The organism is Desulfobacterales bacterium, from assembly GCA_029211065.1.
Classification (GTDB): domain Bacteria; phylum Desulfobacterota; class Desulfobacteria; order Desulfobacterales; family JARGFK01; genus JARGFK01.
In genome coordinates this window covers 1-51,856 of sequence record JARGFK010000023.1, presented here as the reverse complement: position 1 = coordinate 51,856, position 51,856 = coordinate 1, and the positions used below count along the sequence as shown (strand labels likewise).

General features: G+C 52.5%; 45 protein-coding genes and 1 pseudogene. 23 read left to right on the top strand and 23 right to left on the bottom strand.

Annotated features, from left to right (window positions below; translation table 11 throughout):
* The 3 genes from P1P89_07280 to P1P89_07270 form a co-directional block, all read right to left on the bottom strand.
* The coding region (locus tag P1P89_07280) for a serine/threonine-protein kinase (protein ID MDF1591301.1) at window positions 1-976 on the bottom strand (976 nt) is incomplete at its 3' end.
* 3 nt (window positions 977-979) lie between these two features.
* Window positions 980-1,783: a Stp1/IreP family PP2C-type Ser/Thr phosphatase gene (locus P1P89_07275; GenBank protein ID MDF1591300.1), complete on the bottom strand. Its 804-nt coding sequence runs from the start codon at window positions 1,781-1,783 to the stop codon at window positions 980-982.
* Between the two features lie 6 nt (window positions 1,784-1,789).
* Window positions 1,790-4,495, bottom strand: a complete 2,706-nt coding sequence (locus P1P89_07270) for a DUF1566 domain-containing protein (GenBank protein MDF1591299.1) — start codon at window positions 4,493-4,495, stop codon at window positions 1,790-1,792.
* A 220-nt stretch (window positions 4,496-4,715) separates the two neighbouring features.
* Here P1P89_07270 and P1P89_07265 point away from each other — a divergent pair, with 220 nt between their 5' ends.
* Complete coding sequence (locus P1P89_07265) at window positions 4,716-6,290, top strand: adenylate/guanylate cyclase domain-containing protein (protein MDF1591298.1); 1,575 nt, start codon at window positions 4,716-4,718, stop codon at window positions 6,288-6,290.
* A 60-nt stretch (window positions 6,291-6,350) separates the two neighbouring features.
* Here P1P89_07265 and P1P89_07260 read toward each other — a convergent pair whose 3' ends face one another.
* The 3 genes from P1P89_07260 to P1P89_07250 form a co-directional block, all read right to left on the bottom strand.
* On the bottom strand, window positions 6,351-7,142 hold the full coding sequence (locus P1P89_07260) for a protein phosphatase 2C domain-containing protein (protein MDF1591297.1): 792 nt from the start codon (window positions 7,140-7,142) through the stop codon (window positions 6,351-6,353).
* Between the two features lie 17 nt (window positions 7,143-7,159).
* Window positions 7,160-9,088, bottom strand: a complete 1,929-nt coding sequence (locus P1P89_07255; protein MDF1591296.1) for a VWA domain-containing protein — start codon at window positions 9,086-9,088, stop codon at window positions 7,160-7,162.
* 206 nt (window positions 9,089-9,294) lie between these two features.
* The gene (locus P1P89_07250; GenBank protein MDF1591295.1) at window positions 9,295-10,194 is read right to left on the bottom strand and encodes an adenylate/guanylate cyclase domain-containing protein; all 900 of its coding nucleotides are present in this window, start codon (window positions 10,192-10,194) and stop codon (window positions 9,295-9,297) included.
* Between the two features lie 361 nt (window positions 10,195-10,555).
* On the opposite strand from P1P89_07250, the gene P1P89_07245 reads away from it, so the two are divergent.
* Window positions 10,556-11,428 (top strand): DUF1566 domain-containing protein, encoded by an 873-nt coding sequence (locus tag P1P89_07245; protein MDF1591294.1) that lies wholly within the window; start codon window positions 10,556-10,558, stop codon window positions 11,426-11,428.
* Window positions 11,429-11,505: 77 nt separating this feature from the next.
* Here the strand turns inward: P1P89_07245 and P1P89_07240 are convergent, their stop codons facing one another.
* The 16 genes from P1P89_07240 to mraZ all read right to left on the bottom strand — a co-directional run bounded on the left by P1P89_07240 (window position 11,506) and on the right by mraZ (window position 30,530).
* The gene (locus tag P1P89_07240) at window positions 11,506-13,212 is read right to left on the bottom strand and encodes a radical SAM protein (protein ID MDF1591293.1); all 1,707 of its coding nucleotides are present in this window, start codon (window positions 13,210-13,212) and stop codon (window positions 11,506-11,508) included.
* Window positions 13,213-13,314: 102 nt separating this feature from the next.
* Complete coding sequence (gene ftsZ / locus P1P89_07235; protein ID MDF1591292.1) at window positions 13,315-14,502, bottom strand: cell division protein FtsZ; 1,188 nt, start codon at window positions 14,500-14,502, stop codon at window positions 13,315-13,317.
* A 55-nt stretch (window positions 14,503-14,557) separates the two neighbouring features.
* Window positions 14,558-15,784 (bottom strand): cell division protein FtsA, encoded by a 1,227-nt coding sequence (gene ftsA / locus P1P89_07230; GenBank protein MDF1591291.1) that lies wholly within the window; start codon window positions 15,782-15,784, stop codon window positions 14,558-14,560.
* A 1-nt stretch (window position 15,785) separates the two neighbouring features.
* On the bottom strand, window positions 15,786-16,637 hold the full coding sequence (locus P1P89_07225; protein MDF1591290.1) for an FtsQ-type POTRA domain-containing protein: 852 nt from the start codon (window positions 16,635-16,637) through the stop codon (window positions 15,786-15,788).
* A complete protein-coding gene (murB, locus tag P1P89_07220) occupies window positions 16,627-17,577 on the bottom strand; it encodes a UDP-N-acetylmuramate dehydrogenase (GenBank protein ID MDF1591289.1) in 951 nt (316 codons plus the stop codon). Before murB ends, P1P89_07225 begins: the two co-directional genes overlap by 11 nt.
* 32 nt (window positions 17,578-17,609) lie before the next feature.
* Window positions 17,610-18,980 (bottom strand): UDP-N-acetylmuramate--L-alanine ligase, encoded by a 1,371-nt coding sequence (gene murC / locus P1P89_07215; protein ID MDF1591288.1) that lies wholly within the window; start codon window positions 18,978-18,980, stop codon window positions 17,610-17,612.
* A 184-nt stretch (window positions 18,981-19,164) separates the two neighbouring features.
* A complete protein-coding gene (gene murG, locus P1P89_07210; protein ID MDF1591287.1) occupies window positions 19,165-20,325 on the bottom strand; it encodes an undecaprenyldiphospho-muramoylpentapeptide beta-N-acetylglucosaminyltransferase in 1,161 nt (386 codons plus the stop codon).
* The gene (gene ftsW / locus P1P89_07205) at window positions 20,322-21,437 is read right to left on the bottom strand and encodes a putative lipid II flippase FtsW (protein MDF1591286.1); all 1,116 of its coding nucleotides are present in this window, start codon (window positions 21,435-21,437) and stop codon (window positions 20,322-20,324) included. Before ftsW ends, murG begins: the two co-directional genes overlap by 4 nt.
* A gap of 12 nt (window positions 21,438-21,449) precedes the next feature.
* A complete protein-coding gene (murD, locus tag P1P89_07200) occupies window positions 21,450-22,808 on the bottom strand; it encodes a UDP-N-acetylmuramoyl-L-alanine--D-glutamate ligase (GenBank protein ID MDF1591285.1) in 1,359 nt (452 codons plus the stop codon).
* Between the two features lie 140 nt (window positions 22,809-22,948).
* Window positions 22,949-24,028 (bottom strand): phospho-N-acetylmuramoyl-pentapeptide-transferase, encoded by a 1,080-nt coding sequence (mraY, locus tag P1P89_07195; GenBank protein MDF1591284.1) that lies wholly within the window; start codon window positions 24,026-24,028, stop codon window positions 22,949-22,951.
* Window position 24,029: 1 nt separating this feature from the next.
* Entirely contained in the window at window positions 24,030-25,472 is a 1,443-nt protein-coding gene (locus P1P89_07190) for a UDP-N-acetylmuramoyl-tripeptide--D-alanyl-D-alanine ligase (GenBank protein MDF1591283.1), read from the bottom strand.
* 30 nt (window positions 25,473-25,502) lie between these two features.
* Window positions 25,503-27,101 (bottom strand): UDP-N-acetylmuramoyl-L-alanyl-D-glutamate--2,6-diaminopimelate ligase, encoded by a 1,599-nt coding sequence (locus P1P89_07185; protein ID MDF1591282.1) that lies wholly within the window; start codon window positions 27,099-27,101, stop codon window positions 25,503-25,505.
* Window positions 27,098-28,843 carry a penicillin-binding protein 2 gene (locus P1P89_07180; protein MDF1591281.1) on the bottom strand — a complete coding sequence of 582 codons (1,746 nt, stop codon included), beginning with the start codon at window positions 28,841-28,843 and terminating at the stop codon, window positions 27,098-27,100. Before P1P89_07180 ends, P1P89_07185 begins: the two co-directional genes overlap by 4 nt.
* Window positions 28,840-29,136 (bottom strand): cell division protein FtsL, encoded by a 297-nt coding sequence (locus P1P89_07175; GenBank protein ID MDF1591280.1) that lies wholly within the window; start codon window positions 29,134-29,136, stop codon window positions 28,840-28,842. The genes P1P89_07180 and P1P89_07175 overlap by 4 nt, the downstream gene beginning before the upstream one ends.
* 8 nt (window positions 29,137-29,144) lie before the next feature.
* Complete coding sequence (rsmH, locus tag P1P89_07170) at window positions 29,145-30,083, bottom strand: 16S rRNA (cytosine(1402)-N(4))-methyltransferase RsmH (GenBank protein ID MDF1591279.1); 939 nt, start codon at window positions 30,081-30,083, stop codon at window positions 29,145-29,147.
* A gap of 3 nt (window positions 30,084-30,086) precedes the next feature.
* Window positions 30,087-30,530: a division/cell wall cluster transcriptional repressor MraZ gene (mraZ, locus tag P1P89_07165; protein MDF1591278.1), complete on the bottom strand. Its 444-nt coding sequence runs from the start codon at window positions 30,528-30,530 to the stop codon at window positions 30,087-30,089.
* Window positions 30,531-31,345: 815 nt separating this feature from the next.
* Here mraZ and P1P89_07160 point away from each other — a divergent pair.
* The 21 genes and pseudogenes from P1P89_07160 to P1P89_07060 all read left to right on the top strand — a co-directional run bounded on the left by P1P89_07160 (window position 31,346) and on the right by P1P89_07060 (window position 50,257).
* Window positions 31,346-32,632 (top strand): solute carrier family 23 protein, encoded by a 1,287-nt coding sequence (locus tag P1P89_07160; protein ID MDF1591277.1) that lies wholly within the window; start codon window positions 31,346-31,348, stop codon window positions 32,630-32,632.
* 154 nt (window positions 32,633-32,786) lie between these two features.
* Window positions 32,787-32,945, top strand: a complete 159-nt coding sequence (locus P1P89_07155) for a hypothetical protein (protein MDF1591276.1) — start codon at window positions 32,787-32,789, stop codon at window positions 32,943-32,945.
* Between the two features lie 27 nt (window positions 32,946-32,972).
* Entirely contained in the window at window positions 32,973-33,533 is a 561-nt protein-coding gene (locus tag P1P89_07150) for an NYN domain-containing protein (GenBank protein MDF1591275.1), read from the top strand.
* A gap of 225 nt (window positions 33,534-33,758) precedes the next feature.
* Window positions 33,759-34,001 carry a ribbon-helix-helix domain-containing protein gene (locus P1P89_07145; GenBank protein MDF1591274.1) on the top strand — a complete coding sequence of 81 codons (243 nt, stop codon included), beginning with the start codon at window positions 33,759-33,761 and terminating at the stop codon, window positions 33,999-34,001.
* Window positions 33,986-34,324 carry a type II toxin-antitoxin system PemK/MazF family toxin gene (locus tag P1P89_07140; protein MDF1591273.1) on the top strand — a complete coding sequence of 113 codons (339 nt, stop codon included), beginning with the start codon at window positions 33,986-33,988 and terminating at the stop codon, window positions 34,322-34,324. The genes P1P89_07145 and P1P89_07140 overlap by 16 nt, the downstream gene beginning before the upstream one ends.
* Before the next feature lie 416 nt (window positions 34,325-34,740).
* On the top strand, window positions 34,741-35,898 hold the full coding sequence (locus tag P1P89_07135; GenBank protein MDF1591272.1) for a KamA family radical SAM protein: 1,158 nt from the start codon (window positions 34,741-34,743) through the stop codon (window positions 35,896-35,898).
* Window positions 35,899-36,122: 224 nt separating this feature from the next.
* On the top strand, window positions 36,123-37,826 hold the full coding sequence (locus tag P1P89_07130) for an acyl-CoA/acyl-ACP dehydrogenase (protein MDF1591271.1): 1,704 nt from the start codon (window positions 36,123-36,125) through the stop codon (window positions 37,824-37,826).
* A gap of 175 nt (window positions 37,827-38,001) precedes the next feature.
* Window positions 38,002-38,934, top strand: coding sequence for a patatin-like phospholipase family protein (locus P1P89_07125; GenBank protein ID MDF1591270.1), 933 nt, complete (start codon window positions 38,002-38,004; stop codon window positions 38,932-38,934).
* A 409-nt stretch (window positions 38,935-39,343) separates the two neighbouring features.
* Entirely contained in the window at window positions 39,344-39,784 is a 441-nt protein-coding gene (locus tag P1P89_07120) for an NF038143 family protein (GenBank protein ID MDF1591269.1), read from the top strand.
* A gap of 231 nt (window positions 39,785-40,015) precedes the next feature.
* Window positions 40,016-40,486 (top strand): hypothetical protein, encoded by a 471-nt coding sequence (locus P1P89_07115; GenBank protein ID MDF1591268.1) that lies wholly within the window; start codon window positions 40,016-40,018, stop codon window positions 40,484-40,486.
* Window positions 40,487-40,521: 35 nt separating this feature from the next.
* The gene (locus P1P89_07110) at window positions 40,522-40,743 is read left to right on the top strand and encodes an RNA-binding S4 domain-containing protein (protein MDF1591267.1); all 222 of its coding nucleotides are present in this window, start codon (window positions 40,522-40,524) and stop codon (window positions 40,741-40,743) included.
* 135 nt (window positions 40,744-40,878) lie between these two features.
* Window positions 40,879-41,580 carry a hydroxyacylglutathione hydrolase C-terminal domain-containing protein gene (locus tag P1P89_07105; protein MDF1591266.1) on the top strand — a complete coding sequence of 234 codons (702 nt, stop codon included), beginning with the start codon at window positions 40,879-40,881 and terminating at the stop codon, window positions 41,578-41,580.
* Window positions 41,581-41,642: 62 nt separating this feature from the next.
* Window positions 41,643-42,317 carry an HD domain-containing protein gene (locus tag P1P89_07100; GenBank protein MDF1591265.1) on the top strand — a complete coding sequence of 225 codons (675 nt, stop codon included), beginning with the start codon at window positions 41,643-41,645 and terminating at the stop codon, window positions 42,315-42,317.
* 5 nt (window positions 42,318-42,322) lie between these two features.
* Window positions 42,323-43,009, top strand: coding sequence for a hypothetical protein (locus P1P89_07095; protein MDF1591264.1), 687 nt, complete (start codon window positions 42,323-42,325; stop codon window positions 43,007-43,009).
* A gap of 138 nt (window positions 43,010-43,147) precedes the next feature.
* A complete protein-coding gene (locus P1P89_07090) occupies window positions 43,148-44,398 on the top strand; it encodes an IMP cyclohydrolase (GenBank protein ID MDF1591263.1) in 1,251 nt (416 codons plus the stop codon).
* A 317-nt stretch (window positions 44,399-44,715) separates the two neighbouring features.
* A complete protein-coding gene (locus tag P1P89_07085) occupies window positions 44,716-46,146 on the top strand; it encodes a sigma-54 dependent transcriptional regulator (protein MDF1591262.1) in 1,431 nt (476 codons plus the stop codon).
* A 296-nt stretch (window positions 46,147-46,442) separates the two neighbouring features.
* Window positions 46,443-46,742: a hypothetical protein gene (locus P1P89_07080; GenBank protein MDF1591261.1), complete on the top strand. Its 300-nt coding sequence runs from the start codon at window positions 46,443-46,445 to the stop codon at window positions 46,740-46,742.
* A 55-nt stretch (window positions 46,743-46,797) separates the two neighbouring features.
* Window positions 46,798-48,549 (top strand): putative sulfate exporter family transporter, encoded by a 1,752-nt coding sequence (locus P1P89_07075; protein MDF1591260.1) that lies wholly within the window; start codon window positions 46,798-46,800, stop codon window positions 48,547-48,549.
* A gap of 8 nt (window positions 48,550-48,557) precedes the next feature.
* Entirely contained in the window at window positions 48,558-48,884 is a 327-nt protein-coding gene (locus P1P89_07070) for a hypothetical protein (GenBank protein MDF1591259.1), read from the top strand.
* A 400-nt stretch (window positions 48,885-49,284) separates the two neighbouring features.
* Entirely contained in the window at window positions 49,285-49,425 is a 141-nt protein-coding gene (locus P1P89_07065) for an OadG family protein (protein ID MDF1591258.1), read from the top strand.
* Window positions 49,422-50,257: pseudogene (locus P1P89_07060) on the top strand (sodium ion-translocating decarboxylase subunit beta). Before P1P89_07065 ends, P1P89_07060 begins: the two are co-directional and overlap by 4 nt.
* Window positions 50,258-50,364: 107 nt before the next feature.
* On the opposite strand, the gene ltaE reads toward P1P89_07060, so the two are convergent.
* Window positions 50,365-51,402 (bottom strand): low-specificity L-threonine aldolase, encoded by a 1,038-nt coding sequence (gene ltaE, locus P1P89_07055; protein ID MDF1591257.1) that lies wholly within the window; start codon window positions 51,400-51,402, stop codon window positions 50,365-50,367.
* Window positions 51,403-51,856 lie beyond the last annotated feature (454 nt).

The following is a 51,856-nucleotide window of genomic DNA, read 5'->3' as shown; positions in this document are numbered from 1 at the left end:
AAACCAACGCAATGACGGCGGCCAGCATGGCCGTGGGTGTTTTCTTTTTTTCTTCCGCCGGGGCTTGAGCTGTTTTCGGGGGCGGCAGGCCAGCAGCGCCCACGTCAATGGTGGCATCGGCCATGGTGGCTTCCAGATCCACCATGCTGGTGGCATCATCAATTTCGGCCTGGTCCACCTGAATGGCCTGTTTGAAAGCTTTAAAATCAGGAAAACGGTCTTCAGGGTCCTTTTCCAGGGCCTTGAAGATAGCCTTGCTGATCTGCGGCGGCAGGTTCGGCGCGTACTTGGATGGCGGCTCAGGGATCTCATTGAGGTGCGAAAACATGATTTGGGACGTTTCCGTGGCGGAAAAGGCCCTGCGGCCGGCAAACATTTCATAGAACACCAGGCCCAGGGAGTAAATGTCCGAACGCTGATCGATTTCTCTGGATTTGTCGAACCGTTCCGGCGGCGTGTAGTGAACCGATAGCATGCTGGCGGCCGTATCATGGGATGCGGTGGTGCCCATTTTGGCAATGCCGAAATCCATGATTTTGGCGTCGCCGTTTTTATTGATCATGATATTGGCGGGCTTGATATCCCGGTGCAGGATGCCGTGCTCGTGGGCATATTGAAAGGCATCCAGGGACTGCATGGCGATTTTATAGGCATGATTAAAAGGCAACAGCCCTTTTTGCTGCTGCAGCAGTTTTTTTAATTCAATCCCTTCCACATATTCCATGACGATGGCATAATTGTCGCCGTCCGGGAAAAACTCCAGCAGCTTGGTAATATTGGGATGGTCGAGTTTGGCCAGGATCATGGCCTCGTGGAAAAATTTCTTGACGACCTTTTGATTGTCCAGCGCCTGGGGGTTCAGCAGTTTCAGCGCAACGGTAGCGCCCTCGGAAGATGTGGCCATCCAGACGCTGCCGAAGCCGCCCTTGCCAAGGGCATTGGTTACATCATAGTCCCCTATCTTTTCGTTAATCATGTATCATTTCCTCAGGAGGCGCAGAAACCGGTTCAGCCAGGTCGGGGCACCTTCAACGGTGTCGATTCTCGCAATGACAACGGTAATGTTGTCATTGCCGCCGTTTTCATTGGCTTTTTCAATTAATTTTTTACTGATAGCGTCCGGGTCTCTGAACTCATAAACGGTTGCCAGTATTTCCTGATCGGGAACCTCTTTATAGAGGCCGTCGCAGCACAGCAGGACAAATTGATCCTTATGGATTCTTGCGGGCGTCGGGGAGGTGTCCACCTTCAAGTCTTCCTGAACACCGATCGCCCGGGTGATGATGTTTCCTTCGGGATGCGTCAGGGCTTCTTCCGCGCTGATGACGCCGGCCTTAACCAGGCTGGCAACGTAAGAATGGTCTTCGGTAAACTGGGTGATCTGATTGGCGAAAATGGAATATCCCCGACTGTCGCCGACGTGGGCATGGTACATGTCGGATCCCTGGAAAACAACCGCCGTCAGGGTGGAACCCAGCCCCTGTACGTCAGGGTCGCTCCGGCTTTTCTCCAGAACTTTTTGATTGGCCGCCTGAACTGACTTTTCAAGGGATTCCGGGATGCCGGCGCCGGTGTCGTCATAATAGGTCTGAATGAGCGTGTCGATTGCTAATTTGGAGGCAATGGACCCGCCGGCATGACCCCCCATGCCGTCGGCCAATGCCAGTAAAATTCCTTTTTTGTGGGCGGTGCCCTCCGGGGGGCAGAAAAACGCATGGGAGTCCTGATTTTCTTTTCGCTTCCTTCCGGGATCGGAAGCCGCTCCGATGGTAATTTGGCTCATCTGTCTTTATCCCTTATTCAGCTCTTCGGCATACCGGACCGGCCAAACGATGGAGTTTTCTTCTTTTTTAACATAGCCGTCTTTGCCGTACCACAGGTTCATCTGGAAGACATATTGCGGTCCGAACTTATGTTTGGTCTTGGACCAGTATCCCACATGGGTCAATACGTTCGTAAAGGGATGTCCCGTGGGCAGGGCCGGGTTCTGTTTCTTCGTGTCCACCAGGACTCTTAATTCCTCTATGGTGGGGAGTCGCCAGCCTGCGTAGCCTTTGACTTCAAGCGTCCGGCAAAATTCATTGGCATCGTCCCAGGACACGGCGATGGTTTTGGGGGTTTGCAGCCACATCAGACTGGTGACCCGATCCGTAACGGTGCCGTCGCCGTTTTCCACAAAGCGGGCGAGCACTTTTCCGGTTTTGCGGTCCTTGACTTTTCCATCGCCGATGTAAGCAAATCCTTTGGGTTCTTCTTCGATGGAAAGCGATGCCGTCTTTACTATCCCCTCGGCATCATCGGCATTGCGGGCCGCCACTGAAAAATTGATGTCGCCGGTAATATCCAACTTTTTAGTAAAGCGCCAGCTGGTGCCGGAACCGGTCATGTCATAACGGTCGCGGCCGATTAAAAGCGAAACCCCCTTGGCCGGCTTGTCGGTGCTGGCTGTAAAGGTAAACTCCTTGCCGGCATAGCCTTTGGGCGGATTCACCTGGGCGGCAAGGACATTGACCGGTTCCAGTGGTTTCTTGGTGGTGGTGATAATGCCTTCACGGGACTGGCCCTGGGCGCCGTCCTTGTTTTTTGCGCCGACCCGGTATTTGTTTTCCCCCAGCTTGTCTATCTTGGCAACGTATTTCCAGTCGATTCCGGAGCCCGTCATTTGATAGACATCGCCCTCAATGGCGATAAATACGGACTCGGATGGTGCGGTGGTTTTGGCATTTATCTCAAAGCTGTCGCCGGAATATCCCTTGCCGGGGCTGACGACATTCACATCAACCGCCGCAACATTGGGGATGGGCAGCGGGCTTCGCTTCGTCAGCAAATCACCGCCGCGGGATTGCCCGGTTGCGCCGTCCGTATTTTTGGCAATAACGGTAAACTGTTTTTTGCCGATATCCGCAATGGTCTTTTTAAAGCGCCAAGTATTCCCGGCGCCTTCCATGGGAAATTCCTGACCGTCGATCTGAATGGCGACGGTATTTGCCGAGCGGTTGGTCCTGGCCGTGATGGTAAATTCTTCGCCGGCATATCCCTCCCGGGGGGTGGTCTCCACCTGGACGATGTTCACCGCGGCTGCCTTGACGACAAGGTTGCCTTCTTTGGCGCGCCCCTTGACGCCGTCTTTGTTTAGTGCGGCAACTGAAAAGTCAACGCTGCCGGTGTCTTCAAGGGCCCTGGTCAGAGACCAGTTCGTACCGGAACCCTGCATTTTATAGCGGTTGCCCTTGATGAGTATTTCAACCGTATCCGCCGGCTGGTCCGTTCTGGCGCTAAACTTGAAATTTTCGCCTTCGACGCCCCGTTGGGGTTCCACTGTCAACGCTTCAATATTGGCGACTTCCGCTCGTCTCGGGATGATGGTAAACTCACCCGGGCGGGGTTTGCCGCTGATCTCTCTTTCATTCAACGCGGCGATTTTGTATGCGGTTTTCCCTGTTTTTTCGGCGGTTGCGCTGTAGGTCCATTCCGTGCCGGCGCCTTTCATGCGGTGTTTCTGTCCATCGATATCGATCAGGACTTCGGATGCCGGGGCGCTGGTTTTGGCTTTTACCAGGAAGGTGTCGCCGGGATACCCCTTGTCCGGGCTGACTTCGGCGGCGACAATCTCAACTGCCGGAACCACGGAGAGTTTATTGATGACAAACTGGCCGCGCTGATCAACGTCGGTTCTGAATCGGCCCCGCGCAATTTTGGTGCCGGCAATTTTGGATATTTGAAAAATGATATTTTCATCAAAAATCAGGTTTTCAAAATCGAGCACATCGAAAGTATTGTCCAGCAGCGCCTTGCGGATGGAATAGGCGAACAGACCCAGATCGTCGGTATTCTTGCTGCCGGGCCAATGCTGGTCGCCGAAGGCAATGAGTTCTCGTGAGCGCCGGCCGGCCAATTCCAAAACTTTTTCGGTGTAGCGCAGGTCAAATGGTGAAACGGTCGTGGCCCGGGGTCTGAAGAGCTTGCTTGAGAAGGGAGAGTCGGTAATGACGCACAGGTTTTTAGCCTTGAACTTGTCGGAAGCGAATACTTCTTCGGATACGGCCGCATGATTGATCCAGGTCATTTTGGACGTTTCTTTGCCGTTTTTGGGAATCCAGTAGGTTTCGCCCTGGTCGTCTTCTTTGCTGTGGCCGAAAAAGAGGATCAACAGATTGTCTTTTTCGGTCAACCCTGTCGCAAACTTGTCCAGGTAGGTCAAAATGTTGACCAGGTCGGGTTTTTCTTTGGTGGTATCGGTCAGCAGGACGATGTTTGATTTTTTAAAATCATATTTTTCGGTGAGAACTTTGGCTATTGCTTCAGCATCTTTGACGGGGCTTTTCAGTTCGGGCCAGGCATCGTACTTGTTGATACCGATGATCAGTGCATGATTGGTGCCGCTATCAGCCACATTTTTATCTGCGACCGCAGATATTCCTTTTGCGGCAAAACCTGCCCAGAAAAAAACGACAAGGCCGGCGAGTATTATAGCGATTGATTTAGAAACAGTCATCAATAACTACTGTCCGTCAAAAGGGGGTTTTAAGTAAATCCGGGCGATTTAATTGCACTGTCTTGACAGTTCCAAATTATAGGTTGAGAATCGGCAACTGTCAAGAAATGATTGATATTCTACCGGGTTTCATGTTAGATTTGTAGTTATAAAACATGCGTCCGTTCATCTGGCTCAGACCGACACCCAAAAACCTTAAACGGATCTGCATTTGTGAGCCATGATTATTTACTATTCCATTCCGCCTCATACGCCCGAACGATTTGAATCCCGAGCAGACACCATCATCATCGGCCGCAGCCAAAAGGACGGCCAGTCGATTGATCTGGATTTATTGCAGGATGAATATGCGTCTCACCGGCATGCCCGCCTGACCTTTGGGAACGATCAATACTGGATTGAGGATCTCGGCAGTCGCAACGGCACCCTTGTAAACGGAAAAGCGATTTCTAAAAAAACTCGCCTCACTCCCCGGTCAATACTGCAGATCGGGGAAACGGTTATGACCGTCCAGATGGAGGCGGCTCCCGTTGCGGCAGCAACCGTGGATCAGGAGGAGCTGGAAGGGACCATCATCAATACCGATGATGTAATGATGTCGATTACAAAGACCGAGCGGGGGGACGCCTTTGGGATGCCGGCCCAGGAATGGCGAAAGCTGAAAGCGTTTAACGATCTTTGCCAAAGCATTGGCAAGGCCGGCACCATCGATATGCTGGATAAAGTTCTGGTTGATCAGCTTAAGCAGGCGATGCCCTGCGCCCAGCGCGGCGCCATCTTAATGCCGGATTCGCGCGGGGAACTGCTCCTTAAGGCACACTGGCCGGCGGGGGACCATTCCGTCAGTACGACCTTGTCCAAGCGGGCCTTTGCGAATCGCGAAGCCTTTATCTGGGCTGCGCCGTCGGAAGCTAAAACCGGACCGGCCTCCCCGCACAGCGCTGTTTACTTCAAAGTCCAGGCGGCCATATATGTGCCACTGACAATCGGCGAGCAGGCGCTGGGTGTCATCTATGTGGACAACTATTTGAGCCGGGAAGCCTTTTGCCCTGCCGATCTGGAATTGCTCAGGGCCATAGCCGGCCAGGTATCCGTATTTTTAAGGGATCATGTCTTGCGTGAAGATCTCAGACGCAAAGAAGCGGCCCAGAACAATCTGATGCGGCAATTTTCATCGGAAAGCGCCAAGCGGGTGATGGACAAATACGGCGGCATGCGCGGCGGCGGCGAAAGGGTCGATCCGGTGACGATCCTTGTGACGGACGTCCGGAATTTCACATCCCTGAGCGCCCAAATGGACCCGGACGATGTTGTCCGCATGCTCAACGAGATGTTTGACGCTTTTGTTCCGATCATATTTGAGTACGACGGCGTCGTTGATAAATACGTTGGTGATTCGGTCCTGGCGGTTTTCGGCAGCCCGGACCACGACGACCGCCAATGGGAAAAGGCGATGCGGGCAGCTATGGAAATGCAACAGGCCATCGAAAAACTATGTGAAGGCAGAAAGGTTCGACGCCTGCCCGTTTTCCAAGTGGGTATCAGCATTCACTCCGGCGAAGTCATCCATGGGTTTATCGGATCCGCCAAACGCATGGAGTACACCGTCATCGGGGATACCGTCAATATGGCCGCCCGCCTTTGTGACGGCGCAGATCCGGGCGAGATCATCATCAGCAAGTCCGTATATGAACGTGTTTACCAGATGGTGGAAGTCCTGCCAAAGATGATAAGGACCAAACATCCGGACAAAGAACCCGATCTGGAAGCGTATATTATCAAAAGGGTCAGATAATGGGGCGTTCTCTATAGGTCTCGGGGAGTAAAAAAAAGAGGCTTATGGGAAAATTTATTTTTAGACCCGGCACACCACCACGCTGACATTATCCTTGCCGCCGGCCGCGTTGGCGGCATCAACCAGATGCGTGGCAATCTGGTCGACCTCATGGAGATCGGTCAGAATTTTTAAAATGTTTTTATCAGTCAGCATATCCGTGAGGCCGTCACTGCACAGAAGGTAAACATCGCCCGCCTGCCATTTCTCCCAGGAGATGTCCGCCGATGCCATTTTATTGGGTCCGATGGCCCGGGTAATAACATGCTTGGCCGGCTCGGCGCCCTGTCGGCCGCTTTTTTCCCATTGTGCAAGAGCGGAGTGATCGGTTGTCAGCTGCTTGAGATTGCCGACCCGCCAGCGATACAGGCGGCTGTCTCCCACGTGAAACCACAGCATGAAATCCTCTTTGACCGGAACCAGACCCACAATCGTCGTCCCCATGAACCGCTTCAGGTTGTATTTTACATTGCGCTCATAGAGCAGTTGATTGGCTTCTTTGACTGCATCTTCGACAATGGCGGAAAGACATATCACTTCCGTGGGGATTCCTTCGGCATCCGTGATATCGGCGAGTTCCTGCAATAAAATGTCCGGGTGTAGACGCTCCTTCAAGACCCCGATGGCGGTTTTGCTGGCTTCGGCACCGCGTTCATGCCCCCCCATTCCATCCGCCAGCAGCATAAAATGACCGGATTCATCAATAAGGATATGGTCTTGATTGTCCCCCCGGGAGCGACCGGGATCCGAGATGCCGCTGGCATGAATGTGCGGCATGTTAACCTTCATATGAACGCGCTCGGTTGTTTTCATTTCGTTTGCCCTATGGTTCAGTCCGGATCAACAACCTGGGTCTTTTCATCGATGCCCAGGTCATAACTTTTGGTTTTGGTATTGTCGACCGCTTCCGGCGGAGCTGAAACATTAAATTTTAGAACTGTTCGGGGACCCAACTGTATCCGGTCTCCATCGGCAATCGGTTCACGGCCGGCAGCAATGTCGCGTCCATTGATCTGAGTTCCGTATTTACTGCCCAAATCCCGAATAAAAAACCGGTTGGCGTCTAAATAAATTTCAGCATGCCTTCTGGATATGGCCTTGTCCGGGATGGCGATATCGTTGTCATCGCCGCGTCCAATCGATATGGCGCCGGTCAGCTCAAAAGTTTTTCCTTTATCCAGACCTTGATTTTCAACAACCGTCAGGGTGGCCGCCGGAACCGCTATTTCCGCGACTGCACCGACTTTATCTGCATTCTCGGCATTCCCCCAAAATACGGTTTCATCCTCAATATCCCGCGCGATTTTCCCGTGCGGTTCGGGACAATCGGTCCGGGCAAGCATTTGCACGGCCGCTGCAGCGCCTTTTTGCCGTCGGCGAAACCACCAGAAGACGCCCCCGGCCGCTGCAAGGAGCAATGCCGTTAATGCTGCCAGTTGAACGATAAATCCGCCGGCAGGTCCTTCTTTTTGCGCGGTTGAATCCGGCGGCAGCACCGGGGAAATTGGCGCCGCCGCCACCTCCCGGGTCATTTCGGTGATCCCGCTCTGTCCCTTGATGTCGATTATCTCCACCCGAAGAACATGCAATCCGGCGGACAGTTCTGCGGTAGGCCAATCGAATGTGTCAAACGGCGGGGACGTAATTTCCCCTTTCAGGGCGCCATCAACATAATAACGGAGCTTTGCGGTGGTTTGCTCCGGTACAATGTTTACTTTCACCTTCAGGATATCGGCGGATTGATCACTGGGCGTAATATCGGCGAAATTCACTGACGGCGGCTGGAGGACCGGCAGGGGCGGAACCCAGAACCGCTTTTCGTCCTGACTCTGCCGGCCCTGGTGCTGAACCTTTATTACCAGTGAATGTTCACCGCTGGGAGTCTGGGAGTTGTATGTCAGCAGGTACTGGTTTTTCAGCTGATCGGCCAGCGTTTGATAGAAGCCTTGCAACTGCTCCAGCGAGGCGGCCAGCAAACTGCGGCCGCCGGTCAAATTGGCGATACGTCCCAATTCCTTGGCGTCGACTTTCGGCCCGACACCGATCGTGTAGATCGGGACCCGGATTGTTTTGGTGGTAGCCAGATCGATGACATCGGTGACGTTATGCGTACTGCAGGGCCCGTCGCCGCGCTCGTCTTTTCCGTCGGTGAGCAGAATAACGGCCCGTCGGCCCCTGGGAATTTCCGCGGCCTTTTTGACGGCTTCAAAAGCGGTATCGTAAAGGCAGGTATAGGCATTCGGTTTGGCCTCAAGTCCTTTAACGGCTGAAATTACGGCGTCATGATCGGAACTGAAATCGGAGTGGAGCCGGGGGTCCCTGTTAAAACTGAAAAGCGCCAGACGGTCATCGGCAGAAAGCATCGCGATAAAATCGGCAGCGGCTTTCCTGGCCGCTTCCATTGAGGTCTGGCCGGCGGTATCACGCGCCTGCATGCTGCCGCTGGTATCAATGGCCAGCACAACGGACATGGGATCGGCGGTGGGGGCTACTTTCTTAATGGTCACGGACTGACCGTCCTCGAGCGCTTTAAAATCCGAGGGGGCCAGATTGCTGATCGGTTTTTGGCCTGTTGCCGTAACCGTGATGTAAGCGCGGACTTCATTTGCATATTGATCGGCAACGGCAGCAGCCTCAATATAATTGATGGTTACCTGTTCAACCGGCTGTCCCGGGACGCTTGCCGCGGGCAACACAACGGCTGCAATAACAACCATAAAGCCGAATGGGAAATTAAATTTTGATCTTTTTGGTTTCACGAATAAAATTCCCCTTATTACTTAACAGGCTGCCCGCCCGATGCCCTTTCCGATACCATTATTAATACGACCTCTTTTGTCCAATTTCGGACGCTGCCCTATATGAAATGCCGGGTATAGTACCAGGGCCGGTTTCAAAGTTTAATCCCGCCGCGGCGGGATCCACTTTCATGGGGTTGAACTAAATTGAGCATTTTTAAGGTCTCTTAGAATTTGATGGAAAAGTGCACCGCCATGTCCGAATCAAGGGTCACGTCGCGACCCAGGCCAATCACGCCGTTTCCCAGCAACGGTGTTTCGTCGCGTTTTATCTGGATACTTTTTTTGCCCTGGATCAAGACAAACGTTCCGTTTGAGCTTTGATCGATCAGAACAAATTTGCCGCGGCGATATTCAATGCGGGCATGAGATCTTGAGACGCGATTGTCATTGACCACGATATCGTTGTGCGCTTGTCGTCCAAGGGTGGCACTGGGGCGGTCGATATCGACATCCATGGTGCTTCCGGCAAAGGACAGTTCCAGCCGGGACCGAATGGCAAGCGCTTCTAAAGAGCCGTCCAGCATGACCGTCACATCATGCTGTTCCCAGATGATTTCGTAGATATTAACTTCTCCGCTTTTGCCTTTGATGGTGGTCCTGTCAATGCAATGGGCGGATTCGCGCAAATCCGCTGAAAGTGCGTTTATCGTTTCTTCGGTCGTTAGAATCTGCCGTTGCTTGGCCAGCGCCACCATTCGAGCGGCGACATTGACGGCGTCTCCAAAGACATCCCCCTCCTCTTTAACCACCGATCCGATCTGAATACCGACGTAAATATTGGGAGGAGAAAAGGCGGGTTGATCAGGCAAGGTCATCTGTTCAATGGACTGGTGCATTTCCTTTCCGGCAGCGATGGCATCCGTGGCGCTGGGAAATGTCGACATGATTTCATCACCGATGGTTTTGATGACGACACCCTTGTGCTTTTTGGTCACGTCCGCCATGCGCGAAAGACAGGCGCCGATGAGATGTTGGGCTGTGGCGTTACCCAGCGTTTCGTAAAGATGGGTGCTTTTTGCAATGTCTGCAAATAAAATGGCAAGGGTAGCGGTTTCGCGAGGCATAGCCACCTCATGGAGTAATAGGTCAATCGACAGTAAATACAAAGTTAGATATAGAATTGTTGCTGTTGTGTCAATGGAAAAATAAAACGCATATCCGGCAGCTGGTCTTAGCAGCAGGCCTCAGGCCCCCATCGATGACCCGGTTAAGCCCGACGAGGCAATGACCGGCGGGCTCCGGCCGTATTGCCGCCGGACTTTGCCAAGGCGTACTGTTTGTGCTAAAATCACTTCAACCAGCAAAGGTGGCCCTCCGTAAGACGGCTTGACTGGCTGGAAAGGTGCTGACGGAAGGGTGGACATGCGGGCGCGCTTAAATTCTCCCGCTCGCGCAAAATTCAGATAATAACATAGGAGCGGAAACATGCGGATAAAGATAAAAGAATATTCAGTATCGAAGGTGATTCGGATGAGCCTGTTCAGGTTTGGCGTTTTGGTTGCTTTAGTGATGCCGGCAACAGGGGGCCTGGCTGAGGGCGCCGGGGAGCGCTATTACAGTATCCACCTGGCTTCTTTTAAATACCTGCAGAACGCCAACCGGCATGTGAATTCGCTCCAGGAAAAAGGGAAACTGGTTTTTTGGAAAGAGGTCGATATCCCCGGTAAGGGGATTTTTTACCGGGTTTTTCTGGGGAAATACGCCACCCGGGAAGCGGCGGTCCGCTTCTGGGAAAAATTAAACCAGGAAGGGGCGGTGAGTTATTTCGGCGTTTATGAATTCAAGGAGAGTGTAGCGTCCCTGAAGCCGCCGGAACTGTCCATTGAAAAGCCTTTACCCCCGACGGAGCAGCCCCCGGCATCGAAACCGACAACTCCTCGATTTGTTGACAATCAGAACGGGACGGTGACCGACACCCAAACGGGTTTGATGTGGGTTAAAAACGGCTGGCGGCTGGATTTTGTGTCGGCCTTGACATGGTCGGAAGCAATGGAAAAATGCAGGAATTTCAACTTGGGCGGCCATACCGACTGGCGGCTTTCATCTGTTGATGAATGGAAAACACTCATCGAGACCGAGCGGCAGGCGCCCGCCCTGGTGGAGCCGAATCCCTTTGAAAACATCATCATTCATATGCCTTACTGGTCCCAAAGCGAGTTTGCGGTTTCCGGCGGCCCGACAATCAGGCCCGACCCTCCCTCCGCCCGGGCCTATACCGTCATGCTGTATACCGGAGAAATTCATCATCAGAAAAAAAGCGACCGGGCGTTTGTGATGCCGGTCAGGGTCAATAAGTAGGACAGGGGTCGGGGATCAGGGGTCAGGGGTCAGTGGGGGAAGGCAGAAGACAGGAGCCAGAAGTCAGAAGGCAGAAGTCAGGGGATAGGGATCAGAGGATCACTTTTCCTGCAGACGCCGCAGATTTGGCAGGATTCCATGGGGCAGGGGGGCGATGGTTTAGCCTTCAGCGCTTTTTTATATTCTGCTTCTAAAAACGATTTATTAAGGCCATGCTCGATAAAATCCCAGGGGAAGCGTTCCTGCAGGTATCGCTCCCGGTGAACATAAAAAGCGGGGTTCAGGGGGGATTCTTTAAAGGTCTGGGGCCAGTTTCCCCTATTGGAATGGGCTGCGAGCAACAGATCGGCAACCCTGCGATCCCCCCGGGAAAACAAGGCCTGGAGGTAGGCCCAGCGGGGAATATCCGCGTGCAGGCGGACGTTTGCCACCGGCTTTAATCCCTTTCGGACGGTTTTGATCTTGTCTTTCAAAACAGGCACTTCATCCATGGGGGCCCACTGAAAGGGGGTGAAGGGTTTGGGGACAAAGGAGTTCAGGCCGACGGTGATATCGCCGATGCGTTTCCGGGCCCTGCTGGACTTTAAAAACGTGTGTTTGATCCGCTTGCACAACGACACGATGCCGTCTACATCTTCCGATGTTTCGGTGGGCAGCCCGATCATGAAGTAGAGCTTTAAATTCGGAATGCCGTTCTGAATCAGCATCTGGGCGGCATTGAGTATGTCCGCCTCCGAAATGCCTTTGTTGATGACAGCGCGCAGACGCTGGGACCCTGCATCCGGAGCGATGGTGGCGGTCTTGACGCCGCTTTGCTTTAGGACGCCCACCAGCCCGGCTGAAAGGGCGTCGGCCCTTAATGAACTGAAGGAAGCGGTCATGCCGCTATGGAGGATGCGGCTGCAGAGGGCTTCGATTTCAGGCAGGTTGGATACGGCCGCGCCCACCAAGCCGACCTTGTCGGACAGCGACCGGCCCTTTTCCAGACAGCTCTCCAGGATCGGCAGCGGCACGAATCGCGGCGGCCGGTAAATATAGCCGGCACTGCAGAACCGGCACCCATGGGGGCAGCCCCTGCCGGTCTCCACCAGGAAAGAACGGCCGAATGTGGTATGGGACGTAATAATTGCACTGGTGGTGGGGGCGCGGGAGAGATCGTCCAAAAAGACGCGCTTGATTGTAGGGGGTACATCGCCAAGCGGCCTAAAAGAGGAGAGGGTGCCGTCGGTTCGGTAGCGGGGCTGATAAAATGCCGGCACATAAATACCGGGTATATTTTGAGCGAGGCTCTTTAACAGCGTTGCCCGGTCGACCCCGGGATCAAAGCGTTCAACAAACTGTGTCAGGACGGGCTCTGCTTCTCCTATGACAAAAAGATCGATAAATTCTGCAATCGGTTCCGGATTGGAAAAGCAGGCGACTCCCCCTGCCATGACGAGGGGGTGGGGGTTGCCTCTGTCAATGGCTTTAAGGGGGAGCGCTGCCTTTTCAAGTACGGTGAGAAGATTGGGGAAATCGTTTTCAAATGAGATTGAAAACGCGACGATATCAAAATCGCCCAGCGGACGGCCGGATTCCAGAGAGACCAGACGTTGGGCCTTCGGTCCATCGTCCGGTAGAAAAGCGCGTTCGCAGACAACAGCGTCCATCCGGTTGAGGAGCTGGTAAACGGCTTGAAAACCGAGGTTGGACATGCCCACATGGTATTGATTGGGATACACGAGGGCAATCTTCGTGCGACCGCTCCAGTTTTTTCGAACCGTTCCCTTTTCTGATTCCAGCAAGTTCGCATATGATGTTTCAGTTTGGAAAACCATTTGTTCCAGTAAATACAATTATCCCGGACGCTTTACAACCGTAAAAAAATATCACAATCGCCGGCCGGGTTAATCGGCTTTTCTTCTCAAAAACGTGGGGACGTCCAGGTCGTTCTTGTCGATAACGATTCCGCGGTACCCGCGATAGGTGGCGCCGCCGGATTCGCCCACCGCCTCCTGCTGACGGATAAAGGTCGGCTCATCGTAATCGATGGCGTTATCCAGATCCGCAGGGGTCACGTCCCGTAATTTTCCGCGCAGGGGCGCTTCACCGTGCCGCAGCGGTTTTTTGGCGTCGAGCTTTTCCCCGATCCCGGTTGCAATGACCGTCACGCACATTTCATCCTTCATATTGTCGTCCACCACCGCTCCCCAGATGATGTCGGCATCTTCACCGACTTCATGGTAGATCCGCTCGGAGGCTTCGGTCATTTCCTCCATGGTCAGATCCGGTCCACAGGTAATGTTCATCAAGACGCCCTTGGCGCCATTGATGGTGATGTCTTCCAGCAAGGGGTGCGAGATGGCTCTTTCGGCAGCTTCGATGGCGCGGTTTTCACCGGAAGCGATGCCGATTCCCATAATGGCCATGCCGGCTTTCGACATGGTGGTGCGGACATCGGCAAAGTCAAGATTCACCAGCCCCGGCATCATGATGAGATCTGTAATTCCTTTGACGGAATGGAGCAGGATCTCATCGGCCTTGCGAAACATTTCAATCATGGTGGCGTTTTTGGCGGCCAGACCCCTTAAGCGGTCATTGGGAATGGTGATGACCGTGTCGGCGAATTTCTTTAATGCTTCAATCCCTTCCTGGGCCTGGCGCGCACGTTTTTTGCCTTCGAACGAAAACGGCTTGGAGATGACGGCGACCGTCAGGGCGCCCAGCTCCTTGCAGATTTCGGCAATAATCGGTGCGGCCCCGGTACCGGTTCCACCCCCCAGACCGGCCGTGATAAATACCATATGGCTGTCTTCCAGTGCGCTGATGATGGCCTGGCTGTTCTCCAGGGCGGCATCCCGTCCGATTTGCGGGTCCGCACCGGCGCCCAGTCCTTCCGTCAATTTTTCGCCAAGCTGAATCTTGACGGGTGCCTTGGAGATTTCAAGGGCCTGGGCATCGGTATTGGCGGCGATAAATTTAACGCCCTGGAGTTTGGAAGCGATCATGTTGTTGATCGCGTTCCCGCCTGCTCCGCCGACACCGATCACTTTAATTTTAGCAGACTTTTCGTTGTCAACATAGGTAAACATCATTTCCCCCCCCTCCTGACTTGTTGGTGTTGTGGGCACTTTTATGTGCCCGGTTATGTTAAATCACATCCTTGAACCAGCGTTTCATGCGGGTCATGACGCGGTTGAAAATATTGGTATCCCGAATTCTGAACTTTTTGGGAGATTGGTTTTTGGCGCCGTATAAGACCAGACCGACACCGGTGGCATACATGGGATTGTTGACCACATCCACCAGCCCGGTGATACCCACCGGCTGACCCAGCCGGGTCGGCAGATTTAATATCGATTCGGCCACTTCGCTCACATCCTGCAGCAGGGCGGAACCGCCGGTTACCACCAATCCGGATGCGATGACGTTTTCCATGCCGGCGCGGTAAATTTCTCTTTTGATCAAGGTGAAGATTTCCTCCATGCGCGGCTCTAATATTTCACCCAGGATCTGCCGGGGAAGCTTTCTGGGTTTGCGGCCCCCCATGCCGGGAATTTCAATGCTCTCGTCACTGCTGATATTCTGGGCAAGACAACTGCCGTATTTTATTTTAATCTTCTCGGCCTCGGCGATGGGCGCCCGCAGCCCGATGGCAATGTCGTTTGTCAGGTTGTTGCCGCCAAGGGCCAGAACAAACGTATGCTTGATGTTTTTTTCGGAAAAAATGGCGAGATCCGTGGTGCCGCCGCCAAGGTCCAGCAGGGCCACCCCGAGCTCCTTTTCCTCATCCGTCAGGACCGCCTCGCCCGAAGCCAGTGATTCCAGAACAATGTCGCAAACATCCAGACCCGCACGGTTCGCGCATTTTACAATATTGTGGGCCGAGGTGACCGCACCGGTAACGATGTGAATTTTTGCTTCCAGGCGAACGCCGGACATGCCGATGGGGTTCTGGATTCCGGTTTGATCGTCCACAATATATTCCTGGGGCAGGACATGGATGACTTCACGGTCCATGGGAATGGCCACCGCCCGGGCCGCATCGATGACGCGGTCGACGTCATTCTGGGTGATTTCCGGTCCTTTGATGGCAACAATTCCGCGACTGTTGAAGCCGGTGATATGGCCGCCGGCAATCCCGGCGTAAACCGATGAAATTTCACATCCGGCCATAAGCTCGGCTTCTTCAACCGCTTTTTTAATGGAATCGACGGTGGACTCGATATTGACGACCACCCCTTTTCTCAGCCCGATGGAGGGATGCGTTCCAATTCCGATAATATTAAGGTCCTTGCCGGAGATTTCGCCCACTACGGCACAGATTTTGGTCGTTCCGATATCAAGGCCTACGATAATATTTTCTTGCCCCTGCACCCTATACCTCCTTTTGATCCAAGCCCGTTGGGGGCGTTTTAACCGGATGGACAACCACGCGGTTTAAATCGTTTAAATCAATTGTCATAAAGTCAGGGATGGCCGACCTTGCCCTGAGATGAATCAGAATGTTCTTTAAGTTTTCATATTTACCGGGATAGTCGTCGTACCCCAGCTTGATCTGTTTATTTTCGCCAAAAGCGAGCAGCGTCAGACCGATTTCGCGGTCAACGCGGATGGTTTGAATGAATTTGTTGGGCAAAACACTATTGCCTTCCCGCCCCAGGGTCAACACCGTCATGACCGCTTCAAAGGTGGGGGTGCGGTGTGTTCCGGAGGCATTGATATCGCTGAACTGAAGCCCGGTGATGACGGGCAGGTTTTCGGGGTCCGTCGGCCCCCATTCCTTGAAAATACCCCCCCCTGCATTGATGATGAATTTGCGACCCAGATCGATAACGGCCATGGCCTGCTGCTCTCTAATGTGAATATGGATTTCATTGGGCAGCTTCCGACTGATATCGGCCTCTTCAATCCAGGGATGGGCCAAGAGTCTTTTTCGGGTCTTTGTCAGGTTCAGCGACAGAATGTTGATCCCCCTTTGAATATTCGCCTGGCGGATGATGTCATCCGCAGTCAGTCTGTTGCCGCCGGTAACGACGAGGTCCTGGGCGTTAAAATAGTCGTATTGCGTTAAAAAATCATGGCATAACACAAACCCGAGACTCATGACCGTCAGGGCGGACAGGAACCCAACCGTCTTGATAATCTGGATCCAGCGACGCTTGCGCAGCGACGATTCTTTTAAAGCGCTGTTCTTATAATAATTTTTTCGAGAGGGTTTACCTGCCAACAATTTTAACCTCCGGCTCCAGAGCGATGTTAAACATATTCAGTACGGCGGCTTGGGCGGTTTCCATCAGCGCCAGAATGTCGCCGGCCGATGCGCCGCCGCTGTTGATGATAAAATTGGCGTGCTTGGGCGAAATCAGGGCGCCGCCGATTTTTTTCCCTTTTAATCCGGCCAGATCGATCAGTTCGCCGGCGGGTTTGCCGGAAGCCGGATTCTTGAAAAAGCAGCCGGCGCTGGGAAGGTGCGTCGGCTGGCTCGCCCTGCGCTTTTTTAGAATTTCATCGGCCTCATGCTGCAATTGCCGTTCGTCTGACGGTTGAAGATAAAAATGGCCGTCTATGATGACGGGGTAGCCGGGCGTGAGATGCGCCATTTCATTTTTCAAAGAAAGCTTCCGGTAAGAAAAGTCGAGTCGCTCCTTTGAAACTGTTTGGGTTTCGCCGGTGGGGGCCAGAATGGTGATCCCTTCCAGAACATCTTCTATCCACCCATGGGAGGTCCCGGCATTCATCATGATGGCGCCGCCCACCGTGCCGGGGATTCCCTGGGCGAAATTCATCCCCTTTAAATTAGCGGCCATGGCAAAAGCGCATAGCTTATGCAGGCGGGCGCCCGCCATGGCCCTTACCACCACGCCGCTGCCCCTGCTCGCAATCGTTGAAATCTGATTCAGGCACTTCGTTAAAACGATGACGATTCCGGCAATACCCGTGTCTTTTACCAGCAAATTGGTTCCGTCGCCGATGATCAGAAAGGGGAGCTTCGCCTCTCCGGTCCATTGGATCAGCAACCGCAAGTTTTCCAGAGTCGCCGGGGCCACAAAAGCTTCGGCCGGTCCGCCGACCTTCAGGGAGGTGTGCCGGGACATGGGCTCATCAAAGCGCACATCTTCCCCAAATCGATTTTGGAGCCATTTTCGGGCAGTTCTATCTAAAACCATCAAACACCTTCACCTTAAAACAGTTCGACTCATCAGAACTTTAAAGATAAAATTTGTGTACCGATTTTCCAAACGTCACCTGCCCCCAAGGTCAGCAGAATGTCGCCGCTTTTTAAGACTTTTTCAAATAAACGGATGGCGGCCGCGAAGTCTATGCAATAATGCGCTTCTTTGTGTCCATGGGCCTTGATGGCTTCACACAGCACCGGACCGTCCACCTCCGGGATTACCTTTTCGCCTGCCGGATAAATCGGCAGGACCATGAGCAGATCCGACTGATAGAAAGCGCGCGTAAACTCGCCAAACAAGGCCTGGGTGCGCGTAAACCGATGGGGTTGAAAGGCAACCACAATCCGGCGGCCGGGCCAGCTTTCCTTTATGGCCTGCAATGTGGTTTTGATCTCTGTGGGATGGTGGCCATAATCGTCCAGAACCGTGATGCCGGCTGTTTCCCCTTTAATTTCCAGGCGGCGCTGGACGCCGCCAAGGGTTTCCAGCGCGCTTTTAATGACCGTAAAGGGAATGTTCAGTTCGACGCCGACGGCGATGCTGGCCATGGAGTTGAGAACATTGTGAATGCCGGGCAGGTTGACGGTGATGTCGCCCAGCTTTCGGCCGAGATGATAGGCGCTGAACCTGCTCTTTAAGCCTTCAAAGAGGATCTCCCGGGCCTGGAAATCAGCCTGGGTGCTGATGCCATAGGTGGTATAGCGCTTCTGAACCCTGGGAATGATGTTCTGGATGGATTCGTTGTCCAGACACAGGACCGCCAGGCCGTAAAACGGTATGCGGTCGATAAAATTAATAAAGACATCCTTGATGCTGTCAAGGTCCGCATAAAAATCCAGATGTTCCCGGTCGATATTGGTAACCACCGCGATGGCGGGTGAATATTTGAGAAAGGACCCGTCGCTTTCATCCGCTTCCGCCACGATAAAATCACCCTTGCCCAGTACCGCATTTGACCCGATCCCTTTTAATTTTCCGCCGATGACCACGGTGGGATCCAGCCCCCCCTTTGCCAGGACGGACGCAATGATCGAGGTGGTGGTGGTCTTGCCATGGGCGCCGGCAATGGCTACGCTGTATTTTAAGCGCATGAGCTCGGCCAGCATTTCGGCCCGGGGTATGACCGGGATGGATGCCCGGCGGGCGGCGACAACTTCAGGATTTTCCGCATTGACGGCGGAAGAGGTCACCACGACATCGGCGCCGATGGTGTGGCTCTCGGCATGGCCTTCATGAATCACGCCGCCCAGCCGCTCCAGATTGTCGGTGATATCCGATAATTTAATGTCGGAACCGGACACCTTGTAGCCGAGGTTGAGCAACAATTCCGCAATGCCGCTCATACCGATGCCGCCGATGCCGACAAAATGGATATGGTATTTTTTAAGATACATTCTCGATTTTTATTCCTTCTCTGATAACAGCGTTTTCTCCCGATCATCTTAGGAGAAAGGGTTCAATCCTGCCGAGGCAGGACGGGGTTCAAGGGTTCAAGGGTTTCCTTCATTTCACTTGACCCCTGGAACCCTTGGCCCCTTGAATCCTAATCCTTTGGCAGATAACCCCATCTAACAGTCCTTAATTTCGTTCCAATGCCAACTCATAACACCCATCCACAATCACCCGGGCCGCGTCCGGTCGGCCCAGGGCGCCGGCTTTTTGGGACATGCGCCTCAGGGCTTCGGGGTTGGCGGCATAATATTCAATGCGCCGGGCCAAAGCGCGGCCGTCGAGATCTTTTTCCAGCATGATTTCAGCCGCTCCTGTTTCCGATAATGCCCGGGCGTTGAATTCCTGATGATTGTCGGCGGCATAGGGAAACGGGATAAATATCACGCCTTTTGCAGCAACGCTGATCTCCGCTACCGTGGTTGCGCCGGCCCGGCAGACAACCAAATCGGCCGCTCCATACTGATGCGCCATATCGTCAAAGAAGGGCGCCGCCAAACCCGCCACGCCGGCTTCCTGATAGGCCTGTTTCAGCGCCGCTTCATCCTGAATGCCGGTCTGATGGACGAAATAGAAGCGGTCCTTGTCCTTGAGATGCCCAAGCGCCTCCATGACAGCCAGGTTGATGCGGTGGGCGCCCTGGCTGCCGCCGATGATCAGAACCCGGAATTGCTCCTTCGGCTGCGGGGCGCTTCCGGCCGCTTCCGGGTGCGCCCTCAGTGCCCGTATTTCCTTTCTGACCGGATTTCCGCTGACACATACCTTGGCCTGATTGAAAGGGGCGCAGGCATTTTTAAATGAAACAAAAATGCGCCGGGCAAAACGGGACAACATCCGGTTGGTCATCCCCGGCAATATGTTTTGCTCGTGTAACGCGATTTTAATGCCCATGAGCCATGCTCCCATGACAACCGGTCCCGAGGAGTAGCTCCCGACCCCCAAGACCACATCCGGACGATACGCGCGGATGACCCGGACGGACCCTGCTATTCCCCAGGGGATCTTCAGCATTGATTGAACCTGATTGAAGATGCCCCGCCCTTTGATGCCTTCCGCCGCAATGGTTTTGAGACTGAACCCCGCCTTTGCCAATACCGACCGTTCCATGGGGTTGCCGGTACTGACAAACAGGACCCGATTGCGGGGGTTGCGGGCCATGAATTCCTGGGCGATGGCGATTCCCGGAAACAGGTGCCCCCCGGTGCCGCCTCCCGCAATAATGATCCCCAGTGCGTCGCCGGGAATAGCGGCGGCGTTATTATTTTGGCTTTTGGCAGCATGTTGATTCATCGGGCCCTGGCAGTTTCGATATTCATCAGTATTCCAATGGACGCCATGTTGATCAGCAGGGAAGTCCCGCCGTAGCTTAAAAACGGCAGGGTCAGTCCCTTGGTCGGTAAAAGCCCCAGGCAAACCCCCATATTGACAACAACCTGGAGCGCCAGAGCCGAGGTCAGCCCGAGCGCAACAAACGATCCGAACAGGTCGTCGGTGTTCCGGGCGATGGCAAGGCCGCGCCAGACAATCACGCTATAGAGCCCCAGGATCAGGAAAATGCCCACGAGTCCCAGCTCTTCGCCGATAACCGAAAATATAAAGTCGGTATGGGGTTCCGGCAGGTAAAACAACTTCTGGTAACCCTTGCCGATGCCGGCGCCCCATATCCCGCCGGTGCCGAAAGCCATCAGGGAATGAATGATCTGGTATCCCTCTTCGGTGGGATACTGCCAGGGATCCAGAAAGCTCATAATCCGTTTTACGCGGTATTCCGCATGAATCATAAAGTAGTATAATACCGGCAGGACCAGCAGCAGGGACGAGGCCAGGTGCAGCAGGCGCGCGCCGCCGACAAACAGCATGATCCATGTCAATGCCGCTAAAATAACGACCGATCCAAAATCCGGTTGTAGAAATATCAACACGGTAAATGCCGAAAGCACCAGCACATGGGGCAAAAATCCGATATAAAAATCTTTAAGGAGATCCTTTTTTTTGCTCATGGAATAGGCCATAAAGATGACAACGCTAAACCGCGCGAATTCCGAAGGCTGAAAGGACACCGGTCCAAAGCGCAGCCAGCGGGTGGCCCCCCCCACCGAGGAACCCAATCCCGAAACCAGGATGGCAATGAGAAAACCCAGCGCCGACAGCAGGATCGGATATGCCAGAAATCGATACCAGCGGTAAGGGATATGCTTGTATATCACCAGTGCGATAATGCCCCCCATGGCGAAAATGGCCTGTTTTTTTAAAAAGAAATACTCCGTACCGAATTTTTTAAGCGCCAGGGCCGAGCTGGCGCTGTAAACCATGACAATACCGATTCCCACCAGCAGCAGTACCGGAAACAGCAGCAGGATGTCGTATCTCAATGACGCGGTCTTCTGCTTCTCTATGGCCATGGTGGTTTCCCGTTACAGTTTTTTAGCCTGTTCAGAAAAATCCCTGCCCCGTTCCGCGTAGTTTTGATACATGTCAAAACTGGTGCAACCGGGTGACAGCAGGACAACATCCCCGGGGGCGGCCGCCCGGGCAGCCTCAAAAACGGCCGTCGCCATTGTGTCTGCCGTTGATATCGGTACCTGACGGTCCAGTGCCGACCGGATCTTGTCTTTGGCCTCTCCCAGGACGACCAGGTGCTTGACCTGCCGGTTTGCCGGCTCTTTTAGCAACCCAAAGTCGCTGCCCTTGTCACGTCCGCCCATGATGAGAACGATCCGTTCGCTGAAGGCTTCCAGCGCCCGCACAACCGAATCCGGGGTGGTGGATTTGGAGTCGTTGAAATAACGAACCTCCTTTCGGGTGACAATATGCTCCAGCCGGTGGGGCAGCCCCCTGAATTCATTTGCGGTAGCGTTGATCCCGGCAAAGTTGCCGCCGGCTGCCAGCGCCGCCAGGGATGCCGCGGCCACATTTTCAAGGTTATGCCTGCCCAGCAGATGGATCCCGTCCACGGGGAGCGAGTGGCGCCCGCTTTCTTTTGTCAGCAGGACAATTTCGCGGCTGTCGATCACGGCGCCCTCAACCGGCTCTGTTCCAGCGTTCTTGTGATGGTTGAAAAAAAGCTGCCGGCTTCTGATGCCGCTGCTCAAGGAGCGGATGTGCGGGTCCGCTCCGTTTAATATGGCAACGTCGTCCTCCTGCTGATTTTTAAATATCAGGCCCTTGGACCGGATGTAGGCATTAAAGTCCGCATACCGGTCCAGATGGTCCTGGGTAATGTTGAGCAGCACCGCCACCTTGGGTTTGAAATGCTCACTGGTGTCGAGCTGAAAACTGCTGATCTCGGCCACAATAACATCAGCCTTTTGCGCTCCCTCCAGATAACTGATTAGAGGGGTGCCGATATTGCCGCCCACAAACACCCGCAGTCCGGATTTTTTCAACATTTCCCCCAGAAGCGCGGTTGTGGTTGTTTTGCCGTTTGTGCCGGTTATTGCGACAAGCGGCTCCCGGATAAACCGGCTGGCCAGTTCAATTTCTCCCAGGACCGGAACCCCTTTGGCCCTTGCGGATTCAATGACACCAAGGGTGTGGGGAACTCCCGGGCTTAACACAATGAGCTCCGCTTGTTTAAATGATTCCGGACGGTGGCCGCCCAATTCCAGGCGGATATCCATTTCCCGGACGGCTGCAAGCCGGGGTCCCAGGGCCGCTTCACCTGAAATGTCCGTTACGGTGACGCTGGCGCCGTTTTTTTTCAGAAACTTCGCCAGGGCAACGCCGGTGACACCGAGACCGACAACCAGGGTATGTGTATTTGTCAGATTCATTCTGCTATATAAGTTTGCAGGTTACGGGCCGTTTTGTTTTTTGCCGTCTGTTTAGGGTTAGTTGTTGCCTTTTTTTGTTTCCGCGATAGTTAAATGTACATGCCGTCAGCCCGTAACCTGCAAGATTAAATTTTTATTCCTTACCTCAACTTCAACGTACTCATGGCAATCAGTGCCAGGATAATCGCAATGATCCAGAAGCGGACGATCACTTTGGGCTCGGCCCACCCTTTTAGTTCAAAGTGATGATGCAGGGGCGCCATCCTGAATATGCGGCGGCCGTGGGTCATTTTAAAAAAAGCCACTTGAAAGATGACCGATAGGGCTTCGATGACAAAAAGCCCGCCCACCAGGACCAGCAGAATTTCCTGCTTGGTAATGACCGCGACCGAACCGATGGCCGCTCCCAGGGAGAGCGACCCCACGTCCCCCATAAAAATCTGGGCCGGGTAGGTGTTGAACCACAGAAATCCGACCCCGGCGCCGGCGATGGCGCCGCAGAAAACCGCCAGTTCGCCGCTGCCGGCGACATAATTGATCTGTAGATAGTCTGCAATCCGGACATGCCCGGCCACATAGGCGAAGATCATATAGGTTGCCGCCACGATGATGGCCGGTCCGATGGCCAAGCCGTCCAGCCCGTCGGTTAAATTGACCGCATTGGAAGTGCCCACGATCACAAACGCCGCAAAAAGAATGTAACCCCAGCCGAGATCCGGTGAAACTTTTTTAAAAAATGGAATGGTTACAATTGTATTAAAGTCGAGGCTCCAATAGACCAGCAGACCGGTGGCAAGGGCCAGAACGGATTGCGCCAGGAATTTGCTGCGCGCCCCCAGCCCTTTACTCTGTTTTTTGACCAGCTTTAAATAATCATCGGTAAAACCGATGGTGCCGAAGCCCACCGTCACCAGCAGGACGATCCAGACATAGGCGTTGGTCAGGTCGGCCCACAGGAGCGTGGACAGCGCAATTGAAAAGATGATCAACGCGCCCCCCATGGTGGGCGTGCCGGCCTTGGTAAGATGGGACTGCGGGCCGTCATCGCGGATATATTGCCCCACCTGCAGGCTGCTTAATTTTCGGATGGCCCAGGGCCCCAGCAGAAAACAAATGAGAAAGGCCGTCAGGCTGGCGTAGATCGTCCGGAACGTGATGTAACGAAAAACGTTTAACACCGACAGGGTGGAGCTCAGCGGATATAAAAAATAATAAAACATATTATTGCGTATCTCCCCAGACCTTGAGGCCGATGACGATTTTTTCCATTGCCATGCCCCTGGAGCCCTTCACCAAGACCCAGTCGCCTGTTTTCAGGCGCCCGGTCAGATCCGCCAGGATTTCTGCATGAGTGCCGCTGAATATGGTCCCGGCGTCCGTCCCCCCTTCCAGTGCGCCGGCCTTAACGGCTTCGGCGTAGTCTCCGGTGAGATACAGCCGGTCGGTGTGGGCCCGGGCGCTGAACGCACCGATCTCTCTGTGAAGGGTTTCAGACCCGTGGCCAAGCTCCAGCATGTCGCCTATCACCAGGATGCCGCGTTTGTTTCCCTTCAATTCGCCTAAAGCGGCGATGGCCGCCTGCATGGACGCCGGATTGGCGTTATAGGTATCATCGACGACGGAAACGTTTTTCCGGGTTTGAATGATGTTCATGCGGCCGCCGACAGCCTTGAAACTTTCCAGGCCGGTCTTGATTTCCGCTGCTGAAAATCCCAAGGTTAAACCGACCCCTGCGGCGGCCAGGGCGTTGTAAACCATAAATCGTCCGGCAGCAGCCAGGGTGATGTTGATTTCTTCGGCCGGCAGAATCAGGCGGAAGCTGACGGTCGCAGCGGTGCTTTTGACTGCCAGAGCGCGGACAGCCGCATCTTCGGAAAAGCCGAAAAACGTGACGGCCAGATCTGTTTTTTTCGCCAGTTCCATCACCCGGGGGTCATCGGCATTTAAGACGGCCCTTCCCCCCGGGTTTATTTTTTCCAGAAGTTCCCCCTTGGCCCGCATGACGCCGTCTAAGGACCCCAATCCCTCCAGATGCGCACGGCCGATATTGGTTATGATGCCCACATCCGGCCGGCAGATTTCCGCCAGCCGGCGGATTTCACCGGCGTGGTTCATGCCCAGTTCAAGCACCGCCCATTGATGCCGGGGCTCAAGCTTCAGGAGCGTCAGCGGCAGTCCGATTTCATTGTTTAAATTGCCGCTGGTGGCTAGGGCCCGAAATCGTTGGGCGACCACCGCGGCCGTCATTTCCTTGGTGGAGGTCTTGCCGTTTGATCCGGTGATGGCAACAACGGAAATCCCGGCCCGCTTGCGGTTAAATCCTGCCAGATCACCCAAAGCCCGGGTGGTATTCTTTACGGCAATCACAACAACCCCTTGCTTTTTTAAGATATCGAGGGCCAGGGTTTCGCGCATTGATCCGTCCACGATAATGCCGCGAACGCCTGCGGCCAACGCTTGGGGTATGAACCGATGACCGTCATGGACCTGGCCCCGGATGGCGACAAACAAACTGCCGGCGGCGATGCTGCGGGAATCGATGGAAATGTCCCCAAAGAACTGCCGCATATCCCCGCTCAACAGGTCGCCGCCGGTGGCCGCCAGCAGGTCGGCTGTCGTCCAGGGGATCGGCCCGGAGACCGAAGGACTATCTTGTAACATCATTAAAGCCAGCATAGCGGTTTCAAATTCCCTTCAACCATTAACAGTTCTGGTTGCAGCAGATTCTACCGAGCCCTCGCCGAGGGTTGCCAGGGCCTGACGGGCTTCGCTGCGATCATCAAACGGCTGCTTTTGTTTTCCCACGATTTGATAGGTTTCATGGCCTTTACCGGCAATTAAAATGATATCGCCGGGCCTTGAAACCGAGAGCCCCAGACGGATGGCCGCTTTGCGGTCCGGTTCCACCACAAACCCTTTTTTGCCGAAACCGGATGCAATTTCAGCCGCGCTGAATTCAGCCGCGGATGTCAAACGGATGCCGTCGCGGACCTGGCTGATAATACGGATCGGATCCTCTGTGCGCGGATTGTCCGACGTGATAATGGAAAGATCGCATATGCGTCCGGCAATTTCACCCATCAGGGGCCGCTTGCTCCTGTCCCGATCCCCGCCGCAGCCAAACACGCAGATGATTCTGTTTTCGGATATTAATCGCAGCGCCGATAGGACATTCCTGAGGGCATCCGGTGTATGGGCATAATCAACATACACAAAGCGGTCAACGGTATTTGCGATGTGTTCCAACCGTCCCGGCACATGCGTCAGGCTTTCGATGCCGGTGCGGATTGTTTCAGGGGGGATATTCAGGGCCAGCCCCACGCCCACGGCGCACAGCATATTCTCCAGATTATGGGCGCCGATCAATGCGGATTTGAGTTTAATGCGTCCGGTGGGAAAAGAAATGTCGGCGCTGATGCCGGATAGATCCACAGCCGTATGATCGGGTTTGATCAGACAGCTTTGGGAATATCCGGTGGACAGGGTTTTGATGTCGAGGGCGGCCAGCAGTTCTTCGCCTTCAGGATGATCGGCGCAGACAACGGCAACCGCTTTTTCCTTTTTGGGTCCGGTGCTTAAATGGTCCGTGAAAAATTTTTTCTTGCAGCCCCAGTAGTGCGACATGTCGCCATGATAATCCAGATGGTCCTGGGTGAGATTGGTAAACACGCCGATGTCGAATTGACAGCCGAGGATGCGGTGAAGATCAATGGCGTGGGATGACACTTCCAGGACCACATGGCTGACACCCTGCTGTCGCATTAGGGCCAGAATTCGCTGCAGGTCAAGGGATTCCGGTGTTGTAACCGGGTTCTCATAATGTCTGCCGGCGAAGCGGTAGTCGATGGTTCCAATCACGCCGACGGAATAACCGGCGGCCGCAAGGATGCTTTCAATTAAAAATGCCGTGGTTGTCTTGCCGTTGGTGCCGGTGATGCCGATCATGCACAGCCCTTGGGACGGGTTCTGGTAGAATCGGCCGGCGATTCGGGCCAGGGCTTTTCGCGTGTTTTGAACCTGAACCGTCACAATATTTTTTTGAACCGGCCGCTGGGCCACAATAGCGGCGGCGCCCCTGTCGATGGCCGCATCAATATAGGTGTGGCCGTCCACCGCCAGGCCGGGGATGGCGACAAAAAGTCCCGACGACTGCACATCCTGGGCGCGATAATGGATGGTGCTGATCTCAGGGTCGGCATCCGGCATTGATTCCAATCCCAAGGGAACCGTCACGACAGTGGTATCGCTGTCCGGGGATGGTGCATCTGTTTTTAATAAACCGGAGAGTTTCACCCGTTGACCTCATCCTGAAGGGCAGCCGTTAAATTGTGCTTGCTCTTGTCCGGGGTTATGTTGAGATAGTTCAATGTTTCAATGGCAATTTTTTTAAACGCCGGGGCTGCGACAGTCCCGCCATAGTGGTGTTTCTTGGGTTCGTTGACCATCACCAGAATCGCAATCTCCGGATTTTCAACCGGTGTAAAGCCGACAAAAGATGCAATATATTTTCCTTTGGCGTAGGTGCCGCTCTCATCCGTTTTCTGGGCGGTTCCGGTCTTGCCGGCGACCGTAAACCCTTCAATGGCGGCATCGGTACCGGTTCCTCCTTCCTGCGTCACGGTTTGCAGGATCTTTTTTATGACCCGGGCCGTTTGGGGCGAAATCGCTTTGCGAACCGCCTGGGGCTGTGTGCTCCGTATCAAGCGACCGTTATTGTCCGTTATGGCCTGGAGGATGTAAGGCCGCATCAGGATGCCGTCGTTGGCAATGGCGCCGACGGCTGCTGCCAGTTGGATGGCGGACACTGAAATGCCCTGGCCAAAGGCAATGGCGCCGGCATCTATTTTGGACCAGTACTTGTGAGAGGACAGACTGCCGGAGGTCTCCCCCGGGCTGTCGATCCCTGTTTTTTCGCCGAACCCGAAATCGCGCAGGGTCATGAAAAGGGTTTCCGCACCCATCAGTTCACCCACTTTGGCAATACCGATGTTGCTGGAATATTTGACGATCTGCTGCAACGACAGCCAGCCGTAGGGGCGGGTGTCATGGATAATGTTGCTGCCGATGCGGTACTCACCGTTTTCGCAAAAGTAAATGGAATTGGGGGTGCTGTTGCCCCGCTCGATGGCGGCGGCGGCGCTGAATATCTTCATGGTCGAGCCGGGTTCAAAGGGGTCTGTAATCGCCCGGTTGCGCCATTGCTGCTGACTGAAATCCTGATAAGTATTGGAGTTGAAAAGCGGCACGTGCGCCAGGGCCAGAACGGCGCCTGTTTTGGGCACCATCACGATAGCTACCCCTGAGACGGCCTCAAATTCCTTGACCGTATCGGCCAGCGTGCTTTCAGCGATGTATTGAATGGTCCGGTCGATGGTTAAAATGATATTTTTCCCGCTTTGATCCGGTGCAATGTCTTTTTCGGCAACGATTTCGCGACCCAGCGCGTCCCGCAGAACCGTCAGGTTTCCATTGGTACTCTTCAGATAGTCATCGTAATAGTACTCGACCCCTTCCAACCCGTTGCCGTCGATTCCGGAAAACCCTAGGACCTGGGCGGCGATTGAACGGTTGGGATAAAAACGGTTCTGCTCAGGCTTGAATACGATGCCGCTGAGTTTCAGCGCCCGGACGGCTTCGGTTTCTTTGGGGGTCGCCTGGCGTTTGATCCAGACAAACGGCTTTTTGGAAGCTAACTGGCGGTAAAGTGCGCCTTCTTTCAGTTTTAATTTAGCGGCCAGCGCTTTGGCCGCAGCCCTATGATTTTCCATAAGTTGCGGATGAGCGGCGATGGAGGTCACCTCTATACTAACGGCCATTTCCTTGTGGTTGCGGTCATAGATGGTGCCGCGCTTTCCATAAGGCTGAAAGGAGGCTTCATATTGATCGGCCGCTTTTTGGGATAACCACGGGCCCCGGAAGACCTGGACGACCATTGCTTTTGCCCCGATGGCGCCGAAAAGAAGGGTAAACATCAGGCCCACCAGAAAGGTGCGCAACCCGATATATTTTAAATGGCTGTTCTCTGTCGCTTTCATGGGATAATGACTGTTTGCTCCGGTTTTGGCTGTCTTAGTCCCAGCTGCTCCCTGGCGATTTTGGTGATGCGGTCGGGCGACTTCAGACGCGCCAGTTCGATTTTCAAATTGTTTTGCAACAGCAGCAGCTCCCGCTGCTTTTCAATGGCGACGGATATGCCATATCCCAGGCGCGTGCACTGGACCCGGCTCCAAGTATACAGCAGCATCTCCGAGATCAAGACCACCAGCAACACAATCCACACGCCGATGGATTGCTGCGGTTGGATTTTTCGGTTGGGTTTGGCTGCCATTGACACCCCTAAAGTTTTTCAAAGGCCCGCAAGCGGGCGCTCCTGGCCATGGGATTTTTACGAACTTCTGCATCTGTCGGCCTTACAACCTTCGGCGTCAGGGACCGCACCAATTTTGTTCGACCACAGACGCATTGCGGAAATCGCGGCGGACAGCTGCATCCCTTTTCCATGGCTTTGAAGCGGTGCTTGACGATGCGGTCTTCCAGGGAATGGAACGAGATGATACAGAGACGGCCCTTCGGATTCAGGAAATCCATTGCGCCATCCAGAAATGACGCCAACACTTCGAGTTCCTGGTTGACGGCAATTCGCAGCGCCATGAATACACGCGTTGCAGGATGAATCCGTTGAGAAAGGGATGCCTTTCTGGGAACAGCGCTCTTTACAATTTCTGCCAACTGTCGGCTCGAGGTGATTTTTTTCTCTTTTCTCCCCGCTACAATATTCCGGGCAATCTGCCGCGCCCAGCGTTCCTCCCCGTATTCCTGGAAAATCTTCCTAAGATTTTTTTCCTCCGCGCCATTGATAATATCTTCAGCTTTGGTGCGTGCTGTGACATCCATGCGCATATCGAGCGGTTCGTCCGTCATGAAGCTAAACCCCCGGCCGCTGGATTCAATCTGGTAGAGCGAAATGCCAAGATCCAAAAGGATGCTGTCGACCCCGGCGATATTGAGTTGCGACAGAAAATCAGGGAGCCGCACAAAGTTTCCCTGAAACAGCCGAACATCAGCGGCATGGTCGCCCAGAACCGTTTCGGCGTTTTGGATGGCATCCCGGTCCTGATCAATGCCGATCAACAACCCGCCCGGCATAATTTTTTCTAAAACCATCACCGCATGGCCAGCGCCCCCCAGGGTCCCATCGACATGGATTGTCCCTGGTCGGCAGTCGAGATAATGCAGAACTTCCGCCGGCATAACGGGGATGTGTCGATAGGGCATGGCTTAAAGCCCCAGTTTTGCGATTTCGTTGCGGACAACCTCCTTGGTCATGTCGTCTTCCATGTGGGTATTTTCGCTATCCCATCTGTCGCGGGCCCATATTTCAAAGTGATCCAACACCCCCACCAGGACGATTTCCTTGTCCAGCTCCGCATATTGCCGCAGGGATGGGGGAACTAGGATCCGTTCCTGCTTGTCGCAGGTGCATTCAAAAGCGCCCCCGATGAACACCCGTCTGAACCGGCGCATGGTTTCGCTCTTTTCGGACAGGGCCAGGATCCGGCTCTCAATCCGGTGCCATTCAGGGAAGGTATAGGCCAGCAGACAGCTGTCCATCCGGGACACCATGACCCCGTCGCCATTGGCCCGGATGATATCCCGAAAGCGGGCCGGCACGATAATGCGTCCCTTTGCGTCAAGGGTATGAAAGGAACTTCCGCGAAACATATTACACCCCGTTAAACCACTTTAAACCACTTTTCACACAATAAACTATATTTTGGTGCAACTGTCAAGGAAAAAATAAAATAATCAATTTGATTTTTATAATAATTAAAAAAGCTTAAATGGTCAAGACAAATAAAAAACTGATGTGGAGGATTGTGGTTGTATTTTAAAAAAAAGGGTCAAGGGGTCAGGGATTCAAGGGTTCCGGGGAATGGCATTTGCCCGGCAGGGCATGGCGAGTGCCGCGCCTGTATCTTTCTTGCAGGCCCGGCACAAACCAAAACCCCTTTGCGTCCTTTGCGCCTTCGCGGTTCAATCCTGTCTAAACATTAATGTTCTATTTCTTATCGCAGCTCATCTTGCGTAACAGCTCATCAGCCTCCCAACCTATTTGCATTTTACTTGAACCCTGGAATCCTCGAACCCTCGAATCCTTGCGGGATCCCCCGCTCTTAATCTTTCAATATCCTTGACAAATCAAATAAGTTGGCGTAACAAAAAGTATCACAAATAGTACAGGAAGCGCCGCCGTCATCCGGGCCTGATGGCTTCATGCTTGTAAAGGATTGATCAATGGCGATCGAATCTGAAAACCCCTTTTTCTTTTAAATGAGAAGAAGGGGTTTTGTGTTTTTAAGGGGGAGAGGTTCGCCCAAGACCGCTTTACGGCAAACTGTAACGCATAAAAACAGAAAACATTCGGAAAAGGCAAAAAATGCATAAAAATATCTGGGTACTATAATCAAGAGTCAAGAACAGGTCTTGTTGGCATCCCCATCGGTATTCAACACAGGAAACCCGTGGAAAGCAGCAGCATGAAATTCGAATACAGCCTGGAGCAGCGCCCGCCCTTTGCCAAATCATTTCTTTACGGCCTTCAATGGGCGGCCATCGCGATCTCCCTGATCATTATCCTCGGAAAAGTGGCCGGCAGTCTGAATTTCAGCCGGCCGGCCGATTTGATCGTCTACCTCCAGAAGATGTTTTTTCTGACGGGGGTCACCCTTGCCTGCCAGTTATGGTGGGGCCATCGCCTGCCGGTGATCTGCGGACCTGCGACGGTGCTGCTCATCGGCGTTATCTCCAGTCGGGGTTTTGAAATCAATGCCATCTATTCGTCGATCATGGCCGGGGGGGTGGTCCTTGCCATAATCGCCGCCAGCGGCCTGTTCGGCTTCATCCAGAAACTTTTTACCAAAAGGGTCGTCGCCACGGTTTTGATGCTGATCGCCCTTACCCTCACCCCCACGATCCTCAACCTGATAACCGACGCGAAAAGCGGCGTGGCGCCGCTATCCAATCTTACCTTCGCTCTGGCCATGATCTCGGCGATGTTCCTGCTTCACCGGGTGCTGACCGGGGTCTGGAAATCAACCCTGATCATCTGGTCCATGCTCCTGGGCAGCGGGGCTTACCTTCTGTTGTTTCCGGAAGCCGCGACCCGGAGCCTGTTTTCCCAGACGTCATTCATTTCCGGATTTTTCAGCCGGATGACCCTGGGTTTAGTTTTAGAGCCGGGTGTGCTGATTTCTTTTCTTTTCTGCTTTGTGGCGCTGTCGATCAACGATCTCGGATCGATCCAGTCGATGCACGCCCTGCTGGATCTTCCGGAAACGGGCGGCCGGGTGACCTGGGGGATTGCGATTACCGGACTGGCAAATGTCGCTGCCGGTTTTTTCGGGGTCCTGGGGATTGTGAACTTTTCGCTGAGCCCCGGGGTGATCGCGTCCACCGGCTGCGCCTCACGCTTCGCCCTTCTGCCCGCAGCGGCGATCATGGGGCTCCTGGCGTTTTTTCCGGGCTTTATCGGTGTTATCGCCTATGTCCCCTCGGTGCTCATCGGCTGTGTGCTGACCTATATTCTTTCCTCCCAGATTGCCGCTGCCCTTGTGGTGGCGTTTCAGGCTGAAACCGGCGGCAGCTTTGAATTCAACAGCGGCCTGGTGATCGGTCTCCCGGTGCTGCTGGGCACCGTGGTCGCCTTTCTGCCGGGGGCGGTCATCGCTACCTTTCCCGCAGTTCTCGGACCGATTCTGGGAAACGGCTTCGTGGTGGGCGTTGCGGCGGTGCTCGCGCTGGAACATGTGGTCTTTAAACGCTGAAGTGAAACTCCCCGCGTTTTATCGCAGACAACGGGGTCGAGACAACGGGGTCGGGTCTCAACACTTGACAATAATCAAAAGATTGGCATTGATTTCACATTAAGATGCGACCTTTAAACACAACCATGGCGTGAAAAGGGAAGAGGAATCTATCATGGAGAAAGAACAAAACATTGCCTTACTGATTGACTGTGACAATGTCAGTTACCGCGCCATCCCGGGTGTTCTGAACGAACTCGCCAAATATGGCGTGACCAATATTCGGCGGGCCTATGGAAATTGGAAGAGCACCACGATGAAAGGGTGGGAATAACAACTCCACCCCTTTGCTATTAAACCGATTCAACAATTTGCCTACACCGCCGGAAAAAACGCGACCGATGCCGCCATGATTATTGACGTCATGGTTTTGCTCTATACCCAGTCGATTGATGCCTTTGCCTTCATGACGAGTGACAGTGATTTTACGCCCATCGTGATGCGCATTCTTACCAACGGCCTGAAAGTCTATGGATTTGGTGAGAAGAAAACGCCGGAGCCTTTTGTGAAAGCCTGTTCGCTGTTTATCAATACCGAAAATCTTGAGATTTCTGATGTGGAACCGGGGAAAGCCGCGGACACGCGAAAAGATGCGAAACACTCACGGAATGAGCTGCGGGGGGAGACGGGGTTAGTCAATATCCTACGAACGGCGGTGGAGCAAACCGCCGAGGATGATGGCTGGTCGCATCTTGGGCGGGTCGGCCAGTATATTTCCAATAATACCTCGTTATCACCAATTAACTATGGGTATAAAAAATGGAGTGATCTGATCCGGGTGAGTGACTTGTTTGAGATTGAGATGCGGAATAATAATTCGGTCATGTATATTAAAGCCAAGCGTAAGCAATCTGCAAAATAGGCATAGCTTAACAAGGAGACCGATTATAAATGGGCATATGGGGGCGGGGCAAGCTAACTTGCCAAAAACAACATTATAGCCGTGGCGCAAGCAAATCGTCTTTATATTCCCTTTGTTGACACTGAAAACTGCAAAATTGCCCCCTGGCCCCCTGGCCGCCCGTCAACAAAATTATGCTTGAAAATGGTCCGGGTATGATTTAATATCATACCGGAGGTGATTGAAATGGGAGCATCAAAAATCGCTATTACAATTGACGACAAGACGCTTAAACAACTCGATATTCTCGTTAAGTCGAAATTTTTTCCAAACCGCAGCAAAGCTATCCAGCAGGCGGTTTCTGAAAAATTAATGCGCATGGAGAAAAGCCGTCTTGCCCGGGAGTGCGCCAAGCTTGATCCCGAATTCGAACTTGCTTTAGCGGAGGAAGGCTTTTCATCGGAGTTAGAAGAATGGCCGGAATATTAAGGGGAGACATTCACCGGGCTGATTTAAATCCAGTCATTGGCAGCGAACAGGGCGGTTTACGCCCTGTTCTTGTTTTAAGTCACAATGTGTTTAATGAGAGATCTGGGACGGTCATTGCGGTTGCGATAACCAGTCAGCCGCAAAGGGCTGGTTTCCCGCTGACTTTGGAACTTGGGGATGCCAAGCTTCCTAAAAAATCCTGGGTAAAGATCAGCCAGATTCGAATCCTTTCTAAAAAGCGCATCGGCAAGAAAATAGCCAAAGCATCGGAGGAAGAATCGGCCCTCATTATTGATGGTTTGAATGAAATAATTGGCGCTTAACCACGTGTTGCGGGCACTGGGCGACACTGGGGTTGGATCAAACTTATCATTTGGAAATAAACAATATTCTTTTTTTTTAAACAAGCTTGTTCCAGGGCAACAACTTTGTTTTTGATATGAAAATGGTGGATATAGGAAAATTTAGTGACACGAGTAATCGACATTATATTCAGTTGTTGTGTCCCGATCCCAAATGCTGACAAATGCCTATTTTTAAAAAATTGAATCTGATACGATTTCCGTCTAATAATTAGCTGAATCGTACTTTATAACCCGTAACTGTTGCGAGCGCAAAAAAGCCGCGCTGCCCAGTTCGCCGTTATGCGTTTAGGATACTGAAGTAAATACCCGACAGATTCGTTCAATATTAACGGGAAAAAGCCCTTGAATATGGAAAGCCAAATGGAGGATCAGTTATGGCATACAAAGAGATTTTAAGAAACTCTATCAGGACATTCGAGGATTTAGAGAAATGGCTTGCCGGCCGGAAGGTTGCGGTTGACCCGAGGCTCAGGGAAGTGATTGCCAAATATCCTATGAGAGTAAATTCGTATTACCTTCGCCTCATTGAAAAAATGAATGACGGTATTTGGAAACAGGCAATTCCCGGTGTCGGGGAGCTTGAGCATTATAAGGACCTTTCTGAAGATCCACTGGATGAGGAAGGAGATATTCCGCTTGGCGGGCCAAGGACAATAGTCCACAGGTATCCAGACAGGGTTTTATTGCTTATTTCAAACGAGTGTTCAATGTATTGCAGGTTTTGCACCAGAAAAAGAAAAGTAGGTGATGACCGTAAGAATCCAACGATAGAGGAAATAAAAAAGGGGATTGAATACGTTGCATCTCACGAGGAAATTAGGGACGTATTAATCTCCGGTGGTGATCCGCTATTGATGTCCAATAACAGAATCGATGAGGTTTTGGGAAAACTAAAAGTAATTCAACATCTTGAATTGATAAGAATCGGGACAAGGGTCCCATGCGTCTGGCCACAAAAGATTATTGAAGACAAAGAACTAATCGAGGTGCTAAGAAAACATACACCTCGGTCACTTAAAGAACCGCAGCTTTTCATAAACACACATTTCAATCATCCTAATGAAATAACTTCCGAAAGTTATCAGGCCATAAAAGTTTTAAGAGAACTGGGCATTCCAATAGGAAATCAAACTGTTTTGATGAAGGGTGTTAACGATGACAAAGATGTAATGAGAAACCTGTTGCACGGCCTCGGTAAAATGGGAATAAAACCATATTATCTATATTATGCTGACCTTGTTGAAGGAACAGGTCATTTTAGAACAGAAGTAAGCATAGGAAAAGAAATCTGTAGAGATCTTTGCGGATCCACTACAGGTTTCCTGCGTCCGGTTTATGTAGTAGATGCGCAGGGTGGAAGAGGTAAAGTACCTGTAGATCTCAGTTTTTCAGATGGAATTAGTGAAGAAAAAAAAGGCGGAACTTTTACGTCACCGATTGGACTCGGAAAAGTATATGTAAATGATCCAATTGAAAAAATAGAAGGGAAAAAATGGAGAATCCGAAGGACACCAAACGAACACCTTAAATAGACTTAAAAGTAATAAAAAGATACCCGCCATGCCGATAGGGTCGGACCAAGCCAATTATTTGGAAATAAAATTTATCTTGTTTTGAAATAGCTTTGTTTCAGGGCAATAACATCTTTTTTTTGATATAAAAACGGGGGCTATCGGAAAAGTTAGTGGCGTTTTTCAGTCTGTTTTGTTTGCAGACAAACAACAAACCCTGATTCATTTAGAAAAAGGAGCCTCTTATGACACTGCTCAACCCCAAAAAAGAAACCTTCGCCCATCTGGATCCACGATCCCGGGAAATCATGCGCAAAACCATTGATTATTTTGAATCCCGGGGTAAAAAACGCCTCAAGCACGACAGCCATGAACGCATCTGGTATGATGATTTCATTCAGTTCATGAAGGCAAACAGGGTCCTGTCCACGCTGCTGACCCCCGAGTCCTATGCGAAGGGTGACCCGGACACGCGCTGGGACACCTTCCGGAACTGCGATTTTAATGAAATTCTTGGATTTTACAACCTGTCCCACTGGTACACCTGGCAGGTGTCCATTCTGGGGCTGGGGCCGATTTTCATGGGCAAGAACGAAGGGGTAAAGCATAAAACCGCGCAACTCCTCAAGGATGGCGGGATTTTCGCCTTCGGTCTTTCCGAGCGGGCCCACGGTGCGGACCTGTATTCATCGGAAATGATGCTCACGCCCCTGGGCGACGGCAAATACGTGGCCGACGGCGGCAAATACTACATCGGCAACGGCAACAAGGCGGCCCTGGTGTCCACCTTCGCCAAAAATTCGGAAACCGATGAATATGTGTTTTTTGTGGTAACCCCCGAACACCCCAATTACGATCTGGTCCAGAATGTGGTGAACTGGGAGGGCTATGTGGCGGAGTATGCCTTAAACGCCTATCCCATCACCGAGGACGACATCCTGACCACCGGCCGGGACGCCTGGGACTCATCGCTCAACACCATCAATGTCGGCAAGTTCAACCTGGGCTGGGGCGCCATCGGCATTGCCACCCACGCCTTCTATGAGGCCATCAACCACGCCAGCCACCGCAACCTGTTCTGCAAATGGGTCACGGACTTTCCCCATATTCGGCAGCTGTTCACCGACGCTTATTGCCGCCTGGTGGCCATGAAACTCTTTGCCCAGCGAGCCACGGATTACCAGCGCAGCGCGTCTGAAACCGACCGCCGGTATCTGCTGTACAACCCCATGGTGAAAATGAAGGTCACCACCCAGGGCGAAGAGGTCATCAATCTGCTGTGGGACGTGATCGCGGCCCGGGGGTTTGAAAAAGACATGTATTTTGAGCTGGCCGTCAAAGACATCCGGTCCCTGCCAAAGCTCGAAGGCACGGTGCATGTCAACATGGCCCTGATCATCAAGTTCATGGCCAATTATTTCTTCAACCCCGGCCGGTTTCCGGACATCCCCCATCGCAATGACCCGAAAAATGACGACTTTCTGTTCAGCCAGGGGCCGACCAAGGGTCTGGGGAAAATTCAGTTCCATGATTATAACGCCGCCTATGCCGACGTCTCCCTTGAAAACGTAAAAATTTTCAAACAGCAGATTGACCTGCTCAAAGAATTTCTCATGACAGCTACGCCGACGGCGGAACAGGCCCAGAATATTGATTTTCTGCTGTCCCTGGGCGAACTTTTCACCCTGGTGGCCTATGGGCAGCTTATTCTGGAAAAATACAAGATGGAAAAACTATATGACGATCTGATGGAGCAAATCTTTGATTTCATGGTTCGGGATTTTTCCAAATTCGCGCTTCAGATTTATTCCAAGCCGGACAGCACGGACAAACAGATGGACCTGTGCATGAAAATGATTAAAAAACCGTTTGCCGACACGACCCGTTTTCAGCGGTTCTGGGAAAGCCAGGTATTAGCGTTGAAAGATACGTATGAAATGAATCCGTAAAAAGGAGAAGATCGAAAACTGAAGGAATAGGGAATTCGTCTGGTTTTGCCATTTAGGTTGCGAGGATTGGGGTTGTCCTCTATTTGGCGACCCCAGGCCCCGCTTGCGGAAGACAGTGGGGGGCACGTCTTCATTCATAACAGAAATTAATGGGCGGCCTGGAAACGAGATATTCATGAATACCTATAAAGTAGGACTGGTGCTGGGAAGCGGGTCCTCCCGGGGATGGGCCCATATCGGAGTCATCGAAGCTTTGCAGGATGTGGGGATTCCTATTCATCTTGTGGCCGGGTGCAGCGTCGGCGCTTTTGTCGGCGCGATATTTGCCAGTGGCGGCCTGGAGCAGTTGAAGCAATATGTCATTAACATGGACGGCGAAAGCGTGTTTTCGTTTTCAGACCTAAACCTTATCAGGCCAGGGCTCCTGGACGGCGATAAAAAACTTAGGGAACTTTTTTGCATGCATAGCGATAAAAAGGATTTTGACGAACTGGAGATTCCGTTGAAAGTTGTTGCTGCCGACATGCATTCCGGCGATCAGGTGGTTTTGGATTCCGGAGACCTGTTCAAAGCGCTTCGGGCATCCATGTCCTACCCGGGTCTTTTTGCACCGGTATGCCACAAGGACAGATGGCTGATAGACGGCGGGGTGGTCGACCCGGTTCCCGTGGGGGTAGCCCGGGCCATGGGCGCGGACATCGTGATCGCCGTTAACCTGAATTCTGAACTGGTGTCACGCAAACGCCACCAGAAAACCGGGGCGGTTCCTGATATAAAACCCCCTCCGGTCCGCAACGAATTTTTAAAAAATCTGGCCGCCCGCTATGAAGCAGCGGAGAAAAAAATCCGGAACCGTCTGGAACTCCAGAAAATAAAGAAACGGTCGACGCCCGGCACCCGGCAAGTTATTAACGCTGCCATACAACTCATGCAGGACCGGATCACACAGGTCAATCTCGCTGTTAATCCGCCGGATATCCTGATCACACCCCGCCTGGGCGATCTCAAAAGGCTTGATTATGATCAGGTTGAACACGCCATCGAAGAAGGATATATCGCCACCCGGAACAAGGTCAACGATATCAGGATGCTGCTGGAAACACAGTAATGATACAGGGGTTTTTGAAGGCGCATGGGGTCGTTCCACGATATATAATTGATATTGCATATAAAAAATACAAAATGATCAGGTCTTGAATCTTGATAAATTTCAAGCGCCATGACCTGACCTTTTGATTCTTCAACCCAAAAACCCGGGCAGCCTCCCTTGCAGGGTCTCGGTTTTTTCCCCGGCGACTGTCGGTTGACAACACCTCGCCTTTTCTATAAAACCGAAACAAGATTTGCGTTTACACGTTTTTTTATCGAGGCGCCCACCAGAGAACGTCGGCGGATAAGTTTTTTACCGCTCAAACGGAATTGTCTTGGCTCGATACACAATATAATTTTGACAAGCCCTATATGTGCGTTCTTGCCCGAAACAGATCTGATAGGGAAGAGAACACACCGGAGGAACCGTGCCGACCATAGAGGCCAAAAAGAACCTGATTTTGGATTACGAACAGCGTTTTGCCAACGAACTGGGGCTGGTGATCATCCCCAAGCCCAAGGTGAGCCTCTGGATGATCCTGATCCCGATGTACTTCGTTTTCCATATCTTCCGACACAAAAAATACATGGAAGGCCGCCGGGTTTTTTCCGCCAATTTCATGATTTCAAGGCGCAGGGTCGCGGACGAAGCCATGGAAGCGCTCTGGCAGAACCGGCCGGCAAATCTCGATGCGCTGTCTGCCAAGGCCAAACTTCCCTCACCAGAGGCCCAGCGCACTTATCGTGAGTGGATCACGGTTCTCATGGCCCACTACCGGGAACTTTTAACGGCCCAGGCGGACGATTTTGACGCGCTGGTCAGGCAAGCCTACCGCAGCCGCTCCCATTACCTTCTGACCCTCGATTAACTGAGCGAGGCTGAAAAAAAACTCAACACCGCCATGCGGCCCCACATCGAAAATGAGACTGAAGACGTCGACGCGGTTATTGCCGGCATCGAAGGCCACATCACACGGATGCGGCGGACGCACGCCCAAACGGTTTTCCCCTGACCCCATGCAAAAATATTTTTCAGAAAATCTGTATGATGATGCTTTTCAATCTTAAAAATTTTCCTGCAAGATTCAGGTATTAATGTCATGAACTGGTTTCAAATCGGCATGCTGGCAATAGGCGTCCTCCTGGGTGCGACGGTATTTAAGGGCGCCATCCCTTTTGCGCACCGGTTCGGGCTAAAAGTCCGCTTTTGGCTCCGGTACGGGAGAAATGGGAAACCGATTCTGTTTGTTTACTCGGATAGTTCGAATTGGAAGGTTTACATAGAAACAAACATACTGCCCCGCATCGAAGCCCATGCAATCATCCTGAACTGGTCCAAGCGCCGCGAATGGGGATCCCGGTGGCAGTTTGAGACGAACCTGTTCGACCAGTGGGCCGGGCCGGGTGAATTTGTTCCTGTTGCCATCCTGCTTTCGCCCATAGGGAAGACAATAACATTTCGATTGTGGCAACTTTCCGGGAATTCCAAACACGGCAAATTCAAGGTGTCCAGGGAAGCCGAACAGGCTTTATTTGAAACGGTGAAACGGCTGCCCCAGGGGGTTGCCTGATTTGACAAGATGGAAAAGGGGGCAGCGGACAAGTAATGAAAACACCAATCGTTTGCCAGACCGCCTCAGAGCCCATTGAACTCTATAAAATCTTGAAGCTCGTAAATGTGGCCAATAGCGGCGGCGAAGCGAAATATCTGATCTCTGAAGGTAAAGTTCTCGTAAATGGAAAGGTCGAAACCAGAAAACGAAAAAAGATCTTTTCAGGCGATGTCGTAGAATTTGGAGAAAAGATCATTCGTGTGCAAGTCAAATGACTACGATGTCCATTAGGTTCATCTTCCATTTGGGAGCGGAACGCTTGACAACCCTACCGAATAATGTCAATTATTTCCGGGAAGCGGTAATACACGATTATTAAAGATATCAAGTGATTCGAAAAAGGATTGGAAATGTTGAAAATCCAGCAGTTTCGCTATTCGTCCGACAATTTTGCCTATGTGATTTACGGTAAGTCCGCTGCCGGGGTTGTGGACGGCGGCGCCGTGGATAAGATCCTTGCCTTTCTGGCGGACCGCAACCTGACGCCGGCGTTTATCGCCAACACCCACCAGCATGCGGACCACACGGTGGGGACCGGGCGCTTAAAGGACCGGACGGGGGCCCCTGTCTTTGACGGTCAGACGTTGCGAAACCGGAAAGAGATTGCACTGGAGGGCCAAAAAATAACCGTCCTGGAAACGCCGGGACATACGGCGGATTCACTTTGCTTTTATTTTGGAGATGTTCTGATCAGCGGCGACACGCTTTTTAACGGTACCATCGGAAACTGCTTTTCAGGCGATCTCAAGGGGTTTTTGGGTTCCATCAAACGGTTGATGGCCTTGCCGGCAAAGACCGAGATTTATGCCGGCCACGATTATATCCGGGCGGCCATGGCCTTTGCGCGATCGCTGGAGCCGGAAAACCGCAGCATCGATCAATTTTTAAAGAAATACAATCCCGACAGGGTTTTTTCATCGCTCCAGGAGGAACTGCAGGTCAACCCCTATCTGAAATTTAATGACAACGGCATCATCGCCGTGCTTGAGAAAAAAGGGCTGCCCGTGGATACCGAATACCGGCGCTGGGAATCACTGATGTCCCTGGAATAACAGACGGCGCCGGATAAACCATTGTTTCAGGCGGCCCGTTTTATCTGCGAAAGAAATCCGAATTGAAAAGACCGGAAAGCAGTCCCCCCATTAAGCAGGGCGAATTAATCGAAACTGTTAAACGTCATGCCGAAAAACTGTTTGCAGGTGCCCGGGGCAGCCATGACTGGGAGCATACCCTGCGGGTGTGCCGGTTGTGCCGGCAGATCGGATCGGCGGAAGGCGCCGACATGGATGTTCTCATGGCGGCGGCCTATCTCCATGACATCGGCCGGTGCTATCAGGATAGCTCCAACGGAGAGGTCTGCCACGCCGAAAAGGGCGCGCAAATGGCCCGGCCGATTGTAGAGGGGCTTGCGTTGTCATCGGAGCAAAAAGCGAACATCCTCCACGCCGTGGGGTCCCATCGCTTTCGCGGGCCCCGGCAGCCGGAAACGTTGGAGGCCAGGGTGCTGTTTGATGCCGACAAGCTGGATGCCATCGGCGCGGTGGGCGTGGCCCGGGCGTTTCTCTTTGCCGGCGAGGTCGGCGCCCGGCTGCACAATCCGGACATGAACGTGGAGGAGGCCAGGCCTTATTCCATAGACGATACCGGCTATCGTGAATTCAAAGTAAAACTCAGCAAGGTAAAGGACCGGATATTGACACGGCATGGCCGAAAACTGGCGGAAGCGCGCCATGAATTTATGGTAAAATTTTTCAGACGATTTTTAAAAGAATATGAAGGAAAGGAATAGCGATCATGGGCGTCAATGTGGTTACAAAAATAGATGACAGCGTAAAGGTAAAGCGTGTTCTAATGAGTGTTTCCGACAAGAGCGGTCTGGAAGAATTTGTTCCCCGGCTGCTGAAGGTCAACCCGGACATCCGAATTTTTTCAACCGGCGGCACGTTCACCCGGCTCAGGGAGATCTTAAAAGAAAAAGCCGACGGCTGTCTGCAGCAGGTATCGGACTACACCGGACAACCTGAAACCCAGGGCGGCCTGGTAAAAACCCTCGATTTTAAAATTTATCTGGGGCTGCTGACGGAAACATACAATAAAGCCCATCAGGCCGACTTAAAACGCACCGCTGCGGTTCCCATGGACATGGTGGTGGTCAATCTGTATCCCTTCAAGGAGACGGTCGCAAAACCGGATGTAACCCTTGAAGCGGCCCGGGGCAATATCGATATCGGCGGCCCCTGCATGATCCGGGCGGCTGCCAAGAATTTTATCCGGGTCGCGGCGGTGGTGGATCCGTCCGACTATCCGTTGATTATGGAAGGGATGGAAGCTGCCAAGGGCCGCATTTCTTTAACGCTTCGCTTCCAACTGGCCCAAAAGGCCTTTAAACACACGGCCGGTTATGATCGGGCCATTGCGAACTTTTTAGATAAAACGCCCGTTACATCGGTAGCGGAGGGTTATCCGGAACGGGTTTCATAGCAACGGTCCGTTGTGGGTTGTTCGTTGTCCGCGGCTGAAATCCATAGAAACGGATTTAGATTTGCACCTGACAACTGAACACGGACTCCACTTTCTTTTTAAAACGGGCAAATATAGAGAGGCCAGAAGGAGATAGGAATGGGCGAAGATCTTAAAAAAATGTATAAGACCATCGTTGCGGATCATTTTTCACCCCGGATGGAAATCAGTTTTATAGACGGTGATAAGCGCCAGACGCTCGTTTATGAAAAGGTACTATGGACCATCGGCGACGAACAAATGGGATTGCGATACGGCGAAAACCCCGGACAGGAGGCGGCGCTCTACCGTCTCGCCAACGGCAACTTGGTCCTGGGAGACACCCGGACCATTCAGGCGGGACAGTATCTGGCATCCGATATCGAGCTGCTGCAGTCCGGCAAACATCCCGGCAAGACCAATCTGACCGATGCCGACAACGCCCTCAACATTTTAAGATATTTCAACGAGCGTCCGGCGGTTGTCATTGTCAAACATAACAACCCCTGCGGCGTGGCCCGCTGCGACACCCTGGAAAGCGCTTATGCAAAAGCGTATATGGCGGATCGGGTGGCGGCGTTTGGCGGCTGCATCGCCGTAAACCAGCCGGTGGACAAGGCAACGGCAGGGGCCATCGCCAAACAATATGCCGAGGTGGTGGTGGCCCCCGATTTTGAAGCGGGGGTGATGGACATTTTTGCCAAAAAGAAAAACCTCAGGGTCATCCGGATTGCCAATATTGCTCGCCTGCAGGCGTTTGCCGGCAAAACCTTTGTCGATTTCAAAAGTCTGATGGACGGCGGCATTATCGCACAGGAATCATTTGTACCGCGAACGCGCAAGGCCGCCGACCTGCAGCTGGCCGAAAGTGAATACAAGGGCAGAAAATACAAAATAGCGCGCGTACCGACCCCGGCGGAGGTTGAAGATCTGCTGTTCGGCTGGCTGGTGGAATCCGGCGTCACTTCCAATTCCGTCATCTATGTGAAAGGCCAGGTCACCGTCGGCATCGGAACCGGAGAGCAGGACCGGGTGGGTGTCGCTGAAATTGCCCGGGACAAGGCCTACCGCAAGCTGGCCGACCGCTACTGCTTTGAAACCCATGCCGTCGCCTATAACGACTTAAAGGATCCGGATAAAAAAAGCGAAATTGATCAGCGCGTGGCGCGGGAAAAGGGGGGTCTGATCGGGTCGGCCATGGTCAGCGACGCGTTTTTCCCCTTTCGGGACGGGGTCGATGTCGGGATCAGGGAGGGGATCTCCGCGGTGGTTCAACCCGGCGGTTCCGAAAATGACTACCAGTCCATCGAGGCCTGCAACGAAGCCGGCGTCACCATGGTCTTTACCGGTCAGCGGAGTTTCAAGCACTAGTCGCCATTGTAAAATCCGGTTGATGACAGCGCCAAATTCAGCGGTACTCCTAAATTATAATCTGCCCGGGGTTCATCCGCTCCGGGCAGATTCATTTTATGCAAATCAATGCGTGTGCCGCCGGTCATAAAAAAGCTTTCTACATTGACATTTTTAGACGGTTATCATATGGGGTGCCGCTAAAATACGCAGCAGTTATAAAGCTGCTAAACCATACATATGCCGCAATATGTTACGATGTATTGATCCACTCAATAACCGCTTTCGATTGTGTCATGAAGGGGTTATACTAACAGCAAACCAAACCGGTTGATTAAATGAATTCCATCCTGGTTGTGTCTACGGATCAAAATTCAATCGCAGCCTTTCGCGACGCTTTCGGGTCTACGTATTCCCTCACAGAGGCCCGCCAGCTTACAGACGTGCTGGAGAGCCTGCATACCTGCCACAAGGATTTAATCTTTATCGATATTGAGCTGCTGTCCGTGTCGGATGACAGGGACGGCCCCATTCAGGGGTTGCAGCTTATCTGGAAGGCTTGCGCGACCTCCGAGGTCGTGGTGATGTCTTCCAAAGACCGGATTCGCGAAGCCGTCAAGGCCGTCAAGGCCGGCGCCAGGGATTACATTACCCATCCCGTTCAGCCGGCGGAGGTTAAACTGGTCGTTGAAAACATCAACAAGTACACTTCGATCCAGTCCGAACTGGATTATCTTCGCAAGAAACTCTGGCAGTCGGATTCCCGGGAGCTGGTCCAAACCCAAAACACGGATATGAAGGCTGTTTTTGAGAGGATCAGCCTGGTTGCACCCACCAAGACAACGGTGCTGCTCTTGGGAGAGACCGGCACCGGCAAGGGCGTTTTGGCCAAACTGATGCATCGGCACAGCAACCGAAAAGACAGGCAGTTTATCAGCGTGCATTGCGGCGCCATTCCCGATACCCTGGTGGAAAGCGAACTGTTTGGTCATGAAAAAGGGTCCTTTACCGGCGCGGTCCGGAAAAAGCAGGGTAAATTTCAAATTGCCCATGGCGGAACAATCTTCCTGGATGAAATCGGAACCCTCACCCCATCGGCCCAGATCAAACTGCTGCAAGTCTTGCAGGACGGGACCTTTCAAACTGTCGGGGGGGAGAAGACCCTTGCGGTGGATGTCCGGGTCATTTCGGCCACCAATGTGGACCTGAAAAGTATGTGCGACGAGGGACAGTTTAGAAAAGATCTCTACTATCGGCTGAATGTGTTCCCGATTCTGGTGCCCCCACTGTCGAAAAGAATCGAGGATATCCCCCTGCTGCTGGATTTGTTTTTAAAACGCTTGAATCGAAATGGTCAGAAAAATATTCAGGCGGTTGAGCCGGCGGTGATGGATGCCTTTAATAAGTATTCCTGGCCCGGCAATATTCGCGAACTTGAAAATATGCTGGAGCGGGCATATATACTGGCAAAATCTCATATGCTGACCCGGCAGGACTTTCCCGGCGAAATCTTTGAGTCAGGGCTTTCCCCGTCAATGGCGCCCGTTGATACGTCAGAAACACTTTCGGAATTCAGACGCAGGGCCATTGAGGTTGCCGAAAAATCATATTTAAATGAATTGCTCGTCAAGCATCAGGGCAAACTCGGAAAAGCGTCTGTGGATGCCGGTGTTTCATCCCGCCAGCTTCACAAATTATTAAGCAAATATGCCATTCAGAAAGAATCATTCAAAGCCCCCTCTGTTTCCTCTAAAAAACAGGAACTTTAAGTTCCACAATCTTCAAAAACCGGAACACCAGAGTCCATCTCATCATATCTAATTTGTTTTCAAAGAGTTACCCTCCCTGTCGGCATTCATGCGTCTGCCCCAATAGCGAACGTGAGGTTCACACGCGTCCCCGGTATCTCCGCAATTGAAAGCTAAAAAGTAAATTTAATAATAAAAAACAGGTAGTTATTTTATGGCACAGTATTTGCTCTGAAAAAAAATAATATATTATTTGCTGCAAAATCATGGTGGGTGTTCGATCCATTAGCGTGCGGTAGTCACAAGGATCCGATCGAATGGAGTTAAGACATTCAAACAACGCTGATAAAACCGGTGAGGAAAAGATTGTAATCAGGGGCCTGGTGATTCCTGCGGACTGGGATGATACCGGAAATGTCGTGGCAGTGTCCATCGCATCTTTTAATGAAGATAAATATTTAGTGACTGATAACCCGGCCGGAAAAGAACTGCTGAATTTCATCGAGCACGAAGTTACGGTCGTCGGGACATTAAACGTTGTGGGAACAAAAATATACCTGACTATTTCTGATTTTTTTAGCTTTGGAAGCAATTCAGGCTTAACACCGGACAATTGACATTTAGCCGGGTCCATAAAGTGTCCAAGACAGGGAACAGAAAGGAGAATAAAAAATGGCGGATATGACGCAACAAAAATCTAGCGATGTAGTAATCGATCATGGCAAGGGGCAATTCTCAGATCTCTGGAAAAAAGAAGATTACATGGCAATCTGGCTGGGGTTTATCATCCTGATCGTCGGGCTCTTCATTTTTGTCTCCCGACCGCCGGCCGACATGGAAAAGAATTTTGAAAAGTACAATGCCGGCATGAAGGCAGAGGCCAAACGCGCGCCTTTTAAAACCATCGCCTGGCATGACGCTTCAGCGGCCAAACGGAAAATTCGTGCCAGCAACGAGGGCTACGCCAAAACGATTCAAGGCTTTTTGGCCCCGCCGTCCAAATGGAAAAACAATCCCATCGATTCCATTTATCAAAGCAAGGATGCGGCTGATGCGCTCAATGCCAAGGGGAAAGACGCCCATGATAAAGCCAAGGCCGCTTTAGCCGATGCGCTGGCCGCCGCCCAAACCGCCGAACAGGCCGCCGCCGGTGCGGAATTCAAGGACAACGATCTCAATGATAAGGCCCAGACCGCAATTGCCGCCTGGTTGAAGGCCGGTGAGAACGAATCAAAGGCCAAAGCCAAAGTCGGAAACAAGGCCTATAACCGGATCGGCGCTTTGATCGGATTGGCCGTCATTCTGGCTGTCTTTTTCGGTATCGGTATGACAGTAATGGGAAAACCGTTTGGAAGCTTTTTTATGGGATTTTTCTTTGTTTTTTTTCTGGCGGTCCTGGCCTACATGGCAGAGATGCAGCAAACCGTCAGCTTTTATGGTTTCGGGTTTCCGCTGTGGGCCATTGTGTTCGGGATGCTGATCAGCAACACCATTGGAACACCGGCATGGATCAAGCCGGCGGTGCAGACCGAATACTATATTAAGACCGGGCTGGTCCTGCTGGGGGCCGAGATTTTATTCGGCAAGATGCTGGCCATCGGCATTCCGGGCATTTTCGTTGCCTGGGTAGTGACGCCGATTGTTCTGATATGCACCTTCTGGTTCGGCCAGCGGGTCCTTAAATTCCCTTCGAAAACCCTTAACATAACGATCTCAGCCGACATGTCGGTTTGCGGGGTTTCAGCCGCCATTGCCACGGCAGCCGCCTGCCGCGCCAAAAAAGAAGAACTGACCCTGGCCATAGGGCTCTCCATGGTATTTACCGCCATCATGATGGTGGCGATGCCGGCATTTATTAAAGCGGTGGGGATGAACCACGTCCTGGGCGGCGCCTGGATGGGCGGTACGATCGACGCTACCGGAGCGGTCGCCGCGGCCGGCGCGTTTCTTAGCGACAGGGCCCTGTATGTAGCGGCCACCGTAAAGATGATCCAGAACATTCTCATCGGCGTTATTGCCTTCGCCGTTGCGGTTTACTGGGTAGCCCGGGTGGAGAACATTCCGGGCCAGGCCGTCAGCTGGATGGAAATCTGGTATCGTTTTCCCAAGTTCGTGCTGGGATTTATTGCGGCCTCCATTGTTTTTTCATTGATCGACGATAGCATGGGTAAAGATGCCAGCAGCGCCATTTTAGACTACGGCGTCTTAAGAGGATTCAGCCGCCTGCTGCGGGAATGGTTCTTTGCGCTGGCCTTTACCTCCATCGGCCTGGCAACCAACTTCCGGGAACTGGCCAAGTATTTCAAGGGCGGCAAGCCCCTTATCCTTTATGTTTGCGGCCAATCCTTCAACCTGATGCTAACCCTGCTGATGGCTTATATTATGTTCTTTTTGGTTTTCCCGGAAATTACCGCAAAAATTTAGCGGGGCATATGAAAAAAGAAAAAACGAAAATATCTCCGGACCGGGCTGCGGCCCGGTCCGGAGCGTGGCTGAAACTGCTGGTGGGGATCGGCGTGGTCCTGTTGTTCATGTTCGTTGCCGGCCCGGTGTTCCAGAGGCTTCCGGGTTTTGTCAACATGGCTGCTTTTATCGAAAAAGAGGGGATCAGAGCCACGGCCATCTACTATACCGATGTTAAGGAATTCGGCGAGGCTGAAGTTTCCCTGCGTAACAACTTTGCGTTTTTTATCGCAAACAGCCAGGGGCATGGACCCAAACCGAAGGTCGACGTGCCGCCGGCCTTCAGCCCCAATTAGGGCCGACCGGAAACCTTCAGGCGACCGCCTGAATCTGTTGCATCCGAATCTCAGAAGTAAAACCTACAACAGCGGGTGTCATCCCTTTCTTTTCTGGGAATTCTGCGGTCATTATTTTAAAAAACCGGAACCGTCCCGTCATCATAAAAAAACTTCATTTGTTTCAATCAGTTAGTTAAATTCAGGCGCACAGATTGAGATACATTCAAAACATCCCCGGCAATAATTCAGAATAAAAAGTTCCATCGATAGCCGCTCTAAATTTTTTGTTTCTATATATATCATATGCTTATCTGGTTGGCATGTATCATGCTTTACTTTCAGCAGCATGCTTTGCGCGGTGCCGATGTGTTTTCGGCGTTTAAAAAATATTGGATGCGATCCGGAGAGGAGAAAGACAATGTGGCAAGAGGCTTTGAATGTTGCTGCGATCGGGTTTTCAGTGGTTTTTGTTTCGCTGGGGGTACTTGCGGTCAGTGTGCGGTTGATGAGCCTTTTTTTTAGGCAGGGTGAAAAGAAAGCCAAGGGGGTTGAGCCATGAGCACTTTTGACGTTTTTCAGACGATACTGTTAAAGACCGGTTTTTTTCATCTGACGTTCGGCCATGTCATCATGTGGGGGGTCGGCCTGTTTTTTATGATGCTGGCCATCAAAAAGGATTTTGAACCGCTGCTGCTGGTCCCCATCGGCTTCAGCATCTTTCTCGTGAACATGCCCCTGGCGCCGCTGACCGGCAAAGGGGAACTTCTCAATATTTTCAATCACTATGGGCTGGAATTGGAGGTCATTCCCTGTCTCATATTTTTAGGGGTCGGCGCATTAACCGATTTCGGTCCCATGATCGCCAATCCCAAGACTATTCTATGAAAAAGATTGTCTATCCCCTGCTGGCCACCGCCGTGATCTGCCTGATCACGCCGGCGGTTGCTCCCCTGATGGGCCTTTTAATGGCCGGCAACCTCTTCAGAGAATGCGGTGTGGTTGAAAGACTGTTAAAAACATCCCAGAACGAACTTCTCAATATAGTGACGATATTTCTGGGGCTCAGCGTCGGTTCAACCATGTCTGCCGATAAATTTTTAAGACCCCAGCCGATCTTTATTTTTATACTGGGGCTGATCGCCTTTGCCTTTTCAACCGTCGGCGGCATCCTGCTGGCAAAGCTGATGAATCTTTTTGTCAAGGAAAAGATCAATCCATTGATTGGGTCGGCGGGGGTATCGGCGGTTCCGATGGCGGCGCGGGTTTCACAGAAGATGGGACAGGAGGCGGATAAACACAATTATCTGCTGATGCACGCCATGGGGCCCAACGTGGCCGGCGTGATCGGTACGGCGGTGGCGGCGGGCATGTTTATGACCCTGTTGAAATAGTCTCGGTATAGACCGTAAAAGCGACCGGGCGGGTTAAATCGAGACCCGGCTGCGACAAGGTTGTCGATCATGGGCTATTTTTTTTCACCGGGATGTTACCGCTGCAATCACCCTGCCAAAACCTTTAAAAGGATATTTAAGGCATGGTCGATATCATCCGAAGAGATATGGTAATGCGTTACAGCCCGGATCTGATCAGGTGCTTTGGGCCCCACCAGAACCCCCTCGGCCTTAAGCCGCTTCGTTAATTCCTGCGGGGTTAAATCCGCCCGGGTAATTTTAAAAAAGACAATATTGCTTTTGATGAGCTCCGGCGCAATGGACAGACCCTCGATAGCCGCAATTCCTTCAGCAAGTTTGCGGGCATTGGCATGATCATCCGCCAGGCGGTCGACCATTTCATTCAGCGCCACAATACCGGCGGCCGCCAGGATCCCGGCCTGGCGCATTCCCCCGCCGATAGCTTTGCGAAGCCTGCGGGCTTGAGCGATAAAATCGGCTTGCCCGCAAATCAAAGAGCCCACCGGGGCGGCCAGGCCCTTGCTCAGGCAAAACGTGATGGAATCCGCATTCGCCGCCAGTGAAGCGGCCGGAACCCCCTGGGCGACGGCTGCATTGAAAATACGGGCGCCATCCACATGAATTTTAACCCCGTGGCGACGGGCAATGTCTCCGACGGCACGCATATAACCGGCGTCCAGAAAGCCGCCGTTGCAGCGGTTGTGGGTATTTTCCAGCGCGATCAGGCGGGTGCGGGGAAAGTGAATATCATCCGGCCGGATGGCGATTTCAATATCGCCTAACTTCAAGGTGCCGTCGGGCTGGTTGGGGATGGTGCGGTGATGGATACCCCCCAGGGCGGCGGAACCGCCCTGCTCACTGAAAAAAATGTGGGATTCATCTCCCAGGATGATTTCATCGCCCCGGCCGCAGTGGGTCAGCTGGCTCACCAGGTTGCCCATGGTGCCGCTGGCAACAAACAGGGCGGCTTCTTTGCCCAGCCTTTCGGCCGCCAGTTCTTCCAAGCGGTTGACGGTGGGGTCTTCTCTGAACACATCATCGCCGACAGGGGCTTCAGCCATGGCACGCCGCATGTTGGCGGTTGGCTGAGTAACGGTATCCGAACGCAGGTCCACAATACGCATGGTCGATTTCTCCTTCAATCATTAAAGTGATATTTAAAACCGCCCGATTGCCCTATGCGGTTCTGTGGCGGCAGACCGCAAAGCAGAATCCCACAGGGTTTGAAACGGAAAGTACCATTGCACCTCTATAAAAAATCCGGGGACCCTGCAAGAAAAAAATTGAAAATGATCCGGCCGATGGTCTTGGCTTGACTATTTGGATCGGATAAATGTACAAAATATGAAAATCTATTTTTTTTCAGAGAAGTGTTTCTCGCTACACATAAGGAGGTTGAGATGGCTGAACTGTTATGGAAACCTTCAGAGCAAAGAATTCAAAACACAAACCTGTATCGGTTTATAGCCGCGGTCAACACCCGGTATGGCCGCAGGTTTGCGGACTATGACGGGCTGTACGGATGGTCCATCGAGAATATTTCAGACTTCTGGGCGGCCATGTGGGATTTTGGCGGCA

Bases quoted from the DNA above. Each gene is read 5' to 3' on its own strand.
- mraZ (MDF1591278.1), bottom strand. From the start codon at position 30,530: ATGTTTCGCGGAAGTTCCTTTCATACCCTTGACGCAAAGGGACGCATT.
- P1P89_07075 (MDF1591260.1), top strand. From the start codon at position 46,798: ATGGCGGATATGACGCAACAAAAATCTAGCGATGTAGTAATCGATCAT.
- P1P89_07140 (MDF1591273.1), top strand. From the start codon at position 33,986: ATGGCCGGAATATTAAGGGGAGACATTCACCGGGCTGATTTAAATCCA.
- P1P89_07115 (MDF1591268.1), top strand. From the start codon at position 40,016: ATGAACTGGTTTCAAATCGGCATGCTGGCAATAGGCGTCCTCCTGGGT.
- P1P89_07125 (MDF1591270.1), top strand. From the start codon at position 38,002: ATGAATACCTATAAAGTAGGACTGGTGCTGGGAAGCGGGTCCTCCCGG.
- P1P89_07130 (MDF1591271.1), top strand. From the start codon at position 36,123: ATGACACTGCTCAACCCCAAAAAAGAAACCTTCGCCCATCTGGATCCA.
- P1P89_07080 (MDF1591261.1), top strand. From the start codon at position 46,443: ATGGAGTTAAGACATTCAAACAACGCTGATAAAACCGGTGAGGAAAAG.
- P1P89_07190 (MDF1591283.1), bottom strand. From the start codon at position 25,472: ATGATGTTACAAGATAGTCCTTCGGTCTCCGGGCCGATCCCCTGGACG.
- P1P89_07265 (MDF1591298.1), top strand. From the start codon at position 4,716: ATGATTATTTACTATTCCATTCCGCCTCATACGCCCGAACGATTTGAA.
- P1P89_07105 (MDF1591266.1), top strand. From the start codon at position 40,879: ATGTTGAAAATCCAGCAGTTTCGCTATTCGTCCGACAATTTTGCCTAT.
- P1P89_07085 (MDF1591262.1), top strand. From the start codon at position 44,716: ATGAATTCCATCCTGGTTGTGTCTACGGATCAAAATTCAATCGCAGCC.
- P1P89_07145 (MDF1591274.1), top strand. From the start codon at position 33,759: ATGGGAGCATCAAAAATCGCTATTACAATTGACGACAAGACGCTTAAA.
- P1P89_07180 (MDF1591281.1), bottom strand. From the start codon at position 28,843: ATGAAAGCGACAGAGAACAGCCATTTAAAATATATCGGGTTGCGCACC.
- P1P89_07065 (MDF1591258.1), top strand. From the start codon at position 49,285: ATGTGGCAAGAGGCTTTGAATGTTGCTGCGATCGGGTTTTCAGTGGTT.
- mraY (MDF1591284.1), bottom strand. From the start codon at position 24,028: ATGTTTTATTATTTTTTATATCCGCTGAGCTCCACCCTGTCGGTGTTA.
- P1P89_07090 (MDF1591263.1), top strand. From the start codon at position 43,148: ATGGGCGAAGATCTTAAAAAAATGTATAAGACCATCGTTGCGGATCAT.
- P1P89_07250 (MDF1591295.1), bottom strand. From the start codon at position 10,194: ATGCCTCGCGAAACCGCTACCCTTGCCATTTTATTTGCAGACATTGCA.
- ftsW (MDF1591286.1), bottom strand. From the start codon at position 21,437: ATGGCCATAGAGAAGCAGAAGACCGCGTCATTGAGATACGACATCCTG.
- murC (MDF1591288.1), bottom strand. From the start codon at position 18,980: ATGTATCTTAAAAAATACCATATCCATTTTGTCGGCATCGGCGGCATC.
- P1P89_07245 (MDF1591294.1), top strand. From the start codon at position 10,556: ATGCGGATAAAGATAAAAGAATATTCAGTATCGAAGGTGATTCGGATG.
- P1P89_07260 (MDF1591297.1), bottom strand. From the start codon at position 7,142: ATGAAAACAACCGAGCGCGTTCATATGAAGGTTAACATGCCGCACATT.
- P1P89_07160 (MDF1591277.1), top strand. From the start codon at position 31,346: ATGAAATTCGAATACAGCCTGGAGCAGCGCCCGCCCTTTGCCAAATCA.
- P1P89_07155 (MDF1591276.1), top strand. From the start codon at position 32,787: ATGGAGAAAGAACAAAACATTGCCTTACTGATTGACTGTGACAATGTC.
- P1P89_07175 (MDF1591280.1), bottom strand. From the start codon at position 29,136: ATGGCAGCCAAACCCAACCGAAAAATCCAACCGCAGCAATCCATCGGC.
- P1P89_07275 (MDF1591300.1), bottom strand. From the start codon at position 1,783: ATGAGCCAAATTACCATCGGAGCGGCTTCCGATCCCGGAAGGAAGCGA.
- P1P89_07095 (MDF1591264.1), top strand. From the start codon at position 42,323: ATGGGCGTCAATGTGGTTACAAAAATAGATGACAGCGTAAAGGTAAAG.
- ftsZ (MDF1591292.1), bottom strand. From the start codon at position 14,502: ATGATGTTTACCTATGTTGACAACGAAAAGTCTGCTAAAATTAAAGTG.
- P1P89_07070 (MDF1591259.1), top strand. From the start codon at position 48,558: ATGAAAAAAGAAAAAACGAAAATATCTCCGGACCGGGCTGCGGCCCGG.
- rsmH (MDF1591279.1), bottom strand. From the start codon at position 30,083: ATGCCCTATCGACACATCCCCGTTATGCCGGCGGAAGTTCTGCATTAT.
- P1P89_07270 (MDF1591299.1), bottom strand. From the start codon at position 4,495: ATGACTGTTTCTAAATCAATCGCTATAATACTCGCCGGCCTTGTCGTT.
- murB (MDF1591289.1), bottom strand. From the start codon at position 17,577: ATGGTTTTAGATAGAACTGCCCGAAAATGGCTCCAAAATCGATTTGGG.
- murD (MDF1591285.1), bottom strand. From the start codon at position 22,808: ATGAATCTGACAAATACACATACCCTGGTTGTCGGTCTCGGTGTCACC.
- P1P89_07110 (MDF1591267.1), top strand. From the start codon at position 40,522: ATGAAAACACCAATCGTTTGCCAGACCGCCTCAGAGCCCATTGAACTC.
- P1P89_07135 (MDF1591272.1), top strand. From the start codon at position 34,741: ATGGCATACAAAGAGATTTTAAGAAACTCTATCAGGACATTCGAGGAT.
- ltaE (MDF1591257.1), bottom strand. From the start codon at position 51,402: ATGCGTATTGTGGACCTGCGTTCGGATACCGTTACTCAGCCAACCGCC.
- murG (MDF1591287.1), bottom strand. From the start codon at position 20,325: ATGAATCAACATGCTGCCAAAAGCCAAAATAATAACGCCGCCGCTATT.